The organism is Streptomyces sp. NPDC048297 (assembly GCF_043201585.1).
GTDB lineage: Bacteria > Actinomycetota > Actinomycetes > Streptomycetales > Streptomycetaceae > Streptomyces.
In genome coordinates this window covers 1-56255 of the sequence record NZ_JBICZA010000028.1, presented here as the reverse complement: position 1 = coordinate 56255, position 56255 = coordinate 1, and the positions used below count along the sequence as shown (strand labels likewise).

The window sequence follows — 56255 nt, the reverse complement described above, 5'->3', positions numbered from 1 at the left end:
AGCCCTCGGCGTTGACGTAGCCGATCCACAGGGACTCGCCGGTCAGGACGGCGGCCTGCATGGTGGCCAGGGTCTCGGCGGGGCCGGTGCGGGGGAGTTCGCCGCCGGTCAGCGGGGTGTCGGCGGACTTGCGCGGGGTGGTGGCGGCCAGGTCGCCGGCCCGGATCGCGCGGATGGCGGCGGTGAGGAGGGTGGAGTCGGGCGGGGGCGGGCCGTCCGGTACGGGTTCGGGTGCGGTGCGCGGCGGGGTGCGGTGGGCGTCGGGGCGGGTGATCAGGACGTCGCCCTCGGCGGACTCGGCGGCGGGCGCGTAGCCCATCGCGCGCAGGCCCTCCAGCAGGGTGCCGGGGTCGGCCTGGGCGGCCAGCACGGTCGGGGCGAGGCGGCGCAGGCGCAGGGTGGCGGCGCGCTTGTCGGCGAGGATCTCGTTCAGCAGGGCGTCGTCGTCGCAGCGCACGTACGCCGAGGCGGCGCCGATCCGCAGATGGCCGTGCTTGCGGGCCACGTCGTCGATCAGGTAGGTCAGCGGCTGCGGGACGGGGGTGCGGGAGTGTGCGGCGAGGAAGGAGTGCAGGTCGGCGGCGGTTCGGCCGACGTCCAGGGCGCGGCGGACGGAAGCCGGGGTGAAGCGGTAGACGGTCGCGCCGCCCTTGGACTCGACGTCCGCGAGCACGCCGAGCATGGCGGCGAGCGGTCGTCGCAGCGGGCCGGGGGCGACCGCGGTCAGGTCGGCCTGGAGGAGGACGTGGTCCAGGGGCTCGGGCAGCAGGGGTGCCAGGAGCCGGGCCGCGGCGGCGGTGGCCGTGGTCTGTTCGGCGGCGGAGAGGGGTTCTGCGGGCGGATCCGCAGGGGTGGGGTGGTGGTGATGGTGGTGATGGTGGACGGGCAGTTTGTCGCCGGGGCCGGTCGGCTGTGCGGGGTGGGTGGGCTGTGCGGGGTCGGCGGGTGCCGGGGCGGGGGCGCCCAGCAGTGCCCTGCCCTGGGCGGACAGCGCCCCGCGTCCGGTGATGCCCAGCAGCTCCGCCTCCGACAGGGTCCAGCGGGCCAGGCGCGAGCGCAGGTCCTCCTCGTCGCCGGGCCGGGGGCCGCGCGGCGGCCGTTCCCAGCGCAGCCGGGCCAGCACCGATTCGGCGGAGGGCGCGGTGCCGACCGGGAGCCCGGCGAGCAGGGTCAGCACCCGGTGCCGTACCTCGGGCGCGGCCGAGCGGTCGAGTCCGGGGCCCAGCGCGGACAGCGCCCGGTCCTTCGCGTCCCGCCCGCCGACGACTCCCGGGGTGCGGGTGACGGTCAGCCAGGTCTCGGCGAGGTGGCCCCAGCGTTCGGCGGCGGGCCGCTCCAGCCAGTCGTCGTAGGCGGGGGTGGCGGCGTACCGCTCGTCGGCCTCGCCGTCGGAGGCGAGCAGGCCGGCGGCGTAGGCCAGTTCGACCCAGAACACGGCGACCGGCTCGGGCACGTCCAGGGCGACGGCGGTCCGTTTCAGGTCCCGCACGCTCAGTCCGCCGGCCCGCAGCACGGCGGGACCGCCCTCGTCCCAGTCCTTCAGCAGCTCCTCGACGGTGGCGAGGGCGGTGTAGGCCTGCCCGGCGGCCGTCGCGTCCACCATCCGCGCCGCGTGCACGGCGGCCGGTTCGACGGCGGGCGGCAGGGGTTCGGGGGTCCGGTGGGCGCGGCCCTCGCGCAGGTGCAGGGCGACCTCGCGGGGCAGGACGACGGTGCCCGGCGCGGTCGGCAGCAGCAGGCCGTGGTCCAGCAGCCAGCGCAGGTGGGCGGCCGGTTCCGCGGTGACCTGCCCGTACGGCGGCCCCCACATGAGCCGGGACAGCACCTCCCGGGAGGCCTCCGAGGCCCCGGCGAGCAGGCCGGCCATCCGCTTGCGGTCGGTGAACAACTCGGTGAGCGCGGCGACGGCGGAGACCGAGTCGTGGGTCGAGGGCAGTCCGGCGGTGGTGACGATCTCCTGCATCCGCCCGGGGGACATGCCCGAAGTGGCCTCCTGCACGCTCGGTCCCAGGCCGGTCGGGGAGGGGTGCTGCGGGGACGGCGCGAGCAGTTCGCGGGCGGTGCGCACCAGTCGCAGCCGGTCGTCGTCGCCCCACACCAGGGCCTGTTCGCGCAGGGTGGCGACGGCGCGGGGCAGCGCGGCGGTGACGGCCCGGTCCCGGGCGTCCCCGGCCAGCAGGCCGAGCAGGCTGTCGTACGACGCCGGGTCCGGGGCGACGGCCAGGGCCTCCGCGGTCTGCAGGGCGAACCGGTCCAGGCGTTCGAGGGCGCGCAGGACGGAGGCGCGGGTGCCGGCGCGGGTGGCCAGCTGGGTGAGGTCGGTGGGGACGGGGGTGATGAGATCGGGTCGGCTGCGCAGGAGCGCGGACAACGAGGCGTCGTCCCGCGCGCGGAGTGCTTCCGCGAGGGACCGGGGTGCCGCCGGCTTCTCCTCGGTGCTCATCTGACTCACGTTAGCGGTTGCCGTGGGCGGGGGCTGCGCCCGCGTGCGCTCTCTTCGGCGCGCGACTGCGCTCTCCGCGGCGCCGGACTGCGCTACCTTCCTCACGGGGTTGTGCCGCCGTCGCCCCGGAGGGGTTCCGTTGGGGATCGAAAGCGACCAGGTCGTCTACGAGTATCTGAGCCGTGTCGGGGACATCGCTCAGCAGCGGCAGTTGCCGTCGTCCACGCGGATGCGGCTGGTGTCGGAGTTGCGGAACGAGATCGACCGGCACCGGGCGAAGGTGACCGTGGACAGTCCCGCGGCCGTCCGCCGCATTCTCGACCGGATGGGCAGCCCGGACGAGGTGGTGGAGGCGGCGGGTGGCTCCGCCGGGGGTGCCGGGTCCGGTGCTGGTGCCGGTGCTGGTGGCGTGCGGGTGCCTCAGCCGCCGGCCGCGGCGGTGCCGGTGCAGCCGGCGGCGGGGGAGCGGGAGCCGAAGGCTGCTGGGCCGGGGGCCGAGTCGGGGGATGGGGAGAAGCGCAGGGGGCTGCGGAGGGTGGTTCCGCGTCCTCGGCCCGCGGAGCCGGCGCCGCCCGCTCCGGCCGGTGGTGCGTCTCCGCCGCATCTCGCGCCGGCGCATGAACTCGGGGACAGCGTTGTCGAGCCCGACTGGTGGCGGGTGGAGGGCAGCGGGTTCGGTTCGGCGGGTGGGGATCATGTGCCGGGGTTCGTCGGTGGGGTGGAGATTCCGGACCTGCTCAAGCGGCCACCGATGGGGGAGGAGGGGGCGGAGAAGGAGGAGGCGGGACGGGGGCCCGGTCGGGAGCGCGGTGAGGAGAAGCAGGCGGATCCCGATCCCGATCCTGATCCCGTCGTCGCCCCGCGCCGTGCCCGGCGTCTGCTGCCTCGTCCTGCGGCCGGCTGGACCAATCCCCTGCTGCTGTTGGCCGCTGCGGCGTTGGTCGTCGGTGCGGTGCTCGGTAACTGGTTCGCGCTGATTCTCGGGTGGCTGATCGCGTACGGGTCCCGCAGGCTGAGCCCCGCCGAGTCCAAGTGGGCTGTCTTGGTCATCCCCGGCCTCTCCGCCGCCTCGGGTCTTCTCTGGCTGTGGGGGCGTGGCAGTGGGCGCTGGGGGGATCCGATCGCGCAGGGGCATATGGGCGATGCGCTCGCCGAGACGTGGCCGTGGGTGGTGAGGGGGGCGGCGGTGGCGTCGGCGGTGTTCCTGCTGTGGCGTTCCCAGCGCAAATAGCCTCTGGCGGGCGGGGTCTCCGGGTGCGGGTCCGTCACGGCCGTTCGCGCAGTTCCCCGCGCCCCTGGGGAGTTGGGGGTTGGCGTCGGTTTTCGCGTGTGGGTGGTTCCTCGTGCTCCTTCAGGACGCCTGAGTGCACGTATCCAGGGGCGCGGGGAACTGCGCGACCGGCTGCGACGAGCCGGTACCCGACGTCCCGCAGCACCCCCACTGCAGCGAGCCCGCCTCAGCCACCCCGCCGCACCCCCCAGGGGCGCGGGGAACTGCGCGAACGGGCACAGCGGACCCGCACTCGGTGATGTAGGCGCGGCCCCCTCCACGTATCCCGTCGGCCAGGCCCCCGGAGGGGACGGCAGAATGGGGGGCATGACCCTTACCGTCGGCTTCGATCTGGATATGACGCTCATTGATTCGCGTCCGGGGATCAGGGCGTGCTACCTGGCGCTGGCGGAGCGTACGGGGACGTACATCGATGCGGATCTCGCGGTGACGCGGCTGGGGCCGCCGTTGGTGGAGGAGTTGATCAACTGGTTCCCGGAGCACGAGGTCCCGGCGATCGCGGACCTGTACCGGGAGATGTACCCGGCGATCGCCATCGCCGCGACCCCCGCCATGCAGGGTGCGCGGGAGGCGGTGGGCGCGGTGCGTGCGGCCGGTGGCCGGACGATGGTGGTCACGGCGAAGTACGAGCCGAACGCCAAGCTGCACCTGAACCACCTCGGCATCGAGCCCGACGTGGTCGTGGGCGACCTGTGGGCCGAGCAGAAGGCGGCGGCACTGCGCGAGCACGGCGCGGCGGTGTACGTCGGCGACCACGTCGGTGACGTGCGCGGAGCGCGCATGGCGGGCGCGCTGTCGGTCGCCGTGGTGACGGGGCCGTGCGACGGTGACGAACTGCGGGCCGCCGGCGCGGACGTCGTGCTCGACGACCTCGCCGCGTTCCCGTCCTGGCTGGCCGGCTACCGCGCGGCGCCCCGCGCCTGACGCCGCCCGGCCGCGACCGACCGCAGCACGCCGGCACCGGCGACGAGGAAGCCGACGCCCATGAGCATGCTCATCCCGAACATGTACGTGGGGAAGGGCTTCGCACCGAGGAACAGCGGGGCCACGGTGACCAGTGTGGCCACGGCTCCGACGAAGAAGACGATGACACCGGCGCGGACCAGTCGGTCACCGGGCCCGGCGGAATTCGTTTGGGTTTTGTCACGCACCGGACCAGGGTAGTCCCCTGCGCGAGAGAACGACCGGGCGACGTCTTGTCACCCGCCCGAAGACCATTAGCCTCATTGGAGATATCCGCCGGCTCCGGCCCAGAATCGCTGCGCAGATGTCCCTACATGCGAACGGAACTGCCATGCAGACGATCTGGATCGAGATTCCTGCCGAGGACCTGAAGCGGGCGAAGCGTTTCTACGAGGCGGTCTTTCAGCACGAGCCCACCGAGATCGTGGACATGGGAGTCCGGCGCATCACGATCCTGCCGGGCACGCCGAGCGTCTCGCTCAACCAGACGGACGGTTTCGTGCCGTCGACCCTCGGGGCACTTCCGTACTTCCACGTCGACGAACCCTTGTCCGAGGCACTTGAGCGCGTGACCGCGAACGGCGGGAGCGTCGCCGACCCGACCGAGGAACGTCCGGGAAACGGGTTCTTCGCCCTCGTGCTCGACTTCGAGGGAAACGCGGTCACCCTGCACTCGGCGCAGAAGTAGCCCCGCGCCGACCGTCACGCGGCGCCGGCTCGGCTCCCTGCCGCGTCTGCTCTCCACCCCTCCCCCGTGGAAGCCATGAACAGCGGTCCGAGCTGCTCTTTCCGGATCCGTCCGAAAGGAATTCTGTGATGAAGAAGCGCTTTCGCGCCTGGGCGGCGCCCTTGGTCGCAAGGCGGCCCACACAGTCCGCTGAGGCACCCCGCAGACCTGTACCTACCGCCGCGTCCCCACACGGCGGTAGGTACAGCTGTTCGCTGTGAAGGCGCTGGTGGGTGCATTCAAGGGCCCTCGATATCGAAATGGCGGACGAGGGATGAACGAGCCACCCACACGAATCCCAGAGCGGCCCCGGCAGCTCCCACCCAAAGGGTCGACTTCATACCAAATGAAGCCGCGATGAGCCCTCCCGCCAGCGCACCTACGGGGCGCATCCCGAAGCTAATCGTCTGGAACACGCCCCGGACGCTCGCGCGCATTTCATTCGGCACCACAGCCGTGAATACAGCACCAATACTGGAATCCCTGATGATCATTCCAGCACCTGACACCAGGGCCTGCAGCAGAATTGCACCCGAGACGAAAGCGGCAGACCCTTTGACCATAGGGATAATAATTCCGGGGGTACAGTAAAGGACGAACCCTGCAATCAGGGTTCGCCCTACGCCGATGCGACGAGCCATGCGATTCAGTACCAGCGACCCAGCGATGCCCCCCAGAGCTGTCACGCTATAGTAGAGACCGATGGCCCATGCACTCAAATGCAGGGACCTGACAAGGTAGACGATGAAAACCGCGTTGATGACATTAAGGAACAGATTGCACCACGCCGTTGCGTACAATATTGATCTAATGATGGGATACCTCGGACGAAAATTAAATCCATTTGACGGAAGATATCGCACCCCATGCGAATCGGAACCGGGAGAGGCTGGCAATGCACCCCGAAGGAGAGCCGCAGAGATCAGAAAGGAAATTCCGTCGAAAAGCAGCGCAAACGGCGCCGTGACAACCTGGACGATGAGGCCACCAACCGTCGGACCGAGAAGAAAGGCGACCTCTCGTCCCCCCTGGAGAAGCGACTGCGCCGACACATAATCCTCGGGCTGCACGAGCAACCCGAATACAGAAATGTCGCTGACATCAAAGAGCACAGAGAAGAAGCCCAGCAAAAAAACAAGGAAACAGAGGTTCCAGAACTGAAGTACATGAAGCGCATTGAGCAAGGCGACCGAGCAAGCCAGAACGAATCGGGCGAAATCTGAGCCGGCCATGACTTCTTTCGGGCGACCCAGGCGGTCCACCCACCTACCCGCGGGAATGGAGAAAAGGAGGCTCGGTAGCCAGGTCAGCGCCACAAGAAGACTGACCTGAGATGTTCCAGCCCGCAAGCTGACTGTGGCCACCAGCGGTATCGCCAGGACGGCTACACCGTCTCCGACAGTGGAGACGACTGACGCAGTCCAATATCGTCGGAAAACTCTGTCCCGTGCAGGCTCGGGGATTTTCTGAGAAATCCTTCCTCGCCAGGACCTAGAGTTACTTCGCGCCACCGGAACGACAAGTTTCTCCACCGTGAAATTCTCTTCCTTCAGCACGGCATGACAAAGGGGGTGCCAAGTGATTTTGAGCACCCCCTTTCCTTACCTGCTCAATGACTTACCAGACGCCACCACGCATGCCAGTCACCTCCTTCATATTCAATAGCCTTCGATTCTCATCCACAGGCCAAGTTGCCGGATGTCGCGCTGCATTATCGGCTTATTCACTGACGTCCTGCAACCTGCCCACAGGTCAAGGTTGAAACACCTGTACGCTTTTGACCCTATTTATGGTTTCACGATGCACTTATGGCCGCGAGAGCGTCCCGTTCGTACAGGCGGGCCATACCGAGCATCGCTGCTTTCCGGACGTCAGCCGGGCTTTCGGTGTCCGGCTCCACACCAGGCTCGCTCCGTCGGCTTCGATGCCGTGCCTGACCCGGTGAAGCGCCGTACCATCGCACGGGGCGGTGGGGCTGCCCGCGCCACGCTCTGACTGGCCACCAGTCGATCCGGGAAAGGGCCGACATGCGACCGCCCGGGACATGGCCGCAGATGATGACAGGTGCACATCGGCCCGCATCCGGGATCCTTGCGGTGGCCTGGGAAGACAGGTGACCATTCTTGAAGCGGGCGCCGTTGCGGACGAGAGCGACGAGGTGGGGTGCGGTGATCGCGCGCCAGCGGGTCTGGGTGGACTCGCCGAGCTTGAACACCATCGTCAGGGCCGCGATGGGACTGCCGGCCCCACGGGTGACTTTGGTCCGCAACTTCACGGTGCTGAAAGTACTCTCGATGGGATTTGTCGTGCGCAGGTGCACCCAGTGTTCCGCGGAGAAGTCGTAGAACGCGAGGAGCTCGTCGGTCTCGCCGCCGACCATGACCGCACCCCTATCCGCGCTACCTCTAGCCTCGATTCGTCAGTGGTCGTGAGCGCATGACGGTGCTGCCGGTTCGCCCCGTTTGTCCCGCGTGATCGCGGGCGGGGGCTTCGCGTGTCGCTGCGGCTGCGCCGGGGTTCCACGGCTCCCGGAGGCGGCGCGGGTGTCCTTCTTCCTTGTCTCAAGGAGCTGGTGGGCTGGTCGTCAGGTGAGGACCGGGAGGGTGTTCAGCCGTTGCCAGCAGGTGGTGAACGCCTGGGCCCAGGGCCAGGTCGCCTCGAGACGCAGCCAGCGGCGGCGGGCGTGATCGGCGAGGCGGGCGGGCAGGTGGTAGAGGCGGAACCGCATGGTGTCCGGCTCGGCGTCGGTCAGATCGTCGATGTCGTGGAGTGCCAGCAACCGCAGCCACGCGTCGAGATCGGCGGCGAGGTTCGCGGCGAGTACCCAACCGCGGTTGACCTCCCACGATGCGGAGGGCAGGTTGTCCAAGCCCATGGCCTTGTTGGTGTGTACCCGGTCTTCCACGGACGCGTGCGAGCGGTGCAGCACGTCCAGGAACTGGGCGTGACCTGAGCCGGCGATGCCCCACATGCGGCCGATGTTGGTCGCGGTGATGCCGTAGCGCCAGCCCGTCTTCTTCTCGAAGGCGGTCAGTTTCTTCAGATGCCGTCGGGTCGGACGCATCCGGCGCACGATCAGCCGCATTCCCTCCGGCCAGCCCTCGCGGGTGTTCAGTCCGGTCAACCCGGCGACGAAGTAGCCCTCTTGGAGGCTGCCGTCCTGGTGCAGCGAGGTCTCCCAGGCGGCCTCGGGCAACTGAGCGATGGCCTGCTCGTCGTCTTCAGTGATCTTCCAGCCGACGGTGTAGCGGACCGTGCGCCGCGTGGTGTTCAACGCTTCGAGGTGTTCCAGCAGGCCATGGGTGGCGCCGTCGCCGTCCGCCCGGATGAGGATCTTCGCAGCCGAGGAGCCGGGAATCTGCGCAAGTGCGTCGGTGAGCACGCAGATGTGGTCGGCCACCGTGTTGGCTCCCGCGTTCCCCGGCCGCAGCAGCATGGCCAGAGATTCGGTGGTGTTCGCACACCATGCGGCCAGTGGATGAAACCCGAACGTCTTCTTGAAGGTGACCGCCGCCCCGGCCTTCTTCGACGTCGCCGTGATGACCGTGGCGTCGAGATCGATGACGATCCAGCCGGTCAGCCGCATGCCCGCCACTGTCAGCCACGGGAAGCCGCCCGGCCGTAGATGCAGCAGGCTCCACACGTGGCGACGCACCCTCGCCCGCGCCCTGGCGATCGCCGCCAGGGCGGTCTCGTCGAGCGTGGCAAGAGTGCGGCGGGCGGTGGAGTCCGAGGCCGCAGGCCCGAACAGCAGCCGGTGATGCAGCTGCAGTTGCTCGGCCTCCGACAGGTTCGCTGCCCCGAGCACGATTGCGACCGTGAGCTGGACCAGCACCCCCGCGCGGTCCCGCCAGCCGGCCGCCGTGCTGGACGGCAGCACCCAGGCCAGCGCGTCCGTCAGCCCCGTCCGGTCCGCGCACCGGCGCAGCAGCACCGCCCCGGCATGCCCGATCAGTCTCTTCCCGTCGGCCACCACGGACAGCCGACGATCCCAGCCTGTACGCTCAACCACCAGAAAGGTGCCCTGACTTCTGCAGCGGATACGACCTAGACACTCGCATCCTCGCAGGTCAGCGGCACATTTCTGCTATCAGGGTGTCAGGTCATCCAATTCCGCCCGGGGTTGATGTTCCGTCAGTGATCAGATGTGCGCGCTTGCCCTCTGGTCCGTTCCAAGGCAACAGCCGGACAACGCCACGTCCGTCCGTGTCGATAGGCTCTGCCATGTCATCCCTGCTTTCGTCAGGTGTGGCCACGCCCCCGGACCTCTCGCCAGGTCGCGGGGGTCCTTTACTGCCCCCCAGACTAGCTGGGTATCTGACTATCTCGATAGCGCGTTGGGTGAATCTCTCGCACCCTGAATAGGTGGAGATCAACAGAGCAGAGCCGCACTGGCCACAGGTGGCAGAGGAGATCAGGCGACGTATCCGTGAGGGGACGTACGCCCCTGGTGCGCGCGTGCCTGGCACCGTGGCTCTGGCAGCAGAGTTCGACGTCTCCCAGTCGACCGCATCCCGTGCACTGGCCAGGCTCCGCACTGAGGGAGTTGTGTACGTGGTCAGTGGCACTGGCTACTTCGTCTCAGAGCCCTAGGAGCCCTCTGTGTAGCGCCGTTTGTGCTCCTGTCCTGGTGGGGAGAGCCCCGGTAGGCTGTATCAACGGCAGTTCAACAGGGCGTCCGGCCAGTCCGAGCGCGACAGAGGGAGTGTGTGCTTTGCCGACTGGCAAGGTCAAGTGGTTCAACAGTGAGAAGGGCTTCGGCTTTCTCTCCCGTGACGACGGCGGTGACGTCTTCGTCCATTCCTCGGTTCTCCCCGCCGGAGTTGATGTGCTCAAGCCGGGACAGCGCGTGGAGTTCGGCGTCGTCGCCGGTCAGCGTGGTGACCAGGCGCTCTCCGTGACCGTGCTGGAGCCCGCTCCCTCGGTCGCCGCCGCGCAGCGCAAGAAGCCGGACGAGCTGGCCTCGATCGTGCAGGACCTGACGACCCTTCTCGAGAACATCACCCCGCAGCTGGAGCGGGGCCGGTACCCGGAGAAGACCGCCGGGAAGAAGATCGCCGGCCTGCTCCGCGCCGTCGCCGACCAGCTGGACGTCTGAGACGGTGCGCCAGGGGATCTGACGTCTGAGACGGCGCGTCAGGGGATCTGACGTCCCGGACATCAGGGGACCTGCCGTCTGAGACGGCGCGTCAGGGGAAAGCGAGCGCATCCGGGCCGAGGGGCGGTACGAGCCCCTCGGCCGCCGCGCGGGTCAGCAGGCCGCGGATCGCGGCGTAGCCGTCCTCGCCGAGGGTGGAGGTGAACTCGTTGACGTACAGACCGATGTGCTGGTCGGCGACGGCCGGGTCCATCTCCTGGGCGTGTGCCATGACGTAGGGGCGGGAGGCCTCGGGGTCGTCCCAGGCGCTGTGCACCGACGTGTGGATGGCCTCGGCGAGCCGCTTCAGCGTGTCCGCGCCCAGGGAGCGCTTGGCGATGATCGCGCCGAGCGGGATCGGCAGCCCGGTCGTGCGCTCCCAGTGCTCGCCCATGTCGGCGAGCTTGTGCAGCCCGTAGTTCTGGTACGTGAAGCGGGCCTCGTGGATGACGAGTCCGGCGTCCACCTTGCCGTCCCGCACGGCCGGCATGATCTCGTGGAACGGCATGACGACGATCTCGCCGACCCCGCCGGGCAGCGTGTCGGCGGCCCACAGGCGGAACAGCAGGTACGCGGTCGACTTCTCGCTCGGCACCGCCACCGTGCGGCCCGTCAGGTCGGCCCCCGGCTCGCGCGTGAGCACCAGCGGCCCGCAGCCGCGGCCCAGCGCGCCGCCGCACGGCAGCAGCGCGTACTCGTCCAGGACGTACGGCAGGACGGCGTACGACACCTTCAGCACGTCGAACTCGCCGCGCTCGGCCATCCCGTTGGTGATGTCGATGTCGGCGAACGTCACGTCCAGCTTCGGGGCGCCGGGGACGCGGCCGTGGGCGAGGGCGTCGAAGACGAAGGTGTCGTTGGGGCAGGGGGAGTACGCGATCCGCAGGGACTGCTGCTCGCGGGGGGTCTCACTGGTGGTCATGCGGGTTCCAACTCTCCAATGCGGGCGTGAGCTTCCCGAAGCCCTCGGTGAGGGCGGCGAGAGCGTCGCCGATGCGCCAGGCGGCGCGGTCGCGCGGGCCGACCGGGTTGGACACCGCGCGGATCTCCAGCACGGGCACCCCGTGCGCGGTGGCCGCCTCGGCGACCCCGAACCCCTCCATGCCCTCGGCGAGGGCCCTGGGGTGGCGGGCGCGCAGGGCGGCGGCGCGTTCGGCGGTGCCGGTCACGGTGGAGACGGTCAGGATGGTGCCGGGGAGCGCTCCGGTGGCCGCGGACACTTCTCGTACGAGTGATTCCGGGGCCGTGTGGGTGACGGTCCCGAAGCCGAGGTCGGTGACCGGGAGGAAGCCGTCTGCGGTCTCGGCGCCCAGGTCGGCCGCGGTGATCGCGTCGGAGACGACGAGCGAGCCGAGCGGTGCCCCGGGCTGGAAGCCGCCGCCGATGCCGGCCGAGACGACGAGGTCGTACGGGGTGCCGGCGAGCGCGGCGGCGGTGAGGGCGGTCGCGGTGGACGCGGCGGCGAGGGCGGGGCCCACACCGGCGGCCAGCAGGTCGTACCCGACGCAACCAGTGCGCCCCGCGCACTCGGCGTACCCCGTATGCCCGGCATGCCCCGTGTGCCCGGTGGCCGTGCGGTGCACGGTCGCGCCCGGCAGCCGTACCTCCGTGGTGGGCCGGTGCGGGAACGCCCGTGCCACCGCGTCCCGTTCTGCGGGGACGGCGGTGGCCACGAGGATGTTCACGCGGGCGTAGGCCGCGACCGGAAGGGCTAGGCCTTCTTGAGCTTGAAGGTCCACAGGCCCTTGGCCGTCTTCTCGCCCATCTGGATCGAGACCGTGTTGGTGTCGCCCTGGGTGCCGTACTGGGCGTTGAAGAAGGCGCTGCCCGGGATCGTGCGGTACGTCTTCTTGCTGGCGTCGGTGAACTGACGGCCGTTCACCAGGAGGATCCAGCCCTCGTCGGCGATCTTCGGGTCGACGCCGAAGCGGACCGTCTCGTCCTGGTCCACCTTGATGGACTTGATGTCGCCGGCCTTCTTGACGCACTTGGCCAGCGAGGCGGCGTCCAGGGCGTTGCCGTCGTTGTAGCAGAGGGCCTCGGAGTTGACCGAGCTATCGCCGACGGTGACCGTCGAGACGGGCGACGGCTTCTCACAGGCGGACAGGAGGAGCAGTCCGGCGGAAACGGCGCCGGCGACAGCGACGGCGCGGCGGCGTCGCGAGGCGGATTGCAGCGAGGTCATGGCCGAAGGCTATCGGGCACCCGGAGGCGTCCGCCCATGTGGGGTGCGGCGTGCCCGGTTCTTGCCCGGTTCGTTACGCCAGTCGCTGCGCCACCCGCTACACCTCGGGCTACGCCGCTCGCCGCGCCACTCGCCACACCTCGGGCTACGCCGCTCGCCGCGCCACGCATTACGCCAGTCGCCGCGCCCCTCGCCTCGTCACGCCACCCGCGCCCGTGGCCGTCCCCCCTGCCGGGCGGAGGCGAGAAGGCCGCGCAGGGTGGTCACCCATCCGGCGGCCACGATGACGGCGGCGACCGCGAGGCCGAGGGCGCCGTTGAGGGGCATCACGATGCCGACGGCGCCGCCGAACACCCAGGCCATCTGCAGCAGCGTCTCGGAGCGCGCGAACGCCGACGTGCGCACCGCTTCCGGCACGTCCCGCTGGATCAGCGCGTCCAGGGACAGCTTGGCCAGCGCCTGCGCGAAGCCCGCGACCGCGGCGAGGCAGGCCACGAGGACGGCGCCGAAGAACACGGCGGCCACGATCGCCGCACCGAGCACGACGGCGACGACCGTCACGATGATGATCTCCGGCGCCCTCGACCTCAGCCAGGCGCCCACGGCCGTGCCGAGGGCGTTGCCCGCGCCCGCCGCCACGCCGACCATCCCCAGGGAGACGGCCGCGCTCTGCCCGGTCAGCGGCTGCTCGCGCAGCAGGAAGGCGAGGAAGAAGATCAGGAAGCCGGACAGGCAGCGCAGGGCGGCGTTGGCGCCGAGCGCGTGGGTCACGGCGGGGCCGACGGTCCGCAGGCCCGGTTTGCGGCCGTTCTGCGCCTTGCGCCGCGGCCCGTGCAGATGCTGCTCGTCGGCGGCGAGCAGGGCGACGTACTCGCCCTTGGCGGAGTCCACCTTCGGGGGCAGCGAGAAGGACAGGAACATGCCCGCGATGAAGATCACGAAGGCGCCGTAGAGCGGCCAGGGATCCCCGACGGCGTGCAGCCCGGCCGCGATCGGCGCGGCGACGCCGGTGGCCAGGAGCCCGGCGAGGGTGACCCGGGAGTTGGCCTTGACCAGCGAGAACGCGGGCGGCAGCAGGCGCGGTACGACGGCGCTGCGCACCACGCCGTAGGCCCTGGAGGCGACCAGCACGCCCAGGGCGGCGGGGTACAGCTGGATGCTGCCGCTCGCCACGGCCCCGGAGAGGACCAGCGCGAGCAGCGCGCGGGCGAGCATGGCGGCGGCCATGGCGGCGCGGCGGCCGTGCGGGAGCCGGTCGAGGAGGGGGCCGATGACGGGGGCGAGGACGGTGAAGGGGGCCATGGTGATGGCCAGGTACAGGGCGACCCGGCCGCGGGCCTCGTCCGTGGGGACGGCGAAGAACACGGTGGCCGCGAGGGCGACGGTGATCATGACGTCGCCGGCGCCGTTCACCGCGTGCAGTTCGATCAGTTTGCCGAGGCCCGATTCGCCCGCGCCGTGCGCGTGCGTGGCCTTGCGGATTCCGCGGACCGTCCCGGTCACCGGGGAGTGCAGGGCACGTCCGACGGAGCGGACGACACCGCCGACCCGGCCCGACCCGCCTCCGCTCCCCCTGTCCGCGGCTGCCACGTCGTTCATAGTGCCCCGCGGACCCGTCCCGTAGTGCGGTTTACGCCCAAGCGAGTCGGCGGACACGCCCGTCCGTGCCCTCCCGGAGACGGTCCGGTGACAAGTCGGGAAGCTGTCCGGTGACAAGTCGGGAGGCTGTCCGGGGACGGTCTGGAGGCTGTCCGGGGACGGTCGGGGGACGGTCCGGACGGCGGGAAGGGGCGCCGGACTGTCCCCCACCACCGCCAACGGGGTAGCGTGCGTATCTCAGCCATAAAGCAGAATGGATGGCAGAGGTGCGCCCGAGCGCGATCGGACGCGGACGTCGATGCGGCCCACAGGTCCGCTCCGTTCGCTGAACCGCTTCACCGCCGGAGGCATCCGCACTTTGAGACGGCGTAGGAGAGAAGCGATACCTGTGAGCGCAGCGACAACGCGTAGCCGCACCCCCGACCGTCTGTGCGCCGAGGCCGTCGACCTCGCACGCGCCGCAGCCGAGGAGGTCGCCGCGCCGGGAGTGGTCGGTGAGCACGTCGGCCTGGTGTCCGAGGGCGACCGGGTCGTCACGCACTTCTTCGAGTCCAAGGAGCCCGGCTACCGGGGCTGGCGCTGGGCGGTGACGGTGGCCCGCGCCTCCCGCGCCAAGATCGTGACCCTGGACGAGGTCGTCCTGCTCCCCGGCTCCGACGCCCTCCTCGCCCCCGAGTGGGTCCCGTGGAGCGAGCGGCTGCGCCCCGGCGACCTCGGCCCCGGCGACCTGCTCCCCACCGACCAGGAGGACCTGCGCCTGGAGCCCGGCTACTCGGGCGAGGAGGAGCCGGCGCCGAACTCCGTCGTCTCCGGGGAGATGGCCGAGCTGGCGGAGGCGGAGGACGCCGACGTCACCGCCGGCACGCCCGCGGTCCAGCCGATGGCCCCCGTCCGCGGCTCGATCGCCGCGGTCGCCGAGGAACTCGGCATGCGGCGCGCCCGCGTCCTGTCCCGTTACGGCCTCCACGTGGCGGCGGACCGCTGGGAGGACGCCTTCGGACCCAAGACGGCGATGGCCCAGGCTGCCCCCGCCACCTGCTCCTCCTGCGGCTTCCTCAGCCCCATCGGCGGCTCGCTCGGCCAGGCCTTCGGTGTCTGCGCGAACGAGTTCTCCCCGGCCGACGGCCGCGTGGTCTCCTTCTCCTACGGCTGCGGCGCCCACTCCGAGGCCGCCGTCATGCCGAAGCCGCCCCAGCCTGCCGAGCCGGTCATCGACGAGATGAAGGTCGACGTCTTCCCGCTGCGCCCCGCCCGCGACTCGGGCTCGGTCCCGGAGGCGGGCGACGAGGAGACCGCCGAGCTGGGTCACTCGTAGACCGGCAGCCCGTCCGTCGGGATCGTCCAGTCGCCGATGGTGACGTCCTCGCCGTACACGAAGTCCTTGCGGGTCGCGTAGCGCGGCCCGTCAGGGGTGGGGTGGATGTCGGTGAGGACGGCGCCGGTTCCGGTGCGGGGGTCGAAGATCGCGTAGAGGGGGATCCCCATGAGGGGGTGGTCGCGGACCTTGCTCACCCAGTCGTTGTCCGGGTTGGAGCGGGAGACGATCTCGACGGCGGCGATGACCGTGCCGGGATCAAAGGCCCCGTCCCCCTCCATGTCCGCCTCGGCGATCACCAGCACGTCCGGGCGCCGCATGATGCCCTCGGACTCGTCCTCGACATCGGGTCGTCCCGTGTGCGCGACGATCTCGTCCGGCATGACTTTTTCGAGGCGTTTCCGCAGGCGCAGACTGGTCAGCCCATGCGGACCGATCGGCGCCGTCAGGTCGTGGACGATCCCCTTCCCGGTGATCTCGAATCTGCCCGGAACGGTGCCGTCCATGGACTGGACGACGTCCCGCATGGCCCGGTAGACGCGCTGCGCGCTCATGCTAGGCGGCCTCCAAGAGATCGGGTCGGCAGTCGCGGCAGTGGCCTGGTTCGGGGGCGCGGAAGGCGCGGTCGCAGGATTCGCAGGTCTGGAAGGGGTGGCGGACCGGCGGCGGTGGCTCCGGGGCCCGGAACGGTGGCGGAGGGGGCAGCCGGGTGGTGAGGCGATGGGCCAGCAGCGCCGCCGGGCGGCACAGGGGCTCCGCCGGGAGATCCGTGGTCAGGGCTTCCCGTACGGCCGTGGGACTCACGTCCCGTTCCAGCCACGCGGCGACGCCGGGGGCCAGGTGTTCCGTGTCGCGCTCGGAGAGCAGCAGGCGCCGGTCCTCGCGGTAGAGGCCTGCCAGCAGGTCGGTCGCCCGCCGGATGAGTGCGGGAGCGGGACAGGCCGGGCGCGGTACGGGCGGCAACTCCCTGCGCGGCGCCTGCTTCTTCCGTGAGGGCGCGGCCCCTGTCGGCGGCGGGTGGTCGTCCTCGGGGCGTCCCGGCTGGTTGCAGGAGGTCGTCCGCGTGATGATACGGCCGTCCGGCCCGCGTTCCGGCTCGCGCCGCAGGTACCCCTCGGCCTCCAGTTCCCGCAGCGCACGGGCGACACGGATCGCTCCCTCGGGGAAGCGGACGGCGAGCGTCTTGATGTCCACGCGGGCACCGGCCGGAAGCGACTGGATGTACACGCCGAGGCCGATGGCCAGCCCCGAGAGGGTCGGGTGCTGGGCCAAGTGGTTGCCGATCACCGTGAAGTTGGCGGTGTGACGGCTGTTCTCGTGGATCAGCCCCCCGGCCCGGGGCCGCTGAATCGGGTGCTTCTTGGCGCCAACGGCGGACTGGACGCGCGAGGGCGCGCTAGGGTTTTCAGTATCCATTGGGAAGGTCTTGCTTCCTTGGTGGTCAGGCCCCCGATCGGGATCGCTAGTCCCGGCCGGGGGCCGATGCATGTCTGCGACGGCTTTGCTGTTGCACTGAGCGTAGAGCGCGCAACAGGGCGCCACGCCAGCCCAGTTGGTGATATTCACCCTCGCGAGTGAGTTTGCGCCGCGGGAGGGAGGGGTGGGGTTTGGTGGGGGTCCTTTCACCTCGGTTGTTCCTTTAAAAGGGCGCCCCTCGCACCGCAGCACGGATTCCCGCGGGACGGCTTCGAGGGCGGTCGAGGCATGCGGCGAGTGTCCGGAGTTTGTCCGGTCGTGTCCGGGGTGTCCGGAGGTGCGCAAGGGTAGGGCGACGTCGGCGAGACGGTCGTACGACACGGAGGGGCGCGGAGATGACAGCGGAAGCGGCAGCGGTACGGCTCAAGACCGAGGAGGACGAACCGGGTTGGGAGGTGGACCCGGACGACGACTGGGGCGTCGCCGTCATCGCGACGGTCGGCCGCCAGCTGAGGCTGCGCCGCGAGGCGGTCGGGATGAGCGCCGCCGAGTTCGGCCGTGCGGTCGGCTACGGCGAGGACATGGTCTACAAGATCGAGAGCGGCAAACGGATCCCCCGCCCCGAGTACCTGGACAAGGCGGACGAAGTGCTGCGCGCGGGCGGCTTAATCGCCGCGATGAAGGAGGACGTGGCGAAGGTCAGGTACCCGAAGAAGGTTCGGGATTTGGCGCAGATGGAGGCCAGGGCGGTTGAACTCCAGCTGTACGACCCCTTGAACATCCATGGACTTCTGCAGACGCCGGAGTACGCACGGGCGTTGTTCATGATGCGGAGGCCTGCGTTCTCGATGGACGACATCGAGCGCGGGGTGGCGGCGAGGGCGGCTCGAAAGGCCGTGTTCGAGCGAGAGTCCGCGCCGGAACTGAGCTTCGTCCAGGAGGAGTGGGTGCTGCGGCGCCCGTTGGGGGGTAGGGAGATTCATCGTCAGCAGCTCGTTTATCTCCTTGAGCTGGGGCAGCTGCGGAACGTGGAAATCCAGGTGATGCCGTTGCACCGCGAGGAGCATGCTGGAACAGAAGGAGGCATCGAGGTACTCAAGTTCGAAGATGGGTCAGCGGTTGGGCGCTCCCCAGGAGTTGCCAACGGCCGTCCGGTTTCCGAGCCGAGGCAGCTCCGTATCCTCGAACTGCGGTATGGCATCATCCGGGCTCAGGCTCTCCCACCGAGGGAGGCGCTGGCCTTCATCGAGCAGTTGCTGGGAGAGACATGATCCGCAGAACCCCGGCGGGGGGCGCTTCCGAGTTGGCCTGGTTCAAGAGCAGCTACAGCAGCAGCAGTGAAATCGACTCCTGCGTGGAAGTAGCTCACGACTGGTTCAAGAGCAGCTACAGCAGCGGCCCAGACGGAGACTCCTGCGTCGAGATCGCCCCCACCCCCGAAACCATCCACATCCGCGACTCCAAGCAGACCGGCGGAGCCATTCTCAACGTCACGCCCACCACCTGGCTCCGCTTCGTCTCGTACGCCGCCGGGGGCTGACAGTCCGGAGCGGTACCTTCTCCTCACGCCCGACAGGTAAGAGGAGAACGAACGTGAGCAAGTACGTGCGGCCGGCGGCCGAGGGGGCAGACCCGTTCGGGACGGCCCGGCTGCGGCGCGGTGTCCTCGACGCCTGGGCGACCAGTCCCGCCCGGTTCCGGGAGGACGCCAACGCCGAAGAGGATCTCGTCCTCGGCGGGTACCGGGACCGGCTGGTCGTGGAGCTGGCCCAGAACGCCGCCGACGCCGCCGCGCGTGCGGCCACGCGTGCGGCAACGCATGCCGCCACGCCGGGTCGGCTGCGGCTGACCCTCCGCGACAACGTGCTCGTCGCCGCGAACACCGGCGCCCCGCTGGACGCGACCGGTGTCGAGTCGCTGTCCACGCTGCGGGCCTCGGCCAAGCGGGGTGAGCAGGACACGCACGGCGCGGTCGGGCGGTTCGGTGTCGGCTTCGCGGCCGTGCTGTCCGTCACGGACGAGCCCGCGATCGTCGGCCGGCACGGCGGGGTCCGCTGGTCGCTGGCCGAGGCGCGCGAGCTGGCCTCCGAGACCGCCCGGCACAGCCCGGGGCTGGGGGACGAGGTCCGCCGCCGTGACGGGCACGTACCGCTGCTGAGGCTGCCCTTCGCCGCCGAGGGCACCGCTCCCGACCCGTACGACACCGCCGTCATCCTGCCCCTGCGCGACAGCGCCGCCGCCGACCTCGCCGAACGGCTCCTGGACGCCGTGGACGACGCCCTGCTCCTCGCCCTGCCGGGCCTTGAGGAGGTCGTGATCGAGGTCGGGGACCGTGCCCCGCGCACCCTGCGCCGCCGTACCGAGGGCGCCGTCACCGTCGTATCGGACTCGCGGGACGGGACGACCCGCTGGCGCACCGTGTCCGCGCACGGGCCGCTCACCCCGGACCTGCTGGCCGACCGGCCGGTGGAGGAGCGGCTGCGCCCGCACTGGTCGGTGACGTGGGCCGTACCGGCGGACGAGCGGGGGCGGCCGGTCCGCCCGCGCACCAGCCCCGTCGTGCACGCCCCGACCCCGAGTGACGAGCCCCTCGGTGTGCCCGCGCTGCTCATCGCCTCGTTCCCGCTGGACACCACCCGGCGGCACGCGGCCCCGGGCCCGCTGACCGACTTCCTGGTGGAGCGGGCGGCGGACGCGTACGCCGAGCTGCTCGCCGACTGGCGCCCGGTGACCGAGGGCGCCATCGACCTGGTACCCGGACCGCTGGGCAAGGGCGAACTGGACGGCGCGCTGCGGCAGGCCGTCCTGGAGCGGCTGCCGCGCACCGCCTTCCTGCCCCCGGCCGTCGAGCCGAAGGGCGAGGGCCAGGGCGACGGCCAGGGCGACGACTATGGCGATGGCGAGGGCCAGGGCGAGGGTGGCCACGAGCTGCCGGAGGCTCTGCGGCCGCGTGACGCCGAGATCGTGGAGGGCGCGGGCGCGGACACCGTACGGGTGCTCGCCGAGGTGCTGCCCACCCTGCTCCCGGGCGGCCTGGAGCGCCGCGCCGAGCTGCGCACGCTGGGCGTCGCCCGGATCCCGCTCGCCGACGCCATCGACCGGCTCGCCGGTCTGGAGAAGGACCCGCAGTGGTGGTGGCGGCTGTACGACAGCCTCGCCGGGGTCGACCCCGACCGGCTCTCCGGGCTTCCGGTGCCGCTCGCGGATGGCCGCACGACGATCGGGCCCCGGCAGGTACTGCTGCCCACCGCGGACGGCAGAGCCCTCGACCCGGAGATCCTGGGCCGGCTCGGGCTCAAGGTCGCGCACGAGGACGCCGTGCACCCGCTGCTGGAGAAGTTGGGCGCGCTGCCCGCGACCCCGCGCGCGGTGCTGACCACCCCGCAGGTGCGGGCCGCCGTCGCCAACTCCCTTGAGGACGACGGCGGGGCGCTGTGGGAGGAGGACGCGCCGGACGCCGAGGAGCTGGCCGACACCGTCCTCGCGCTGGTGCGGGACGCGGGCCTGGAACCCGGTGACGAACCGTGGCTGGGCGCGCTGGCCCTGCCCGACGAGGACGGCGAACTCGCCCCGGCGGGCGAACTGGTCTTCCCCGGCAGCGACTTCGCCCGCGTGATCCGCGAGGACGAACTCGCCGCTGTCGATGGCGAGCTGGCGGCCAGGTGGGGGCAGCAGCCGCTGACCGCCTGCGGGGTCCTCGCGAACTTCGCGCTGGTCCGCGCCACCGACGTCGTCCTCGACCCGGACGAACTGGAGCCCCGAGAGGGCGACTTCGCCGAACCCGACGACGCCGGGCTGCTCGACGCGGTGGACGTGTGGTGCGAGGACATCCTCGACCGCTTCCCCGACAGCCCCGTACCCCCGGTCGCCACCGAACTCGTCGCCGTGCGCGACCTGGACCTCGTGGACGACGACCACTGGCCCGAGGCCCTCACCCTGCTCGCCCGCCCCCCGCTGCGCGACGCCCTCACCCAGCCCGTGCGCATCCTGCTGCCCGACGGCACCCACGAGGCCGTACGGCCGTACACCGCCTGGTGGTTGCGCGGGAACCCGGTGCTCGACGGCCGCCGCCCGGCGGGCCTGCTCGCGGCCGGCGGCGACCCGCTGCTGCGCGGCCTGTACGACGAGGCCGACGCGACCGGGTTCGAGGACGAGCAGGTGCTGCGCGCCCTCGGGGTGCGCACCTCGGTCGCGTCCCTGCTGGACGAGCCCGGCGGCGCGGCCGAGCTGCTGGACCGCCTCGCCGACCCGGAGCGGACCGTCACGTCAGCGCAACTGCACGGCCTGTACGGCGCGTTGGCGGAGCTGGACCCGGAGCAGGTGACCCTGCCGGACGAGGTGCGGGCCGTGCTGGACGGGCGGGTGGAGGTGGTGGACGCCGCCGACGCGGTGGTCGTCGACTCGCCCGACCTGCTGCCGTTCACCGCCGGTGTCCCGCTGCTGCCGGTGCGCCCGTCCCGGGCCGCCGAGCTGGCCGAGCTGTTCCAGGTGCGGCGGCTGAGCGAGTCCGTCACCGGTGAGGTGCACTCGGAAGGTGCCGAGCACGACGTACCGGAGCCGGTGCGGGTGCTGCTCGGACCGCTGACGCCCGCCACCTACGTCGAGCACGAGGAACTCGTCGTGGACGGCGTCGAGATCGACTGGCGGCTGACCGACGACGGCGTGCTGCACGCGGCCACCCTGGAGGGCGTCGCCGCGGGCCTCGCCTGGGCGGCCGGCCAGTGGCCGCGCCGCTTCGAGGTCGCCGCCCTGCTGGAGGACCCGTCCCGGACGGAGGAACTGGCACGGGACCGCTGGTTCGACTGACCCCGGTATAGGCGGAGTTGGGCTCGGTCGACCTCTACAAATTTCACACGAAATTTTTACCAGTCGTACAACCTTTCGCATCCGCCCCACGTCATGCCTGTGGAGTCACCAGACTCCACAGGCATTCAACGTGGGGAAAACACATGCGCATCCGAGCCTCTGCCGCCGTCGTCACCGGCGCGCTGGCCCTCACCGCCCTCGCCGTCCCGGCCGCCCAGGCCGACGGCGGGTACGGCGACACCAAGATCACCAAAGTCGTCGTGGACGGTGACAACAAGGTCTCCATGGGGACCTCCAGCCCGGTGACGATCAAGGTCAGCGTGACCGCCACGGACAACTCCGGCATCAAGGGAGCCGAGTCGTTCTTCCTGACGGGCCCCGGCTACGGCATCGAGATGACCGGCAAGCCCACCTGCACCGCCGTCAACGCCACGACCTCCACCTGCTCCGCCTCGGTGAAGATCGACCCGAGGACGGACTACTACGTGAACAAGAACGCCGGCACCTGGTACGTGGACGCGTGGATCGACGCCAAGGACGGCGACTTCGTCCAGAAGGACAAGGCCGGTTCCTTCGTCTTCCAGCGCGCGGGCAAGCTCACCGTCAACGCCGCCCCGGAGCCGGTGAAGAAGGGCAAGACCCTCACCGTCACCGGCACGCTGTCCCGGGCCAACTGGGAGTCGCTGAAGTACGGCGGCTACGGCTCGCAGTCGGTGAAGCTGCAGTTCCGCAAGAAGAGCTCCAGCACCTACACCACGTTGAAGACCATCAAGGCCGGCACGACGGGTGCCCTGAAGACCACCACGACCGCGACGGTCGACGGCTACTACCGCTTCTCCTTCGCGGGCAACTCGACCACCTCGGCGGTCAACGCCACGGGTGACTTCGTCGACGTGCAGTAACGCGCCAGTGAATTCGAGGTGTCCTCACCCGATGCCTCGTACAACCATTCCACTTCCACGCAGGTCCCATCGGTCGAGTCGACTGACTCCACGATCACCACTGGACCTCGTGTCCACCCTTCTCCACACAGGGGAACGCATGCGAACTCGTGCCACCGTGGGCGCCGTCACCGGCGCCCTGGCCCTTTCCGCCCTCGCCGTCCCGGCCGCGCAGGCCGCCGGGACCGCGAGGGTGCCCGCGGGTACCGCCGCCGCGAGCAAGGCCGCCCACTCGGCCCACTCCGGCCACTCCACGGGCAAGTCGGCCTACGCCGCCGGCGTGGACGAAATACCGTCCGTCCTGAACGCGACCTTCTCCAACGTCAAGGTGAACAGCGGCAAGAACATCGCCGTCGGCATCAGCAAAGTGGTCAAGGTCCCCGTCTCCTACACGCTGACGCACGGCGCGGACGTGGACATCCACGCCGCCGACTTCGTCTCGGCCGTCGAGCTGTACCGCGGCGAGTCCTTCGAGAACCCGATCTACTTCTTCGACAGCGACGTAGCGACCTGCACGGACACCTCCGCCACCGTCGCGAGCTGCAAGTCCACCGTCGCCATCGACCCGATGGAACTGCTGAACGAGGACGCGGGCTCCTGGAAGGCCGCCGCCTTCGCCGTCGCCTTCAACGGCCAGGACCCGCAGAACCCGGCCGACCCGAGCCAGATCGGTGTCGCCGTCAAGGACAACGCCGCGGCCTTCAAGCTGCAGCGCTTCTCCACGCTGACGGTCAACGCCGCGCCGGAGCCCGTGAAGAAGGGCAAGACCGTCACGGTCACCGGCAAGCTGGCCCGTGCCAACTGGGACGACGGCAAGTACCACGGCTACACCGTCCAGCCGGTGAAGCTGCAGTTCCGCAAGCAGACCTCCAGCACCTACACCACGCTGAAGACCGTCAAGTCCAACTCCACGGGCAACCTGACGGCCACCACCACGGCCACGGTCGACGGCTACTTCCGCTACAGCTTCGCGGGCACCACGACCACCCCGGCGGTCAACGCCACGGGTGACTTCGTCGACGTTCGCTGAGTCATGACGGACGGCCCCGGGGGCAAGCCGGCTTCCGGGGCCGGATCGTTTCCTCTCCTCCGTGCCATGAACCGGCAATCGGCCGACAAAGAATGGCCGGGAAGCGATCTTGGAGTACAACCTTCCGGTTCCCCCGCCGATCTGATCGCGCGAGTCGACCGACTCACTCCTCGAAAACTTCTCCCAACAGGGAAACTCATGCGCATTCGTGCCACCCTGGCCGCCGTCACCGGCGCCCTGGCCCTGTCCGCCCTCGCCCTGCCGACCGCGCAGGCGGCCGAGACCAGCGGCACGCCCTACACGCTGAACGCCGGCTTCTCGAACGTCACGATCGCCAAGACGATCAAGGTCGGCCCCACCGGCAAGGTCTCCACCAAGTACAGCTACACGCTGACCCACGGCGCCGACGTCAACATCAAGGCCGCCGACTTCTTCACGGACGCCTACCTGTACAAGGGCTCCTTCGACACCCCGTCCGGCGAGCTGTACGGCGACAACCCGGCGACCTGCACGGCGGTCACGGCGACCACCGCGACCTGCACCGGCACCGTCGACATCTACCTGGCCGACCACACCCTGAAGAACTCCCAGGCCGGCAGCTGGAGCGTGGGTGTCGAGGCCATCGCCTTCAACGGCCAGTCCACGACGAACCCGGACCTGAGCAAGGTCGGCTTCGCCGACAAGGGCGGCGCCGGCACCAGCCTGGTGCAGCGCGTCACCAAGCTCACCACCGACGCCACGCCCGAGCCCGTCAAGAAGGGCGCCACGCTCACCGTCAACGGCAAGCTCACGCGCGGCGACTGGGAGCACGGCACCTGGAACGCCCTCGGCGGCCAGCCCGTCAAGCTCCAGTACCGCAAGGCGGGCTCCACCACCTACACCACGCTGAAGACCATCACCTCGTCCTCCACGGGCGCCCTGAAGACCACCGTGAGGGCCACCGCCGACGGCTACTACCGCTACAGCTACGCGGGCAGCACCAGCACGGCGGGAATCACCGCGACGGCCGACTACGTCGACGTGCGCTGACGGCGTGCGCTGACGACGCGCGGTCCCGCGCCCCGGCCAGTGCTGAGCGCTAAGCGGGAAAGCGGCGGTCCACCCATTTCCAGAGCAACTCCAGGGTGGCCGCCGCCACCACCGCCACTCCTACCGCCGTCCACGGCATCGCCACCCCCACCAGCTTCAGCGCGAAGAAGGTCTGCAGGGCCGGTACGGCGAGGACGAAGAGGAAGGCCGCGCCCATCGCGGCGACCAGTGTGACCCGCCACCACGTGTAGGGGCGGGCGATGATCGCCAGGACCCACATGGAGATCAGGAACAGCGTCAGCGTCGCCGCGCTCGTCTCGGCGCCCAGCGCGTCCGTGCCCGAGTAGTGGTGCCGGGCGATCAGATACGTCACGAACGTCGCGGCCCCGGCCACCACCCCGCCGGGGATCGCGTACCGCATGACCCGCCGTACGAAGTGCGGGCGGGCGCGTTCCTTGTTGGGCGCCAGCGCCAGGAAGAACGCCGGGACACCGATGGTGAGGGTGGACAGCAGGGTCAGATGCCGGGGCAGGAACGGGTACTCGACCTGCCAGCACACCACCAGCACCGCCAGCAGCACCGAGTACACGGTCTTGACCAGGAACAGCGTCGCCACCCGCGTGATGTTGCCGATGACCCGGCGCCCCTCGGCGACCACCGAGGGCAGCGTGGCGAAGCTGTTGTCGAGCAGCACGATCTGCGCCACCGCCCGGGTCGCCTCCGAACCCGAGCCCATCGAGACACCGATGTCGGCGTCCTTCAGCGCGAGCACGTCGTTCACGCCGTCCCCGGTCATCGCGACCGCGTGCCCCTCGGACTGCAGCGCCCCGACCATGTCCCGCTTCTGCTGCGGTGTGACCCGCCCGAACACGGTCCCCTCGTCCAGCGCCTTCGCCATCTCCCGCTGCCCGGTGGGCAACTGCCGGGCGTCCACCGTCGTACCGGACAGCCCCAGCTTGGCCGCGACCGCGCCGACGGACACCGCGTTGTCACCGGAGATGACCTTGGCGCGCACATGCTGCTCGGCGAAGTAGTGGAGCGTGTCCGCGGCGTCGGGGCGCAGCCGCTGCTCCAGGACGACCAGCGCGGTGGGGCGGGCGCCCTTGGCCGGTTCGGCGCCGTCCAGGTCGCGGGTGGCGCGGGCGAGCAGCAGGACCCGCAGCCCCTGCTCGTTCAGCCGCGCGGTCTCGGCCAGGGCGGGGTCGTCGGCGCCCAGCAGGACGTCGGGCGCGCCGAGCAGCCACGTGCTGGTCTCGCCGTCGCCCTCGCTGAACGCGGCGCCGCTGTACTTGCGCGCCGAGGAGAACGGCAGCGACTCCACGCAGCGCCAGTCCTCGCTGTCCGGATAGGCGGCGATGATCGCCTGGAGCGAGGCGTTGGGCCGCGGGTCGGACTCCCCGAGGGCGCCGAGCACCTGGCGTACGTAACCCTCCTCGGCCCCGTCCAGCATCCTGAGGTCGCTGACGTCCATGCCGCCCTCGGTCAGCGTGCCGGTCTTGTCCAGGCAGACGGTGTCGACACGGGCGAGCCCCTCGATGGCGGGCAGCTCCTGCACCAGGACCTGCTTGCGGCCCAGCCGTATGACGCCTATCGCGAAGGCCACGGAGGTCAGCAGCACCAGCCCTTCCGGGACCATCGGGACGATCCCGCCGATCGTGCGGGCGACGGCGTCCTTGAAGTCGTTGTTCTTCACGAAGAGCTGGGTGACGACCAGGCCGATCGCGGCCGGGACCATCATCCACGTCACGTACTTGAGGATCGTGGAGATGCCGGTGCGCAGCTCGGAGTGGACGAGGGTGAAGCGGGAGGCCTCCTCGGCGAGCTGGGCGGCGTAGGCCTCGCGGCCCACCTTGGTCGCCCGGAACGCGCCGCCGCCGGCGACCACGAAGCTGCCGGACATCACCGGGTCGCCCGCGTGCTTGACGACCGGGTCGGCCTCACCGGTCAGCAGGGACTCGTCGATCTCCAGCCCGTCCGCCTCGGCGCACACCCCGTCCACGACGATCTTGTCGCCGGGCCCGATCTCGATCAGGTCGTCGAGGACGATCCGGTTCGTGGGGACCTCGGTGGCTCTGCCGTCCCGGCGTACCGTCGGCCGGGCCTCCCCGATCACCGCCAGCGAGTCCAGGGTCTTCTTGGCCCGCCACTCCTGGACGATGCCGATACCGGTGTTGGCGATGATCACGAAGCCGAACAGGCTGTCCTGGATCGGCGCCACGAACAGCGTGACCAGCCACAGCACGCCGATGATCGCGTTGAACCGGGTGAAGACGTTGGCGCGCACGATCTCGCCCAGGGAGCGGCTGCTGCGCACCGGCACGTCGTTGACCTGCCCCCGCGCGACCCGCTCGGCGACCTGCGCACCGCTCAGGCCCGGCGAGGCTGCCCCGGGGAGGGTGACCGGATGGACGGGGTCGAGCATATGGCTCATGGATCGACCGTACGTGGGGATGTGACCGCCCGCCCACCGATGTGAGGGGCCAAGGGGTCAGGAATCGGCCAGTCCGGCGTTTTTCACCGGGTCCGGTGCCGCGGCCCGCTTGATCGCCGCGTCCCGCTTGCGGACGTACCAGATGCCGATCAGCCCGAGCCCGCCCCCGGCCAGGCAGGTCCACAGCCACCACAGGTGGCCGTGGTCGTGGAACCAGCCGTAGAACGGCAGCTGGGCCAGGAAGAGGACGAACCACACGATCGTGCCGCCGGTGATGGTGGCGACCACGGGGCCTTCCAGGGGCTCCGGCGCCTCGTGCTTGGGGGTCCACTTCGTCATGGAGGACAGCTTACGAGGCGGCGGGGACGGCGTACGAGGTGACCGCCGATGAGGGGCAGGCCCGTCCCCGGGCCCATCCCAGGGGCCTGCCCGGGTCCCTTCTCGGCCTGTCGCGCCTGGGGTCTACGCGCGGAGATAGCGAACCCCGCCTCATACGTTCATACTGAAACCGTTTGTCTTTGACCACTTCTGCTCGTATGAAACTCCAACGCGGCCCGGGGGAGCCCCGCTGGTGATGAGGTCCCGCATGTCCACCTCGGCACCCGCCAAGGTCCCCGCCCCCGAACAGCCGGGCGGCGCTCCGGCCTTCGGCGCACTCGACCGCTTCTTCCGGATCTCCGAGCGCGGCAGCTCCCTGCCCCGCGAGATCCGCGGCGGTCTCGCCACCTTCTTCGCGATGGCGTACATCATCGTGCTGAACCCGATCGTCCTCAGCAGCGCGAAGGACATGTACGGGCACCACCTGAACGGTGGCCAGCTGGTCACGGCGACCGCGCTGACGGCGGCGTTCAGCACCCTGCTCATGGGTGTCATCGGCAACGTCCCGATCGCCATGGCCGCCGGCCTCGGCGTGAACTCGGTCGTCGCCCTCCAGCTCGCACCCCGGATGACCTGGCCGGACGCCATGGGCATGGTCGTCTGGGCCGGTTTCGTGGTCATGGCGCTGGTCGCCACGGGTCTGCGCGAGCGCGTGATGAACGCGGTGCCGTTCGGCCTGCGCAAGGCCATCTCCATCGGTATCGGCCTGTTCATCATGCTGATCGGTCTGGTCGACTCCGGCTTCGTCACCCGCATCCCGGACGTCGCCGAGACCACCGTCCCGCTCCAGCTCGGCGTGGGCGGCCACCTCAACGGCTGGCCGGTGCTGATCTTCATCCTCGGCGTGCTGCTCACCTTCGCCCTCATCGTGCGCAAGGTGCCGGGCGCGATCCTGATCTCGATCGTCGGCATGACCGTCCTCGCGGTGATCATCAACGCCGTCGCCACGATCCCGGCCTGGGGCCTGACCGTCCCGAAGTGGCCGGGCAACCCGGTGGCCACCCCCGACTTCGGCCTGATCGGTCACTTCAGCCTCTTCGGCGGCTTCTCCAAGGTCGGCGTGCTGACCGGCGTCCTCTTCGTCTTCACCGTGCTGCTGTCCTGCTTCTTCGACGCCATGGGCACGATCATGGGCGTCAGCGACGAGGCCAAGCTGACCGACGCCCAGGGCTACATGCCGGGCATCAACAAGGTCCTCTTCGTGGACGGCCTCGCCGTCGCGGCGGGCGGTGCCAGCTCCTCCTCGGCCACCACCGCGTTCGTGGAGTCCACGGCGGGCGTCGGTGAGGGCGCCCGCACCGGTTTCGCCAACGTCGTCACGGGCGGTCTGTTCGCCCTGTCGCTCTTCCTCACGCCCATCGCCACGATGGTCCCGTCCCAGGCGGCCACGCCGGCCCTGGTCGCGGTGGGCTTCCTGATCCTGTCGAACTCCGTCAAGGAGATCGACTGGGCGGACTACACGATCGCCATCCCGGCCTTCGTGACGATGCTGATGATGCCGTTCACCTACTCGATCACGAACGGCATCGGCATGGGCTTCATCACCTTCGTGGTGCTGCGCCTGGTGGCCGGTCGCGCGAAGGAGATCCCGGTGGCGATGTACGTCGTCTCGGCGGTCTTCGCCTTCTACTACCTGATGCCGGCGCTGGGCCTGACCTGATCCCCTGGGTCCCCTGGGTCCCCTTGATCCCCCGGGGTCACGGATCCCCCGGGGTCACGTGACCCCGTAGAACTTCTCCGTCTCCTCGACGGCGGTCTGGAACCGTTCGTCGAAGTCGTCCCGAATGAGCGTGCGGACCACATAGTCCTGCACGCTCATTCCTCTTCTGGCCGCATGGTGCCGGAGCCTTTCGAGCAGCTCCCCGTCTATCCGCAGGCTGAGCACACTGGTCCTCATGCGTACGAGGGTCGCCATATCAGGCCACCCGGCGTGTCACTTTCCGGAACCGTCTCACTCATATGGGTGATCGAGGGGTTCGGATCGAGGGGTTCAGTGGCCCGCGTCACGGGCATCCGGGCGCGTCGCGGTGGTCTTTAGTCTGAGTAATGAGTTACGCTAAAGAACATGCCGGACCTCACCCATGGCGACGACGTTGCCGCCGTGAACTCCCTCCGCTCCGCAGTCATGCGGCTGTCCCGTCGGCTCAAGCACCAGCGGGTCGACGAGTCGCTGAGCCCTACCGAGATGTCGGTGCTCGGCACCCTGTCCCGGTGCGGCCAGGCCACACCGGGCGAACTCGCCCGCAAGGAGCACGTCCAGCCGCCGTCGATGACCCGCATCGTCGCGCTGCTCGAAGCCAAGGGGCTGGTCCGTCTGGAGCCGCATCCAGAGGACCGGCGCCAGAAGGTCGTCAGCAGGACCGAGCAGGCCGAGGCGATGCTCGAAGAGAGCCGCCGCAAGCGCAACGCGTTCCTGGCCGGCCTGGTCGACGGTCTCGACGAGGACGAGTGGGCCAAGCTGCGCGCCGCCGCCCCGGTCCTGGAAAAGCTCGCGCATCTGTAGCCCTTTGCGGCTATTTGCAGCTCTCCGCAGCTCGCGCATCTGGCAAGCCAGCCACTGGCAGTAAGAACGAGGAGGCGAACCCTTTTGAGTACGGGATCCGGAATACCTTCCGCCCCCGCACCGAAACCCACCCACAACCCCTCGATCCAGAACAGACGCGCGTCCTCGATGTTCAGCTCGCTGAAGGTCCGGAACTACCGTCTGTTCTTCATCGGCCAGGTCGTCTCCAACACAGGCACCTGGATGCAGCGCATCGCCCAGGACTGGCTCGTCCTCAGCCTCACCGGCTCCTCCGCCGCCGTGGGCATCACGACCGCCCTGCAGTTCCTGCCGATGCTGTTGTTCGGCCTCTACGGCGGCGTCCTCGTGGACCGGCTGCCCAAGCGGCCCGCGCTGCTGGTCACCCAGTCGGCCATGGCGCTCACCGGACTCGCCCTCGCCTTCCTGACCCTCTCCGGACACGTCCAGGTCTGGCACGTCTACGTCGCCGCCTTCGCCGTCGGCCTCGCCACGGTCGTCGACAACCCGGCCCGGCAGTCCTTCGTCTCCGAGATGGTCGGCCCCGAGCAGCTGCAGAACGCCGTCAGCCTCAACTCCGCGAACTTCCAGTCCGCCCGCCTGATCGGCCCGGCCGTCGCCGGCCTCATGATCACCGGCGTGGGCACCGGCTGGGCCTTCCTCGCCAACGGCCTGTCCTTCGTCGCGCCCATCGCCGGCCTGCTCCTCATGCGGGCCCGCGAACTGCACGTCGTCGAACGGACCCCGCGCGGCAAGGGCCAGCTGCGAGAGGGCCTGCGCTATGTCGCCGGCCGCCCCGACCTGATCTGGCCGATCGTCCTGGTCGGCTTCATCGGCACCTTCGGCTTCAACTTCCCGGTCTGGCTGTCCGCCTACGCCGACGACGTCTTCCACGCGGGCGCCGGCGGCTACAGCTTCTTCAACACGCTGATGGCCCTCGGCTCCCTCGGCGGCGCCCTGCTCGCCGCCCGGCGCGGCACGGCCCGGCTGCGCGTCATGGTCGGCGCCGCGCTGGCCTTCGGCACGCTGGAGATCGTGGCCGCGCTGACACCGTCGTACTGGCTGTTCGCGCTGCTCATGGTCCCGATCGGGATCTTCGGCCTGACGGTCAACGTCACCACGAACACCGCCGTGCAGATGGGCACCGACCCGGCCATGCGCGGCCGGGTGATGTCCCTGTTCATGATGGTGTTCATGGGCGGCACGCCGCTGGGCGCGCCGGTCGTCGGCTGGATCACCGACACCTACGGCCCCCGCGTCGGCTTCGCCCTCGGCGGCGCCGTCTCGGCACTCGCGGCCGTCACCGTCGGCCTGATCCTGGCCCGCGTCGGGGGCCTGCGGCTGGCGGTGGGCTGGCATCACGGGCACCCGCGGGTGCGGGTGGTGTCCAGGGAGCCGGAGTTGGTGCCGGCGGCGTGAGTGTCCTCACGTCCTGATGCCGGTGTCCTTACGTCCTGCGTCCTGATGTCTTGGCCCGGGCCGGTCCGCCCACGCGCGCCGCGCGCGGTGGGCAGACTGGGCCCATGAGACTCTTCGCCGCCGTCGTGCCCCCCGAGGACGTGACGCACGGGCTCGCCGCCGAGGTGGACCTGCTGCGCGCGCTGCCGGGCGCCGACGGGCTGCGCTGGACCGGCCGCCCCGGCTGGCACTTCACCCTGGCCTTCTACGGCGAGGTCGACGACACCCTCGTACCCGACCTGTCCGACCGGCTGGAGCGCGCCGCGCACCGCACGCCCGCCTTCCCGCTGGCCGTCGCCGGCGGCGGCCAGTTCGGGCACGGGCGGGCCCTGTGGGCGGGTGCGTCCGGCGACCTGGAGACCCTGCGCCTGCTCGCCGACCGCGCGGAGGCGGCGGCCCGGAAGGCGGGGGTGCCGATGGGGGAGCACCGGCGGTACAAGGCCCACCTGACGGTGGCCCGCAGCCGGGACTCGGTGGACGTGCGCCCCTACGTCGCCGCCCTCGCCGAGTACACCGGCCCCACCTGGACCGTCGCCGATCTGGCCCTGGTCCGCAGCAACCTGCCGAGGTCCGGGGTGCGGGGCGAGCGGCCCCGGTACGAGACGGTCGCCCACTGGCCGCTCGGCGGCGCCGGTTAGGCTCGTTCACGTGGACCCGAAAACCCGGAACCGGATCATGGCCGGTGTGCTTGTTCTCCTGCTGGTGGTCGTCGCCGTGGCGGCGGCTGTCAGGTAGGGGGTGCGGGGGTGCAGGGGTACGGAGGGAACTGCGCGTAGCCGTCCGGCTGCGGGCCGTCCGTGGCCGGTCGCGCAGTTCCCCGCGCCCCTGCCGGGGCGCTGCCCCTCAGGGCCTCGCCGAAGTGACCACGACTACCAGGCGAAGGCCTCCGGGGACGGGCCGGGGCCGGGGAAGATCTCGTCGAGGGAGGCGAGCAGTTCCTCGCTCAGCTTCAGCTCGACGGCGCGCAGGGCGGACTGAAGCTGCTCGGCGGTGCGGGGGCCGACGATCGGACCGGTCACGCCGGGCCGGGTCAGCAGCCACGCGAGGGCCACTTCGCCGGGCTCCAGACCGTGCTTGTCCAACAGGTCCTCGTACGCCTGGTAGCGCGGCCGGGCGGCCGGGTCGGCCAGGGCGTCGGCGGCCCGCCCGGAGGTACGGCGCCCGCCCTGCACCTCCTTCTTGATCACTCCGCCGAGCAGACCGCCGTGCAGCGGCGACCAGGGGATGACCCCGAGGCCGTACTCCCGCGCGGCCGGGATGACCTCCATCTCGGCGCGGCGCTCGGCGAGGTTGTAGTGGCACTGCTCGCTGACGAGGCCGATGGTGCCGCCGCGGCGCGCGGCGGACTCGTTCGCCTGGGCGATCTTGTAGCCGGGGAAGTTGGAGGAGCCCGCGTAGAGGATCTTGCCCTGCTGGACGAGGACGTCGACGGCCTGCCAGATCTCGTCGAACGGTGTGTTCCGGTCGACGTGGTGGAACTGGTACAGGTCGATGTAGTCCGTGCCCAGCCGCTTCAGGCTGGCGTCCACGGCGCGCCGGATGTTCAGCGCGGAGAGCTTGTCGAAGTTGGGCCAGGTGTCGCCCTCACGGCTCATGCTGCCGTACACCTTCGTGGCGAGCACGACCTTCTCACGCCGCTCGCCGCCCTTGGCGAACCAGCTCCCGATGATCTTCTCGGTACGGCCCTTGTTCTCACCCCAGCCGTACACGTTGGCGGTGTCGAAGAAGTTGATGCCCGCGTCCAGCGCCGCGTCCATGATCGCGTGAGAGTCGGCCTCGTCCGTCTGCGGGCCGAAGTTCATGGTGCCGAGGACCAGTCGGCTGACCTTGAGTCCCGTGCGTCCTAGCTGCGTGTACTCCATGACTGCCTAGCCAACGACCTGAAGTGCGCTCTAGGCAAGCGAAATCGTGATGTCTCAGGTGTGGTGGTGCGGGTTCGGTTGCGTTCCGGTCCACGTGTCGGGGAAGCCGTCGGTGGGGCCGAGTCTGACGAGGGTGGTGTGGAGTCCGGGGTTGGTGGTGTTGGGGAAGGTCTGGGGGGCCTCGGTGGAGGAGAGTACTTCGATGGTGATTCCGAAGAAGTGCGCGGCCAGGGCCGGGAGGATGGCGTCGAGGGACGGGTCCGGTGTTCCGTTGCGCAGATTCGTGATCGGGTTCAGGCGTTGCGAGTCGCCCCAGGTGAGGGTCAGGTAGGTGCGGGCGCTGACGCGGTAGGAGTCCAGGGCTTGTGGGTCCACAGGTGCGTCTTCGCCGTAGATTGCCCGATATTGGGACAGAGCGGCTTCTTCCAGGCGTGCTGGTTGTGCGAGATTGTCGATCAGGGTCCAGTCGAGGGTGCGGGGTGACTGGGTGAGGTCCTGGTATGCGGCGTCGGCGAGGAGGGAGCGTAGCTGTGCGGCGGGGGTGATGTCCTGTGGTGTCTGGGGCCACAGGTGTGGTGCGCCGGCGAGGAGTGCGTACAGGAAGCTGTCCGTGCCCTGTGGTGTGTCCGTGACGGTCAGTCCGCGTGCTGAGAGTTGTTCCCACACTCCGAGCCGGCCCGTGCCGGTGAGGCCGGCCAGCCAGTCCATCGCCTCCGTCTGCTGGTGAGGTCCTGTGGTGTCGGCCGGACCCCACAGGGTGGAGTCCGGGCCCAGGAGACCGGGGTCGAGCCAGGAGGACACGAGCGCCGGGTCCAGGCCACTGCCTGTGGCAGGTAGTCCGCCGTCCAGGAAGTCTCGAAGCAGGTCCGGCTCCGGCTCCGGCTCTGGTACCACCTGTGGGTCCGCTTGCGGGTCTGGTTGAGGGACTGGTTGCTGGTCTGGTTGCGGGCTCGGTTCCGGGTTCGGTTCCGGGTTCGGTTCCGGCTGTGGGTCTGCTTGTGGTTGCGGGGAGTGGTGTCGGCGGCGCTTGGTGGGCCGTGGGTTGGGGGTTGTGGAGGGTGAGGGGTGTTCGGGGCGGGGGCGAGTCCGGGTCCGGGGCTGGGTCGTGGGCTCGGGGGGACGGGGTGGCTCGGGCAGGGTGATTCCGAGGCCGCGCAGGACCGTGGCCGAGGCCTGGTCCAGGGGGGCGTCCAGCATTCCGGTCCGGGCGGATTCGGCCCAGGTCAGCATGTTCCGTACCGCGGGGTCGTATGCGCGGTCCCGGCCCGCGCCGTCGAGATCTCCGTGGTCGATGTAGTAGTCGATCGCCAGGCGCAGGTACTCGGAGTTCGCGGGGGAGGCGTCGGCCGCCGCCCGCAGGTTCCCGGCACGCTCCTCGGCCGTGAACTGCCGGTTCAGCCGGTACAGCGCGGGCCGTGACAGACGGACGCCGAACAGGGCACCCACCTGGTCGCTCACGTCCCCCAGGGTCATCGCCCCGCCTGCTTCGCGCATCGCCGAGAACAGCGCCGCGCGGCTCTGCGCCGGCAGTGACGGGCCCTCGTCGTCCGTCGTGGCCGCCGCGGGTATCTCCGGTGTGCCCGCGAGGTCCGCCTGTCCGAAGACCGTGTTCCGCTCCGCCGAGGTCAGCCCACCCGCTCCCGCGACCAACCCGGAGCCGGTGGCGGTGGCGGTGGCGGTGGCGGTGGCGGTGGCGCCGTGCGCGGCGGCGGCCCGCTGCGGCAGATAGGACGTGTGGTACTCCCTGCGCAACGCGTCAACGGCATCGAGTGACAAGGGCACCCTGAACCGGTGGCGGTGTAGCGGCGCAGCAGACGGTGCAGCAGGGCCTGGTTCATGTTCTGACCCGGCCACCGGTTTTCCGCCTCGTCCCATACCTGGCCCCGAGTCGGTCGGCCCTGGTTCCGGATCCACTGGAACAGTTCATCGACCTGGTCCTGGGACAGTTCCCCCTCAGCTGTGTGGGGGACCATGGCCGGCACCCTGTCCGTGCCCGAGAGGTCGATCGGCTCCCACGGCACCTCCCGCTCGTCCTCGGGCAGCTCCCTCTGCTCGGCAGCCGCCGATGCCAACGGACGCAACTTGTTGAGCCGAACGAGGTTGGCCGCGTGGGCCCGCTGCTCAGGTCCTCCCTGGGCTTCTTCCCTGCCGTCGAAGTGGACGCCCAGACGCCTCAGCACTTCCAGCGTCGACGGGAAGACGGGAGAGCTTCCGGACGCCACCTGCGCGATCGTAACCCAACGCGCGAAAGAGACGCTCAGCTTCCGCTTCCGGCGAGCGGGAGGGTGAGGTCCGCCCCGTACAGCGCGTGCGCGGCCCGCAGCACCAGATCGTCGCGGTGCCGGGCCGCGACGCCGGGGTGATCCAAACGACACCCCCTAGTCGCGCGGGAACTCATCGGTCTTGAGGACGAGGTCGACCACCGTGCCGGTCAGGTCGATGTCTTTGCCGAAGTCGACCGTCGTCCGCGTGATGTAGTCGCCTTCCTTGGGCTGCGTGTAGGCGTAGCAGGTGCCCTTGTACGGGTCGACGATGACGTAAACGGGGACTTCGGCCGTGGCGTAGGCGGTCTTCTTCGGGCCGTAGTCGTTGGCCGAGGTGCCCGTGGAGATGACTTCGGCGACGAACATGACGTCCTCGCAGTGCCAGAGACCCTTCTCCGTCTTCGTCGCGTCCTCCTTGATGAGGGTCACGTCGGTGGTGAAGCCGTTGAGGTGACCCGGGTAGTCGATCCGGACGTCGGACTTCACCCGCTTCCGGGGGTACTTGGTCCGCAGCTGCTCGACGATGTCCAGGATGATTTCCCAGTGAGTGTCCCGCTGCGGCGACATGTAGACGGTCCCCTCGACAATCTCGACCTTGTATCCCTCGGGGACGGGCATCTTCTCGAGCCGGTCGAACATCGCGTCGAGCGTGCTCTCGTTGTCGCACTCGGCCATCGCGATCCTGTCTTCAAGGACGGTCATCGTGGCGCTCCTCCCCGGCTGCCCCACGAACAGGTGCAGCCGCGCAGTACAACGATACGCACTGTAGTCAGGGGACTCCGGAAACCGGTCAGCCTGTTCCGGCCTCGTACGGACCTCCGAGGTCCCACGCCTCCCACATCGCCCCGGCGAAGGCCGCCGCGACGCGGTGTTCGCCGCTCGCGTTGGGATGCGTGCCGTCGTAGGTGTCGCGGTGGATGTCGTACGCCTCGGGGGGCGAGGCGAGGAGGATCGGGGAGCGGGGTTCGTCCAGGTCGGCGGCTGTCTTGGCGAGCAGGACGTTGAAGCGGGCCACCTGCTCGGCGAAGGGCGGGTCCGCCTCGGCGCGGACGTTGGGGATCACCGGCAGCAGGACCATGTGGATGCGCGGGTTGGCCGCGCGGGCGGCGGCGACGAAGGCGCGGGCGTTCTCCGCCGTCTGCTCGGCGTTCGTGTAGAAGCCGAGGTCGATCAGGCCGAGGGAGACGAGCAGGACGTCGGCGCGGTGCTCCCGTACGGCCTCGCCGATCAGCGGCACCATGTGCAGCCAGCCCTCGCCCCAGCCGGCCAGGTGGGCGCGGGGGAAGCCGGGGTCGGCGTACTCGTACGAGGTCGGGGTGTCGGTCGCCTTGTCGTACAGCGTCTCGCGCGGGCCGACGATCCGGAACGGGCCGCCGTACGTCTCCCGCAGGTGCTGCCACATCCGGTAGCGCCACGTGTGTTCGCCCGCGCTTCCGATCGTCATGGAGTCACCGACGGGCATGAACCTGAGCATCCGCTCATGATGGACGATCCCGGAGCCGGGTGGGGTGCGCGGGGGTGTGAGGCCCACCACGCCGCCGTGAACGCCCTCACGGGATGGCAGTCTTGGTCCATGCGCCGACCGTTCGCCCTGCTCGCCGGGGTCCTGCTGCTCGCCGGGGTCCTGCTCACGGGTGCCTGCGCCCTGCCCGCCTCGGCCACAGGGAGTGACCGTCCTGGTGACCAGGGGTTCACGATCAAGGACCCGAGAATCGCGGAGTCCAGCGGCCTGGCCGCCTCCCATCAGCACCCGGGCATCTACTGGACGCACAACGACAGCGACGACGGGCCGTACATCTACGCCGTGGACAGCGCGACCGGGAAGACCGTCGCCACGCTGACCCTGCGCGGCATCGGGGCCCCGCGCGACGTGGAGGCCATCTCCATCGGCCCGGACAACCAGATCTACGTCGGCGACATCGGCGACAACCTCGGCGGCGCCTGGCCCTACGTGTGGATCTACCGGCTGCCCGAGCCGAAGGTGCTCCGGGACGCGACGGTCAGGGCCACGCAGTACGTGGTCAAGTACTCCGACGGGCCCCGCAACGCCGAGTCGCTGATCGTGCACCCGAAGACCGGACGCGTGTACATCATCGACAAGAACGAGAACGGCGGGCATCTCTTCGAGGGGCCGGCGCACATGTCTCCCTCCGGCTCGAACATCTTCCGTCCCGTCGCCACCGTCGACCTCTGGGCCACCGACGCCGCCTTCTCGCCGAACGGCCGGCAACTCGCCGTCCGCGGGTACTTCGGCGGCATCTACTACGACTGGAACGGCGGGAAGATCGAACGGCGCGGTCGCCTGGAGGTCCCCCTCCAGGGACAGGGCGAGTCCGTCTCCTACTCCGCCGACGGCTCCAAGCTGATGTACGGCAGCGAGGGCGCGGGCAGTGCGGTGGAGGCGAAGGACGCGCCCGGGGGCGCGTCCAGCGGCACATCGCCCTCCGGGGACGGGAGTTCGGCCGCGTCGGCGGGCGGGGACTCGGGTACGGGCGGGAGCGTCAAGGTGGGCGTCGTGGTCCTCGCCGCGGGGGCGCTCGCGCTGTTCGGTCTGCGGCGGCTACGACGTAAGAGGTGACGGCGTGCCAGGGGGTGATGGGCCCTGCGGGCAGGTGAGTTCGGGCTTCGCCCGGTTCGGTGAGCAGGACACCAGGGCCAGGGACAGATATGCGGGCTCCGCGAGATAGAAACCGAGGGACACGTCACGGCCCGCCGCGAGCCGATGGGCCGCGGAGGTGACGAGGCCGGCCCGGTGGCGCTCCTCGCGCTGGGCGGCGCACGCGAACCGGGCCGCGAACTCGGCCAGCCGCTCACCGAGCCACGCGGCGGCCTCCCCCGGCCCCGCCCAGGTGCCCCGCACGAGGGAGCGCGGCTTGACGAGCCAGTACGCCGTCTCCAGCGGAGGCAGGTCGGATACGGGAAAGCCGGCGGCGACCTCCCGGTACCGCTGAATCAGCTCCGGCGCGCTTCCGGCTGGGGGCGGCTCGGGGTGGGGAGGCCGGCGCAGGGCGTCTTGATCGAAGCGGGACTTGGGGCCGGTCCAGAGGAAGCCGTGGTGATGCACGGGTGGTCCTTGTCCATGTTGCCGTTCACGCGGCGCGGTCGGTCCTGACGGCCCCGGGGAGCATGCCAGGACCGGCCGGCCCGGGGACAGATGCTCAGAGGGCGAGGCCGAACCGCGTCGGGTCGATACCGGCCGCGCTCAGCTCCTCCGAGCTGAACCGCAGCGGCTCCAGATCGGGCCGCTTGCTGTCACCGAGGGCCCAGGCGTCCTCACCGATGCGGGCGAGAACCACGCATCCGTCGGAACAGGGGCCTCCGCAGGCCTGCACGAAGCTGACGGCGGCGAGATCGAGTGCGTAGAGGTCGCTCTTGTCGGACATGGCTGTGCCTTCCCGTCGGGCCTGTTGAGGCCGGGTGATTGGTCTCGGGGTGACCGTAGGAGGGGACGGTCTGGCACGGGCGCGAATATTCTCGATTATTCTCGCATGGTGACTCTGGATGCATGGACATTCACTCAGAGGCACCGACATCCTGGGGTCACCAACATCATCAAGCCTCAAGGGGTGGGTCGTAGATGGCGCGCAGGTTGCGGTTCAACGGGACGGGGAGTGACGTTGGCGGATGCCCGTCCGTGCATGAGGACCTGGACAGCGGGGAGGTGATCGTGCACGGTCCTCCGCTCACCGATGCGGAAGATGTCGCGCAGCTTCGGCACCTCTCCGAGGGGGAGGTCGCGGTCGTGGTGCCGCGTGAATTACTGGTGGACTGGGCTCCGAAGGAGAGCACGAGGCAGGTTCGGACGATCGGGCTTGAGGAGTTCAACGGCCTCTTCGCGAAGTTCGAGCACACGGCCTGGCGGTTGGAGACGCGGCGACGATACGCGAGTGACGAAGCGACCGACACGTACCGGCAGTTCGTGGAGACCGGTATGGCGGACTGGAACTTCGACCACCCGTACTGCCGGACGATCCGTGAGCAGACCGGCCAGGGCAAGCGGGTGGAGCGGGTACGCATCGTGGACCAGCCGCCGACCACTGGCCAGCTCTACCTCCTCGACAACGCCAAGCGGAACAGCGGTATGGGCGAGGACATCCGCATCCTGTGGCGTGCCGATGCTGACCGACTCCAACTGCCCGCCGAGGACTTCTGGCTGTTCGACAGCCGCCTCATCGCACTCCTGCGGTTCGATGACGACGACGAACTCACGCACGTGGACCTGATCACCGAGCCGGCGGAGGTGGTGCGCTGCTCCATGGTGCGGGATGCTGCTTGGCATCACGCCGTACCGTGGCAGAAGTTCACGGCAGAGATGGACAACGACGCGTAGGGGTTAGAGCGGGACCGGTGAGCACGGACTACCAGAGGGCGCGCGCGGAACTGGGTCGCAGGCTCAAAGAGCTGCGGGTCGACAGCTCTGGTGGGCGGCTCACCGGTACGGAGCTGGCCCAGCGGCTGGGGTGGCCGCAGTCGAAGGTCAGCAAGCTGGAGAACGGCAGGCAGACACCCACGGACGACGACCTCCGGGCATGGGCCGAGGCGGTGGGCCAGCCGGATGTCTTCGCTGAACTCCGGTCTCGGCTGCGGGGCTTCGAAAGCCACATCCGCTCTTGGCGGCGTCAACTCGCGGCAGGTCATGCCCCTGTACAGGAGTCCTGGAACACGCTCATCAGCGAGACCCGGACCCTGCACGTGTGGGACAACTTCGCCGTCAACGGGATGCTTCAGACTGCCGACTACGCACGGAACCTCTTTGAGCGCTATGCGGAATTCCGGCGCTCTCCACGGGACGCCGAGGACGCGGTGCGCGCCCGCATGAAGCGGCAGGAGTGGCTTTACCAGCCTGGCAATCGGCTGAAGACGCTCATGTGGGAGGGCGCGCTGCGGGCTCAGCCGTGTCCCCCGGAGGTGCTGGCGGTCCAACTGGACCGTCTGCTGGGTGTGGTGGGCATGGATACGGTCCAGCTCGGGATCGTGCCCTGGGACGCCGCGTTGCGATTGCCGCCGGCGAACGGGTTCTGGGTCCTGGACGACCGGCTGGTCACCGTCGAGGACTGGCACGCCGAACTCTGGCTGGACGACGCAGAAACGATCGCCCTCTACCGCCGGGTCTGGGACACCTTCGCCGAGTCGGCCGTATTCGGCGCCGAAGCCCAGCAGGTGATCGCCCGCGTCCGCAGGAACCTCAAGGTCTGAGGACGTACGGCCGTACGACGTCGTCGGCAGCTTCCCAGAGCGGCGCGCCAGGCGTGACGGCCGTCGTCCAGTACTCCTCGTCGCGGGGGAACGGCAGACGATGGCCGGCCGCGCGGTTGCGTCTGGCCCAGCGTCGCCAGCGGGCGTCGCGCGGGTTCGGTAGCTGCCAGACGTACGGATCCGGCGCCCGTACTTCCCGGGCCAGATTCCGGTCGTCCAACAGGGGACCGTCGGCGCGCGGGCGGCGGAACAAGCGGGCGAGCGTGTCAGGGAGTTGACGGAGCACGGGGCGGCCTCCCTGGCTGCTCGGTGAGCGCGAACACGGCCCACACGCATTTCGTGTACGGCTCCTGCCTGCTTCCCCACGCCTCGGCCAAGGCCGCCACGAGTGCCAGCCCGCGCCCGCCTTCCTCGTCCGGCGCGGAGTCGCGTAAGCGGGGGAGCCTGTCCCTGTCCGGGTCGGACACCTCCAGGACGAGATGGGCCTCGCGCAGGGTGAGCCGCACCTCGACCTGGGCGCAGGAGACACGGCAGTGGGTCACGGCGTTGGTGACGAGTTCGTTCGCCAACAGGAGGACGGGATCGGCGAGTTCGCCGGTGATTCCCCAGTTCGCGAGGGCTTTGCGTACCTGCTGACGAGCGCCGGGGACGTGCTGTCTGCGCTTGGGGAAGCGGAAGGTCTCGGTTGCGGGCATGGCCAGGAAGCTACGACCGTATGCGGCCCCGCCGCAACTAGCTCAACTGAATACATTCACTTGTTCATCCGATCGAGTGATGCACTCTCGGGAGTGCGACCGGTGTGGCATCGTTGCCGGAGGAGAGGGGAGATCTCATGCCCGCAGGTGGACGACCGACCGTGCGCAGCAGGCGGTTGGGCACGGCACTCAGGCAGTACCGCCATGCCGCCAAGATCGATCAGCCCCGGGCTGCCGAGATCATCGCGGCAAGTCAGGCCAGGGTCAGCCGCCTTGAGACCGGGCATGTCACGGCCCGCGTCATCGAGGTGCGGCTGCTACTGGACGCCTACGGCGTGAAGGACCCCGTGGAGCGGGCCAAACTGGAGGAGTTGGCCAAGCACTCGAAGAACCGGGGCTGGTGGCTCGAACACGCGGAACAACTGCGTCCGGACTACTTGGACCACATCGCGTTGGAGGACGACGCGACGTACATCCGTCAGTGGCAGCCCGCGTTGGTGCCGGGGCTGTTGCAAACTCCGTCCTACGCTGAGGCGATCATCGCGGCTGGGCCCGACTACATCGCTCCGGATGTGTTGGCGCAGTTGGTCAAGGTCCGGGAAGCGCGGCAGGCGAAGATCGGGGAGGGCGGGGCGTCGTACGCCGCTGTCTTCTGGGAGGTGGCGGTCGTACACCCACTGGTGAGCATCGACACTCACCGGGAGCAACTGTCCGCGATCCTCACCGCGATGAAGAGGAAGAACGTCACCGTGCAGGTTCTGCCGCTCAGCGCGGGAGTGCTGGTGGGTTCGATCCCCGCGTTCTCGTCCTTCAGCTTCGACTCCGAACCCACCGTCGAGGCCGTGGCGATGGAGAACCTGCGAGGCACCTCCGTGCTGGAAGACCCCAAGGATCTCGCCGCTTACGGCAATGCGTTCGACCTACTACGATCAGCAGCATTGGCGCCGGAGGCGAGCGCACGACTCATCCGAGACGTACTGCGGGGCATGAAGGAAGAGTGATCGTGGCCGAGGTTGTGGGCACCTTTCGAAAGTCGTCGTACTCCGCACAGCAAGGCGATTGCGTAGAAGTGGCTTCTACAACCGACGACGGCCGAGCCGTCCGCGACAGCAAGCAGCCGGGCGACAGCCCCCTCCTCACCGTCTCCCGCGACAGCTGGCACGCCTTCCTCCAGCAGTTCGTGTAGACAGCGCGGCACACAGAACAACGACAGTGGGGGCACCCGGTGTTCACCGGGCGCCCCCACTGTCGTACGCGAAACGGCTACAGCTTCTCGATCACGTAGTCGACACACTTCGTCAGCGCCTCGACGTCCGCCGGGTCGATCGCCGGGAACATCGCGATGCGCAGCTGGTTGCGGCCGAGCTTGCGGTACGGCTCGGTGTCCACGATGCCGTTCGCGCGCAGCACCTTCGCGACGGCGGACGCGTCGATCTCGTCGGAGAAGTCGATCGTGCCGATGACCTGCGAGCGCTTGGCCGGGTCGGTGACGAACGGGGTGGCGTACTTGGACTCCTCCGCCCAGGTGTACAGACGGGTCGAGGAATCCTTCGTGCGGCCCGTGGAGAAGGCGAGGCCGCCCTGGCCGTTCAGCCACTCCAGCTGCTGGTTCAGCAGGAAGAGGGTGGCGAGGGCCGGGGTGTTGTACGTCTGGTTCTTGCGGGAGTTGTCGATCGCCGTCGGGAGGCTGAAGAACTCCGGGACGTGGCGGCCGGACGCGTGGACGCGCTCGGCGCGCTCGATCGCGGCCGGGGAGAAGACGCCGATCCACAGGCCGCCGTCGGAGGCGAAGGACTTCTGCGGGGCGAAGTAGTAGACGTCGGTCTCGGCGATGTCGACCGGGAGGCCGCCCGCGCCGGAGGTGGCGTCCACGAGGACGAGCGCGCCCTCGTCGGCGCCGGCCACGCGCTTGATCGGCATGGCGACACCGGTGGACGTCTCGTTGTGCGTGAAGGCGTAGACGTCGACGCCCGCCTCGGCCTGGGCCTCGGGGTGGGTGCCGGGGTCGCTGGCGATGACGGTGGGCTCGGCCAGCCAGGGGGCGAGCTTCGCGGCCTTGGCGAACTTGGAGGAGAACTCGCCGAAGTTGAGGTGCTGGGACTTGTTCTCGATCAGGCCGTGGGTGGCGATGTCCCAGAACGCGGTGGAGCCGCCGTTGCCGAGGACGACCTCGTAGCCGTCGGGGAGGGAGAAGAGGGAGCTGATGCCTTCGCGGACCTGGCCCACCAGGTTCTTGACCGGGGCCTGGCGGTGGGAGGTGCCGAGCAGGGAACTGCCGGTGGCGGCGAGCGCCTCCAGTGCCTCCGTGCGCACCTTGGAGGGGCCCGCGCCGAAGCGTCCGTCGGCGGGCTTGATGTCAGCGGGAATCTGGATGTCGGCCACGAGACGGAGGGTATCGGCTAGACGAAACGGGACGGAACCATGTCCGTCCGATGAGACGTACGCGCCGAGGGACGGACCGCTGGACCTGCGGGTTTGCGCGAGCCCGGGACCAGCGAGAGATGCGCGAGTTCCCGAGCCGCGAGATGCGCGAGTCAGTACGACCATATGCGAGTCGGTACGACCATATGCGGCGGGCTGTGGAAAACTCGCGGTGACTGTGCGTGAGCGGATGCATCCTGGACGCATGACGGATCTCTCGGGGTTTGCAGCGGATCGCTCGCGGCTCGAAGCCGAGCTGCGCGGGGCCGTCCGGGGCGAGGTCGGCTTCGACGTCACCTCCCGGGCGCTCGTGACCATGGACGCGTCCAACTACCGGCGCGTCCCCCTGGGCGTCGTCGCGCCGAGAGACGCCGACGACGTGGCTGCCGTGCTGGAGGTGTGCCGGACGCGCGGGGTGCCGGTGGTGGCACGCGGCGGGGGCACGTCGATCGCCGGCCAGGCGACCGGCACCGGCGTCGTCCTGGACTTCACCCGGCACATGGACGGGCTGCTGGAACTGGACCCGGGCACGCGGACCGCCGTCGTTCAGCCGGGACTCGTCCTCGACCGGCTCCAGGAGGCCGCCGCCCCCCACGGTCTCCGCTTCGGCCCCGATCCCTCCACGCACAGCCGCTGCACCCTCGGCGGCATGATCGGCAACAACGCGTGCGGCTCGCACTCGGTCGCCTGGGGGACGACGGCCGACAGCGTGCGCGAGCTGTCCGTCATCACCGCGCGCGGGCAGCGGCTGCGGCTCGGCCGGGACTGGGCCGGGGCACCGGACGGGCTGCGTGACCTGGCCGAAGACGCACTGGCACGGCTGCGCACCGGCTTTCCGGACCTGCCCCGCCGTATCTCCGGTTACGCCCTGGACGCCCTGCTGCCCGAGAAGGGCGCCGACGTCGCCCGTTCCTTCTGCGGCTCCGAGGGCACCCTCGGCATCCTCACCGAGGCGGTCGTACGACTGGTCGAGGCACCCCGCGCGCGTGCCCTCGCCGTGCTGGCCTACGCCGACGAGAGCGCCGCCGCCGAGGCCGCCGCCGGACTCCTGCCGCTCGGCCCGCTGACCGTGGAGGGCATGGCCGCCGACCTCGTGCGCTCACCGGCGGGGCTGCCGAGAGGCGGCGCCTGGCTGTTCGCGGAGACCGGCGGGGAGACCGCGGGCGAGGCACGCGCGCGTGCCGAGGCGATCGTCCGCGCGGCCGACGTGGTCGACGCGGTCGTGGTGACGGACCCGGCCGCACAGCGTGCCCTGTGGCGGATCCGCGAGGACGCGAGCGGTACGGCGACCCGGATGCCCGACGGCACGGAGGCCTGGCCCGGCTGGGAGGACTGCGCGGTGCCGCCCGCCCGGCTCGGCCCCTATCTGCGGGACTTCCGGGACCTCCTCGCCACCCACGGCCTGCGCGGCGCCCCGTACGGCCACTTCGGCGACGGCTGCATCCACGTCCGCATCGACTTCGACCTGCTCACCGAGGCCGGCATCGCCCGCTTCCGCCGCTTCTCCGAGGAACTGGCCGGCCTGGTGGTCGCCCACGGCGGCTCACTGTCCGGAGAGCACGGCGACGGACAGGCCCGCGCGGAACTGCTGCCGCGCATGTACGGCGACGCGATGGTCACCCTCTTCGAGCGGGCCAAGGGAATCTGGGACCCCGACGACCTCCTCAACCCCGGCATGCTGGTCCGCCCCGCCCCGCTGGACGGCAACCTCCGCTTCTCCGTCCTGCCCCGCCGCCCGGTCGACGTGGCCTTCGGCTACCCGGCCGACGGCGGCGACTTCCGCGCGGCCGTCCGCCGCTGCGTCGGCGTCGCCAAGTGCCGTACGACCACCGTGACCGGCGCCGCCGTCATGTGCCCCTCCTTCCGCGCCACCGGAGAGGAGGAGCACTCCACGCGCGGCCGGGCCCGGCTGCTCCACGAGATGCTCGCCGGTGAACTGGTCACCGACGGCTGGCACTCCACCGAGGTCCGGGACGCCCTCGACCTGTGCCTGTCCTGCAAGGGCTGCCGCTCGGACTGCCCGGTCGGCGTCGACATGGCCACCTACAAGGCCGAGTTCCTCCACCACCACTACGCCGGCCGGCGCCGCCCGGCCGCCCACTACAGCATGGGTTCGCTGCCGGTCTGGCTGCGCTGGGTCGCCCGGACCCGCACGGCACCACTGCTCAACGCACTCGCCGGGGTACGGCCCCTCGCGGGCCTGGGCAAGCGGCTGGCGGGCATCGCGGCCGAGCGGGAGATCCCGCGGGTGGCGTCGCGGACGTTCAGCGCGTGGTGGCGGGGGAGAGGGCGAGGGGGAGAGGGGGCGCGTGCGGGTGTGGGGGCGGGCGAAGGGGCCGGGGGTGAGGGGGCCGGGGTTGACGGCGCAGGGGGTGACGGTGCCCGGGGTGCCGGTGCTGGGGGTGCTGGGGGTGCTGGGGGTGCTGGGGGTGCTGGGGGTGCTGGGGGTGCCGGTGGTGCCGGTGGTGCCGGCGGCGACGGTGCCGGGGACCTCGTCGTGCTGTGGCCCGACACCTTCACCGAGCACCTGTCCCCCTCCGTCGGCCGGTCCGCCGTCCGGGTGCTGGAGGCCGCCGGGCTGCGAGTGGCGCTGCCGCCGACGCTGCTGATGCGCGGACGCCCGGTCGGGGACGGCAGGTCACGCTCGGCGACCGCGCTGCTCACCGCCCGCCGAGGGCGCGTCTGCTGCGGGCTGACGTACCTCTCGACGGGCCGGCTCGACCGCGCCCGCGCGGTCCTGCGCCGCACGCTCGACCTGATGGAGCCGGTGCTGCGGGCCGGGGTCCCGGTCGTCGTCCTGGAGCCGAGCTGCGCGGCCGCCCTCCGCACCGACCTGCCGGAACTCCTGCACGACGACCCGCGCGCGGCACACCTGGCCGCCGCCGTCGTCACGTTCGCCGAGGCACTGGAACGCCACGCCCCCCACTGGACACCGCCCGCCGTGGACCGCCCGGTCACCGGTCAGACCCACTGCCATCAGCACGCGGTCCTCGGCGACGGCGCCGACCGCCGGCTGCGCGAAGCGGCCGGCCTGACCGGCGAGCTGACCGGCGGCTGCTGCGGCCTCGCGGGCAACTTCGGCTTCGAGAAAGGCCACTTCGAGGTCTCCCGCGCCTGCGCCGAGGACCAACTCCTGCCCGCGGTACGGGACGCGCCCGCCCAGGCCGTGATCCTGGCCGACGGCTACTCCTGCCGCACCCAACTGGACCAGCTTGCCGGAGCGCACGGCCGGCATCTGGCGGAGGTGCTGGCGGAGGCACTGGAGGACGAGGAGCGGGAGAGAACGACCGGGCGGACGGGGAGAACGACGGGGCGGACGGGAGGAACGACGGGGCGGACGGGAGGAACGACGGGGAGAACAGGGTGAGGGGGCGACGGACACGCAGGTGTTCGCGGCGTTCGGGCCGGGGCGCGGGCGGGACGACTCCGTAGGGTGAACAGGTCCAGCGATCCCGGAGGAGCACGAGGAGTACCGCGCATGTCCCTGACCCTGCGGCCCATCACCCGCGCCGAGCACCTCGCCTTCGTGGCGGCGCTGCCCTCCGTCAGCCACATGCAGGTGCCGTCGTGGGGTGACGTGAAACCGGAATGGCAGGCGGAGAGCCTCGGATGGTTCGAGGCGGACGGGCGGCTCGTCGGGGTCGGGCTGGTGCTGCTCAGACCACTGCCCAGGGTGAAGCGGTACCTCGCCTACCTGCCGGAAGGGCCGGTCATCGACTGGCACGCGCCCGACCTGGAGCGCTGGCTCGACCCCCTGCTGGCGTACCTGAAGGGACGCGGCGCCTTCTCGGTCAAGATGGGGCCGCCCGTGGTCGTACGGCGGTGGAACCCGGACGCGGTCAAGGCGGCGATCGCCCACCCGGACGCCCACCGGCTGCGGGACGCGGAGCCGACGTCGTACGAGCCGCGCGCCGGGGAGGTCGCGGAGCGGCTGCGCAGCCTGGGGTGGCGGCAGACCGAGCCGGGCAGCGAGGAGGGCTTCGCCGCGGGGCAGCCCCGGTACGTCAGCCAGGTGCCGTTCGCCGGACGGTCGCTGGAGGACATCCACCGCGGGCTCAACCAGCAGTGGCGGCGCAACATCAAGAAGGCCGAGAAGGCGGGCGTGAAGGTCGTCCGCGGAGGCCCCGAGGACCTGCCGGTCTTCTACGGCATCTACACGGAGACCGCCGAGCGCGACCGTTTCATCCCGCGCCCGCTGTCCTACTTCCAGCGCATGTGGACGGCGCTCGCCGCCGAACACCCGGACCGGATGCGGCTCTACCTCGCCCACCACGAGGGCGAGGTACTCGCGGCGGCCACGATGCTGATCGTCGGCGGGCACGTCTGGTACTCGTACGGCGCCTCCACCAGCCGCAGGCGCGAGGTCCAGCCGAACAACGCCATGCAGTGGCGGATGATGGCCGACGCCCACGAGCTGGGCGCCCACGTCTACGACTTCCGGGGCATCACCGACACCCTGGAGGAGTCCAACCACCTGCTCGGGCTGCTGCGGTTCAAGGTGGGCGCGGGCGGTGAGGCCGTGGAGTACCTGGGCGAGTGGGACTTCCCGCTGAACCGTCTGCTGCACAAGGCGCTGGACGTCTACATGTCCCGCCGCTGACCCTTCCCGGCCACAGACCTCCCGATCCACAGACCTCCCGATCCACAGACCTCCCGATCCACAGACCTCCCGGTCCGTAGACCTCCCGATCTCAGGATCCTGATCTCAGCATCCAGGACAGCTACATAAAGGGTTCACACTCCTGACCGAGTCCACTACCCTGGACCCGGTAGTACATCGCGATGAACGAACCCGATCAAGAACCTGGACCGCCCGTGACCACCTCCAGCACCGCCACGTCGACCCCGGTCGCCTCCGTCGGCACCCCGAGCCGCTTCGGCTCGCTGGGGCCCGTCGGGCTGGTGCTGGCCGGCGGGATCTCGGTCCAGTTCGGTGCGGCGGTCGCCGTGACCCTGATGCCGCGGGCCGGCGCGCTGGGCGTCGTGACCCTGCGACTCTTCGCCGCCGCCGTGGTCCTCCTCGTGGTCTGCCGCCCGCGCCTGCGCGGACACTCGCGCACCGACTGGGGCACGGTTCTCGCCTTCGGCGTCGCCATGGGCGGGATGAACGGACTGTTCTACGAGGCGGCTGCCCGCATCCCGCTGGGCGCCGCGGTCACCCTTGAGGTCCTCGGCCCGCTGGCCCTCTCCGTGCTCGCCTCCCGCCGCGCGATCAACCTGGTGTGGGCGGGCCTGGCGCTCGGGGGTGTCTTCCTGCTGGGCGGCGGGGGCTTCAGCGATCTCGACTCCATAGGTGTCGCCTTCGCCCTGGGCGCCGGCGCCATGTGGGCGATCTACATAGTCTTCAGCGCGCGTACGGGGCGCCGCTTCCCGCAGGCGGACGGACTGGCCCTCGCCATGGCGGTGGCCGCCCTCCTCTTCCTCCCGCTCGGCATCGCCGAGGCCGGCAGCCGCCTGGTGAACCCCACCACCCTCGCCCTGGGCTCGGCGGTGGCCCTGCTCTCCTCCGTCCTGCCCTACACCCTGGAACTCCTCGCCCTGCGTCTGCTGCCCGCCTCCACCTTCGCCGTCCTCATGAGCCTGGAACCGGCCATCGCCGCCACCGCCGGTTTCCTCATCCTCGGTCAGTCCCTCTCCACCACCCAGGCCGCCGCCATCGCCCTGGTCATCGCGGCGAGCATCGGCGCGGTGCGGACCCAGGTGGGCCGGGGCAAGGTACGGGAACCGATCCCGGAGGCCTGACCGACACGGGGCGCGCCCACCGGTGTGTGGGCCCTGGCTACGTGCGTCCCGCCGACGTGTGCGTCCAGGCCTGTGCGTCCGGCCGGTGTGTGCGTCGCGGCCGTGTGCGTCGCGGCCATGTGCGTCCCGCCGGTGTGTGCGTCCCGGCTACGTGCGTCCCGCCCACCTGTTCCGCCCGTGTGCGAGGCCCACCCATGTGTGCGTCTCCGCCCGTGTGTGTCCAGCCCATAGCCTTCTCCAAAGTCCATGCAAGCACGCTTGATTGTTTCTCGGCCCGCTGCCATGCTCCCTGGCATGTCAGATCCGACGCCCGTCTTCGACGACCTGCGTGAGGAAAGCCGAGCACTCGACGTGCTGGTGGCCGAGTTGACCGACGAGCAGTGGGCGGGGGCGACGCCCGCGCCGCGCTGGAGTGTCGCCCACCAGATCGCGCATCTGCACTGGACCGACAAGGCCGCCCTGCTCGCCGTGACGGACCGGGACGGTTTCGGGGAGGTCGTCGGGAAGGCGCTCGCCGCGCCCGACTCCTTCGTGGACGACGCCGCCGAGGAAGGCGCCCGTCTCGCGCCCGCCGAACTGCTGGCCCGGTGGCGGGAGGGCAGGGACGCGCTCGACCGGGCGCTGCGGGACGCGGCGCCACAGGGCACCCGTCTCCCCTGGTTCGGGCCGCCCATGTCGGCCGCCTCCATGGCCACCGGGCGTCTTATGGAGACTTGGGCCCACGGCCAGGACGTGGCCGACGCCCTCGGTGTGGTCCGCGCACCCACCGACCGGCTCCGACATGTGGTCCGCATCGGGGGGCGGGCAAGGGACTTCGCGTTCGGGGTGCGGGGGCTGCCCGTGCCGCAGGAGGAGTTCCGCGTCGAGGTCCGGGCGCCGTCCGGCGCGTCGTGGGCCTTCGGTCCGGAGGACGCCGCGCAGCGGGTCACCGGGCCCGCGCTCGACTTCTGCCTGCTGGTCACCCAGCGTGCCCACCGCGCCGACCTCGCCCTGCACGCCGAGGGCCCGGACGCCGACCGCTGGCTCGACATCGCCCAGGCCTTCGCGGGCCCGCCCGGCACCGGCCGTCCGCCGAAGGGGGAACCGGCGTGAGCGTGCTGCGCATCGGCAACTTCTCCGGTTTCTACGGCGACCGCGCCGCCGCCCTGCGCGAGATGCTCACCGGCGGCGAGGTCGACGTCCTCACCGGCGACTACCTCGCCGAACTCACCATGCTCATCCTGGGACGGGACCGGCTGAAGGACCCGTCCGCCGGATACGCCCGCACCTTCCCGCGCCAGCTGGAGGACACCCTCGGCCTCGCCCACGAGCGCGGGGTGCGGATCGTCACCAACGCGGGCGGCCTCAACCCGGCCGGACTCGCCGACGCCGTACGGCAGCTGGCCGACCGGCTCGGCATTCCCGTGCGGGTCGCGCACGTCGAGGGCGACGACCGCACCGCGGACCACCCCGGCGCCCTCGCCGCCCACGCCTACCTCGGCGGGTTCGGCATCGCCGAGTGCCTGCGGGCCGGAGCGGACGTCGTCGTCACCGGCCGGGTCACGGACGCGGCCCTCGTCACCGGGCCCGCCGCCGCCCACTTCGGCTGGCGGCCCGAGGAGTACGACCGGCTCGCGGGGGCCGTCGTCGCCGGGCACGTGCTGGAGTGCGGGACCCAGGCCACCGGCGGGAACTACGCGTTCTTCCAGGAGGGCGACGTGCGCCGGCCCGGCTTCCCGCTCGCCGAGATCCACGCCGACGGCAGCAGTGTCATCACCAAGCACCCCGGCACCGGCGGCTTCGTCGACGTCGGCACGGTCACCGCCCAGCTGCTCTACGAGACCGGCGGCGCCCGGTACGCCGGGCCCGACGTCACCGCCCGCCTCGACACCGCCGAGCTGAGCCAGGACGGACCGGACCGGGTGCGGATCCGGGGCGTGCGCGGTGAGGCGCCCCCGCCCACCCTCAAGGTCGGGCTCAACCGGCTCGGCGGCTTCCGCAACGAGGTCGCCTTCGTCCTCACCGGCCTCGACATCGAGGCCAAGGCCGCCCTCGTGCGGGAGCAGATGAACGACGCGCTCGCCGAGGCGCCGCCCGCCGACGTCCGCTGGGACCTTGTGCGCACCGACCGCGCCGACGCCGGCACCGAGGAGACGGCCAGCGCCCTGCTGCGGCTCGTCGTACGCGACCCCGACGAACGGGCCGTCGGGCGGGCGCTGAGCGGCGCCGCGATCGAACTGGCCCTCGCCAGCTACCCCGGCTTCCATGTGCTCGCGCCACCCGGAAAGGGCGCACCCTATGGGGTCTTCGAGCATGCGTACGTCCCTCAGAAGGCCGTCGACCATGTGGCGGTCCTCCATGACGGGCGGCGTGTCGCTGTGGCGCCGGCCCAGGACGTCCGGGCACTGGACACCCTGCCCCAGCCGCCCCTGCCCGAGCCCCTGCCCGCCGGACCCACCCGCCGGGCGCCCCTCGGCCTGGTCGCCGGTGCCCGCAGCGGGGACAAGGGCGGGAACGCCAACGCCGGCGTGTGGGCCCGTACCGACGAGGCCTGGCGGTGGCTCGCCCACGAGCTGACGGCCGAACGCTTCCGGCAGCTGATCCCCGAGAGCCGTGAGCTGGCCGTGGCCCGCCACGTCCTGCCGAACCTGCGCGCGCTCAACTTCGTCGTCGAGGACATCCTCGGCGCGGGCGTCGCCGCCCGGCACCGTTTCGACCCGCAGGCCAAGGCCCTCGGCGAATGGCTGCGCTCCCGCCACCTGGACCTTCCGGAGGCCCTGCTATGACGGTTCTCGCGTCCCGCGTGGACCCGCACGACGCCGACCACCGGGCGGCCCGCGAGGCCATGCTCGCGAAGCTCGCCGAGCTGGAGACCGAGCACGCCAAGGCGCTCGCGGGCGGCGGCGAGAAGTACGTCGCCCGGCACCGGGGACGCGGCAAGCTGCTCGCACGCGAACGGATCGAGCTGCTCCTCGACCCCGACACCCCGTTCCTGGAGCTGTCCCCGCTGGCCGGCTGGGGCAGCGAGTACACGGTCGGCGCGTCCGTGGTCACCGGCATCGGCGTGGTCGAGGGCGTCGAGTGCCTGATCACCGCCAACGACCCGACTGTGCGCGGCGGCGCCAGCAACCCCTGGACGCTGAAGAAGTCGCTGCGCGCCAACGACATCGCGCTCGCCAACCGGCTGCCCTGTATCAGCCTGGTCGAGTCCGGCGGCGCCGACCTGCCCTCGCAGAAGGAGATCTTCATCCCCGGCGGGGCGATCTTCCGCGACATCACCCGGCTGTCCGCCGCCGGCGTCCCCACCGTCGCGGTCGTCTTCGGCAACTCCACCGCGGGCGGCGCGTACATCCCCGGCATGTCCGACCACGTGATCATGGTCAAGGAACGCGCGAAGGTGTTCCTCGGCGGGCCGCCGCTGGTGAAGATGGCGACCGGCGAGGAGAGCGACGACGAGTCCCTGGGCGGTGCCGAGATGCACGCGCGCGTGTCGGGCCTCGCCGACTACTTCGCCGTGGACGAACTGGACGCCCTGCGCCAGGCCCGCCGCGTCGTCGCCCGCCTCAACCACCGCAAGGCGTACGCGGACCCGGCACCCGCCGCCCCGCCCGAGTACGACCCGGACGAACTGCTCGGCATCGTCCCCGCGGACCTCAAGACCCCCTTCGACCCGCGCGAGGTCATCGCCCGCCTGGTCGACGGCTCCGACTTCGACGAGTTCAAGCCGCTGTACGGGACGAGCCTGACCACCGGCTGGGCGTCCCTGCACGGCTACCCGGTCGGCATCCTGGCGAACGCCCAAGGCGTCCTGTTCAGCGCCGAGTCGCAGAAGGCCGCCCAGTTCATCCAGCTCGCCAACCAGCGCGACATCCCGCTGCTGTTCCTGCACAACACCACCGGCTACATGGTCGGCAAGGAGTACGAGCAGGGCGGGATCATCAAGCACGGCTCGATGATGATCAACGCGGTCGCCAACAGCCGCGTCCCGCACCTGTCGGTCCTGATGGGCGCCTCCTACGGCGCCGGGCACTACGGCATGTGCGGCCGCGCCTACGACCCCCGCTTCCTGTTCGCCTGGCCCAGCGCCAAGTCCGCCGTCATGGGCCCGCAGCAGCTCGCCGGCGTCCTGTCGATCGTCGCCCGGCAGTCGGCGGCGGCGAAGGGAGCGCCGTACGACGAGGACGCGGACGCCGCCCTGCGCGCGATGGTGGAGCGGCAGATCGAGTCCGAGTCGCTGCCGATGTTCCTGTCCGGGCGGCTGTACGACGACGGCGTCATCGACCCGCGCGACACCCGCACCGTCCTCGGCCTGTGCCTGTCCGCCATCCACACCGCGCCCTACGAGGGCGTGCGCGGTGGCTTCGGCGTCTTCCGGATGTGAGGCTCATGATTTCGACTCTGCTGGTCGCCAACCGGGGCGAGATCGCCTGCCGGATCTTCCGCACCTGCGGTGAGCTGGGGATCCGGACGGTCGCCGTGCACTCGGACGCCGATCAGAACGCGCTCCACGCGCGCGTGGCCGACACGGCCGTACGGCTGCCGGGGGCGGCGCCCGCCGACACGTATCTGCGCGGCGACCTGATCGTGAAGGCGGCCCTGGCCGCCGGCGCGGACGCCGTGCACCCCGGCTACGGCTTCCTCTCCGAGAACGCCGACTTCGCCCGCGCCGTCCTGGACGCCGGCCTGGTCTGGATCGGCCCGCCGCCCGAGGCGATCGAGGCGATGGCGTCCAAGACCCGCGCCAAGGAACTGATGGGCCTCGCCCCCCTCGACGCGGCGCGGGTCACCGAGGCCGACCTGCCCGTGCTGGTGAAGGCGGCGGCGGGCGGCGGCGGGCGCGGCATGCGGATCGTGCGCCGCCTGGCCGACCTCCCGGACGCCCTGGAGTCCGCACGCGCCGAGGCCGCGAGCGCCTTCGGCGACGGCGAGGTCTTCACCGAGCCCTACATCGAGCACGGCCGCCACGTCGAGGTGCAGATCCTCGCCGACACCCACGGCACGGTCCGGACCCTCGGCACCCGTGACTGCTCCCTCCAGCGCCGCCACCAGAAGGTGATCGAGGAGGCCCCCGCACCGGGACTGACCGACCGGCTCGCCGGCGAACTGGACACCCTGGCCGTCCGCGCCGCCCGCGCCGTGTCCTACGTGGGCGCCGGCACGGTCGAGTTCCTGATCGCCGACGGCCGGGCCCACTTCCTGGAGATGAACACCCGCCTCCAGGTCGAACACCCCGTCACCGAGGCGGTCTTCGGCCTCGACCTGGTCGCCGAGCAGATCCGCGTCGCCGAGGGCCACCCGCTGCCCGCCGACCCGCCCCGCCCCCGGGGCCACGCCGTCGAGGCCCGTCTCTACGCCGAGGACCCCGCACACGGCTGGGCCCCCCAGACCGGCACCCTGCACCGCCTCGCCGTGCCGGACGGCATCCGCCTCGACACCGGCTACACCGACGGCGACGGCATCGGCGTCCACTACGACCCGATGCTCGCCAAGCTCGTCGCCCACGCCCCCACGCGCGCGGAGGCGATCCGCAAGCTCGCGGGCGCGCTGGAACGCGCGCAACTCCACGGGCCGGTCACCAACCGGGACCTGCTGGTGCGCTCCCTGCGGCACGCCGAGTTCGCCGACGCCCGCATGGACACCGGCTTCTACGACCGCCACCTCACCGAACTGACCGAGCCCGCGCCCGACCCGTACGCCCACCCGTCTCCCACCACCGCCCTCGACGGAGTCGCCGCGCGACCACCTCTGGTCGCGCTCGCCGCGGCCCTGGCCGACGCCCACGGCCGTTCCCGCTTCGCCGGCTGGCGCAACCTGCCCTCGCAGCCGCAGGTCAAGCGGTACGAGATGGCGGGGCGGGAACACGAGGTCCACTACCGCCACACCCGGCATGGCCTCACCGCCGACGGGGTCCGGGTCGTGCACGCCGACACGCACAGGGTCGTCCTCGACGTGGACGGCGTACAGCGCGGGTTCGACGTCACCCGCTACGGCGACGAGGTCCACGTCAACGCCACCCGCCTCACCGCCCTGCCCCGCTTCCCCGACCCCACCGCCCAGCTGGCCCCCGGTTCCCTCCTGGCCCCGATGCCGGGCACGGTCGTCCGTATCGCCGAAGGCCTCGCGGAAGGGGCCGCCGTCACGGCCGGACAGCCTCTGATCTGGATCGAGGCGATGAAGATGCAGCACCAGATCACCGCCCCGGCAACCGGCACGCTCAGCGCCCTGCACGCCAGGCCCGGCCAGCAGGTCGAGCCAGGAATGCTGCTGGCGGTGGTGCAGGAGACCTAGACGAGTCATTCCGAATGCTGACGGTGCGTCTGGGAACGAAGGCAGGGCGTCCAAGATCGATCTGTGACGAATGACCTGGACGCCCTGCTGACCGCACTGTACGTGAAGATCGACGACGAGATCGGAGATTCCCGATGG

The 56255-nt window shown here is 70.6% G+C and carries 50 protein-coding genes and 1 pseudogene (1 of these 51 running past the window's edge); 28 read left to right on the top strand and 23 right to left on the bottom strand.

What is annotated here, in order from left to right; all coding sequences use genetic code 11:
* Positions 1 to 2443, bottom strand: the 5' portion of a protein-coding gene (locus tag ACGFYV_RS27130) for a helicase-associated domain-containing protein (RefSeq protein WP_393881091.1). Its footprint begins 134 nt before the window's first position; the window shows 2443 of its 2577 coding nt (coding positions 1–2443); it begins with the start codon at positions 2441 to 2443; its stop codon lies off the left edge, out of view.
* A 139-nt stretch (positions 2444 to 2582) separates the two neighbouring features.
* Here ACGFYV_RS27130 and ACGFYV_RS27125 point away from each other — a divergent pair, with 139 nt between their 5' ends.
* Both ACGFYV_RS27125 and ACGFYV_RS27120 read left to right on the top strand, forming a co-directional pair.
* Positions 2583 to 3674 carry a hypothetical protein gene (locus ACGFYV_RS27125; protein ID WP_393881090.1) on the top strand — a complete coding sequence of 364 codons (1092 nt, stop codon included), beginning with the start codon at positions 2583 to 2585 and terminating at the stop codon, positions 3672 to 3674.
* 357 nt (positions 3675 to 4031) lie between these two features.
* Positions 4032 to 4658, top strand: a complete 627-nt coding sequence (locus ACGFYV_RS27120) for an HAD family hydrolase (RefSeq protein ID WP_393881089.1) — start codon at positions 4032 to 4034, stop codon at positions 4656 to 4658.
* On the opposite strand, the gene ACGFYV_RS27115 is transcribed toward ACGFYV_RS27120, so the two are convergent.
* Positions 4634 to 4885: a hypothetical protein gene (locus ACGFYV_RS27115; protein WP_393881088.1), complete on the bottom strand. Its 252-nt coding sequence runs from the start codon at positions 4883 to 4885 to the stop codon at positions 4634 to 4636. The two genes, ACGFYV_RS27120 and ACGFYV_RS27115, sit on opposite strands and share 25 nt — an antisense overlap.
* Positions 4886 to 5028: 143 nt before the next feature.
* On the opposite strand from ACGFYV_RS27115, the gene ACGFYV_RS27110 reads away from it, so the two are divergent.
* Positions 5029 to 5385, top strand: coding sequence for a VOC family protein (locus ACGFYV_RS27110; protein WP_393881087.1), 357 nt, complete (start codon positions 5029 to 5031; stop codon positions 5383 to 5385).
* Positions 5386 to 5663: 278 nt separating this feature from the next.
* Here ACGFYV_RS27110 and ACGFYV_RS27105 read toward each other — a convergent pair whose 3' ends face one another.
* The 3 genes and pseudogenes from ACGFYV_RS27105 to ACGFYV_RS27095 all read right to left on the bottom strand — a co-directional run bounded on the left by ACGFYV_RS27105 (position 5664) and on the right by ACGFYV_RS27095 (position 9436).
* The gene (locus ACGFYV_RS27105; protein ID WP_393881086.1) at positions 5664 to 7016 is read right to left on the bottom strand and encodes an MFS transporter; all 1353 of its coding nucleotides are present in this window, start codon (positions 7014 to 7016) and stop codon (positions 5664 to 5666) included.
* A gap of 518 nt (positions 7017 to 7534) precedes the next feature.
* A pseudogene (locus tag ACGFYV_RS27100) lies at positions 7535 to 7792 on the bottom strand (transposase); the annotation flags it as partial.
* 216 nt (positions 7793 to 8008) lie between these two features.
* Positions 8009 to 9436, bottom strand: a complete 1428-nt coding sequence (locus ACGFYV_RS27095; protein WP_393881085.1) for an IS1380 family transposase — start codon at positions 9434 to 9436, stop codon at positions 8009 to 8011.
* A 353-nt stretch (positions 9437 to 9789) separates the two neighbouring features.
* On the opposite strand from ACGFYV_RS27095, the gene ACGFYV_RS27090 reads away from it, so the two are divergent.
* Both ACGFYV_RS27090 and ACGFYV_RS27085 read left to right on the top strand, forming a co-directional pair.
* Entirely contained in the window at positions 9790 to 10017 is a 228-nt protein-coding gene (locus ACGFYV_RS27090) for a winged helix-turn-helix domain-containing protein (RefSeq protein WP_393881084.1), read from the top strand.
* A gap of 121 nt (positions 10018 to 10138) precedes the next feature.
* A complete protein-coding gene (locus tag ACGFYV_RS27085; RefSeq protein ID WP_393881083.1) occupies positions 10139 to 10522 on the top strand; it encodes a cold-shock protein in 384 nt (127 codons plus the stop codon).
* Between the two features lie 91 nt (positions 10523 to 10613).
* On the opposite strand, the gene ACGFYV_RS27080 is transcribed toward ACGFYV_RS27085, so the two are convergent.
* The 4 genes from ACGFYV_RS27080 to ACGFYV_RS27065 all read right to left on the bottom strand — a co-directional run bounded on the left by ACGFYV_RS27080 (position 10614) and on the right by ACGFYV_RS27065 (position 14345).
* Positions 10614 to 11483, bottom strand: coding sequence for a 1,4-dihydroxy-6-naphthoate synthase (locus ACGFYV_RS27080; protein ID WP_393881082.1), 870 nt, complete (start codon positions 11481 to 11483; stop codon positions 10614 to 10616).
* A complete protein-coding gene (locus tag ACGFYV_RS27075; RefSeq protein ID WP_393881081.1) occupies positions 11470 to 12246 on the bottom strand; it encodes a futalosine hydrolase in 777 nt (258 codons plus the stop codon). Before ACGFYV_RS27075 ends, ACGFYV_RS27080 begins: the two co-directional genes overlap by 14 nt.
* Before the next feature lie 26 nt (positions 12247 to 12272).
* A complete protein-coding gene (locus tag ACGFYV_RS27070) occupies positions 12273 to 12746 on the bottom strand; it encodes a DUF2771 domain-containing protein (RefSeq protein WP_393881080.1) in 474 nt (157 codons plus the stop codon).
* A 198-nt stretch (positions 12747 to 12944) separates the two neighbouring features.
* Positions 12945 to 14345 carry an MFS transporter gene (locus ACGFYV_RS27065; RefSeq protein ID WP_393881079.1) on the bottom strand — a complete coding sequence of 467 codons (1401 nt, stop codon included), beginning with the start codon at positions 14343 to 14345 and terminating at the stop codon, positions 12945 to 12947.
* A gap of 388 nt (positions 14346 to 14733) precedes the next feature.
* Between ACGFYV_RS27065 and ACGFYV_RS27060 the strand changes: the two genes are divergently transcribed.
* Positions 14734 to 15660, top strand: coding sequence for a DUF3027 domain-containing protein (locus ACGFYV_RS27060; protein ID WP_393881078.1), 927 nt, complete (start codon positions 14734 to 14736; stop codon positions 15658 to 15660).
* Here the strand turns inward: ACGFYV_RS27060 and ACGFYV_RS27055 are convergent.
* Both ACGFYV_RS27055 and ACGFYV_RS27050 read right to left on the bottom strand, forming a co-directional pair.
* On the bottom strand, positions 15651 to 16214 hold the full coding sequence (locus ACGFYV_RS27055; RefSeq protein ID WP_393881077.1) for a Uma2 family endonuclease: 564 nt from the start codon (positions 16212 to 16214) through the stop codon (positions 15651 to 15653). The two genes, ACGFYV_RS27060 and ACGFYV_RS27055, sit on opposite strands and share 10 nt — an antisense overlap.
* Position 16215: 1 nt before the next feature.
* Positions 16216 to 17076: a helix-turn-helix domain-containing protein gene (locus ACGFYV_RS27050; RefSeq protein WP_393881076.1), complete on the bottom strand. Its 861-nt coding sequence runs from the start codon at positions 17074 to 17076 to the stop codon at positions 16216 to 16218.
* 395 nt (positions 17077 to 17471) lie between these two features.
* Here ACGFYV_RS27050 and ACGFYV_RS27045 point away from each other — a divergent pair, with 395 nt between their 5' ends.
* The 6 genes from ACGFYV_RS27045 to ACGFYV_RS27020 all read left to right on the top strand — a co-directional run bounded on the left by ACGFYV_RS27045 (position 17472) and on the right by ACGFYV_RS27020 (position 24882).
* Positions 17472 to 18347, top strand: a complete 876-nt coding sequence (locus tag ACGFYV_RS27045; RefSeq protein ID WP_393881075.1) for a helix-turn-helix domain-containing protein — start codon at positions 17472 to 17474, stop codon at positions 18345 to 18347.
* Positions 18344 to 18616 carry a DUF397 domain-containing protein gene (locus tag ACGFYV_RS27040; protein WP_393881074.1) on the top strand — a complete coding sequence of 91 codons (273 nt, stop codon included), beginning with the start codon at positions 18344 to 18346 and terminating at the stop codon, positions 18614 to 18616. Before ACGFYV_RS27045 ends, ACGFYV_RS27040 begins: the two co-directional genes overlap by 4 nt.
* Before the next feature lie 53 nt (positions 18617 to 18669).
* Positions 18670 to 21882 carry a sacsin N-terminal ATP-binding-like domain-containing protein gene (locus ACGFYV_RS27035; protein ID WP_393881073.1) on the top strand — a complete coding sequence of 1071 codons (3213 nt, stop codon included), beginning with the start codon at positions 18670 to 18672 and terminating at the stop codon, positions 21880 to 21882.
* Between the two features lie 143 nt (positions 21883 to 22025).
* Positions 22026 to 22784: a calcium-binding protein gene (locus tag ACGFYV_RS27030; protein ID WP_393881072.1), complete on the top strand. Its 759-nt coding sequence runs from the start codon at positions 22026 to 22028 to the stop codon at positions 22782 to 22784.
* A 139-nt stretch (positions 22785 to 22923) separates the two neighbouring features.
* Positions 22924 to 23853 (top strand): hypothetical protein, encoded by a 930-nt coding sequence (locus tag ACGFYV_RS27025; protein WP_393881071.1) that lies wholly within the window; start codon positions 22924 to 22926, stop codon positions 23851 to 23853.
* A 198-nt stretch (positions 23854 to 24051) separates the two neighbouring features.
* Positions 24052 to 24882, top strand: a complete 831-nt coding sequence (locus ACGFYV_RS27020; RefSeq protein WP_393881070.1) for a hypothetical protein — start codon at positions 24052 to 24054, stop codon at positions 24880 to 24882.
* Between the two features lie 49 nt (positions 24883 to 24931).
* On the opposite strand, the gene ACGFYV_RS27015 is transcribed toward ACGFYV_RS27020, so the two are convergent.
* A complete protein-coding gene (locus ACGFYV_RS27015) occupies positions 24932 to 27313 on the bottom strand; it encodes an HAD-IC family P-type ATPase (protein WP_393881069.1) in 2382 nt (793 codons plus the stop codon).
* 57 nt (positions 27314 to 27370) lie between these two features.
* The gene (locus tag ACGFYV_RS27010) at positions 27371 to 27652 is read right to left on the bottom strand and encodes a DUF2530 domain-containing protein (RefSeq protein ID WP_393881068.1); all 282 of its coding nucleotides are present in this window, start codon (positions 27650 to 27652) and stop codon (positions 27371 to 27373) included.
* Positions 27653 to 27899: 247 nt separating this feature from the next.
* On the opposite strand from ACGFYV_RS27010, the gene ACGFYV_RS27005 reads away from it, so the two are divergent.
* Positions 27900 to 29351, top strand: a complete 1452-nt coding sequence (locus ACGFYV_RS27005) for an NCS2 family permease (protein ID WP_393881067.1) — start codon at positions 27900 to 27902, stop codon at positions 29349 to 29351.
* A gap of 54 nt (positions 29352 to 29405) precedes the next feature.
* On the opposite strand, the gene ACGFYV_RS27000 is transcribed toward ACGFYV_RS27005, so the two are convergent.
* Entirely contained in the window at positions 29406 to 29588 is a 183-nt protein-coding gene (locus ACGFYV_RS27000; RefSeq protein ID WP_393881066.1) for a ribbon-helix-helix protein, CopG family, read from the bottom strand.
* A gap of 168 nt (positions 29589 to 29756) precedes the next feature.
* Here ACGFYV_RS27000 and ACGFYV_RS26995 point away from each other — a divergent pair, with 168 nt between their 5' ends.
* The 3 genes from ACGFYV_RS26995 (at position 29757) to thpR (ending at position 32308) form a co-directional block, all read left to right on the top strand.
* Positions 29757 to 30194, top strand: a complete 438-nt coding sequence (locus tag ACGFYV_RS26995) for a MarR family winged helix-turn-helix transcriptional regulator (protein WP_393881065.1) — start codon at positions 29757 to 29759, stop codon at positions 30192 to 30194.
* 168 nt (positions 30195 to 30362) lie between these two features.
* Positions 30363 to 31631, top strand: a complete 1269-nt coding sequence (locus tag ACGFYV_RS26990) for an MFS transporter (RefSeq protein WP_393881064.1) — start codon at positions 30363 to 30365, stop codon at positions 31629 to 31631.
* 104 nt (positions 31632 to 31735) lie between these two features.
* The gene (gene thpR / locus ACGFYV_RS26985; protein ID WP_393881063.1) at positions 31736 to 32308 is read left to right on the top strand and encodes an RNA 2',3'-cyclic phosphodiesterase; all 573 of its coding nucleotides are present in this window, start codon (positions 31736 to 31738) and stop codon (positions 32306 to 32308) included.
* Between the two features lie 231 nt (positions 32309 to 32539).
* On the opposite strand, the gene ACGFYV_RS26980 is transcribed toward thpR, so the two are convergent.
* The 4 genes from ACGFYV_RS26980 to ACGFYV_RS26965 form a co-directional block, all read right to left on the bottom strand.
* A complete protein-coding gene (locus tag ACGFYV_RS26980; RefSeq protein WP_393881062.1) occupies positions 32540 to 33532 on the bottom strand; it encodes an aldo/keto reductase in 993 nt (330 codons plus the stop codon).
* Between the two features lie 54 nt (positions 33533 to 33586).
* Complete coding sequence (locus ACGFYV_RS26975; protein WP_393881061.1) at positions 33587 to 35284, bottom strand: hypothetical protein; 1698 nt, start codon at positions 35282 to 35284, stop codon at positions 33587 to 33589.
* A gap of 626 nt (positions 35285 to 35910) precedes the next feature.
* Positions 35911 to 36498: a Uma2 family endonuclease gene (locus tag ACGFYV_RS26970; RefSeq protein ID WP_393881060.1), complete on the bottom strand. Its 588-nt coding sequence runs from the start codon at positions 36496 to 36498 to the stop codon at positions 35911 to 35913.
* A gap of 88 nt (positions 36499 to 36586) precedes the next feature.
* The gene (locus ACGFYV_RS26965) at positions 36587 to 37270 is read right to left on the bottom strand and encodes a GDSL-type esterase/lipase family protein (RefSeq protein ID WP_393881059.1); all 684 of its coding nucleotides are present in this window, start codon (positions 37268 to 37270) and stop codon (positions 36587 to 36589) included.
* A 99-nt stretch (positions 37271 to 37369) separates the two neighbouring features.
* Between ACGFYV_RS26965 and ACGFYV_RS26960 the strand changes: the two genes are divergently transcribed.
* Positions 37370 to 38374, top strand: a complete 1005-nt coding sequence (locus ACGFYV_RS26960) for a WD40 repeat domain-containing protein (protein WP_393881058.1) — start codon at positions 37370 to 37372, stop codon at positions 38372 to 38374.
* On the opposite strand, the gene ACGFYV_RS26955 is transcribed toward ACGFYV_RS26960, so the two are convergent.
* Together ACGFYV_RS26955 and ACGFYV_RS26950 are read right to left on the bottom strand one after the other, a co-directional pair.
* A complete protein-coding gene (locus ACGFYV_RS26955; RefSeq protein WP_393881057.1) occupies positions 38357 to 38860 on the bottom strand; it encodes a hypothetical protein in 504 nt (167 codons plus the stop codon). The two genes, ACGFYV_RS26960 and ACGFYV_RS26955, sit on opposite strands and share 18 nt — an antisense overlap.
* Before the next feature lie 94 nt (positions 38861 to 38954).
* Positions 38955 to 39179: a DUF397 domain-containing protein gene (locus ACGFYV_RS26950; protein ID WP_393881056.1), complete on the bottom strand. Its 225-nt coding sequence runs from the start codon at positions 39177 to 39179 to the stop codon at positions 38955 to 38957.
* A 194-nt stretch (positions 39180 to 39373) separates the two neighbouring features.
* Here ACGFYV_RS26950 and ACGFYV_RS26945 point away from each other — a divergent pair, with 194 nt between their 5' ends.
* Both ACGFYV_RS26945 and ACGFYV_RS26940 read left to right on the top strand, forming a co-directional pair.
* Entirely contained in the window at positions 39374 to 40126 is a 753-nt protein-coding gene (locus ACGFYV_RS26945; protein ID WP_393881055.1) for a DUF6879 family protein, read from the top strand.
* A gap of 17 nt (positions 40127 to 40143) precedes the next feature.
* Positions 40144 to 40992, top strand: a complete 849-nt coding sequence (locus tag ACGFYV_RS26940; protein WP_393881054.1) for a helix-turn-helix domain-containing protein — start codon at positions 40144 to 40146, stop codon at positions 40990 to 40992.
* Here the strand turns inward: ACGFYV_RS26940 and ACGFYV_RS26935 are convergent.
* Entirely contained in the window at positions 40982 to 41212 is a 231-nt protein-coding gene (locus tag ACGFYV_RS26935; protein WP_393881053.1) for a hypothetical protein, read from the bottom strand. The two genes, ACGFYV_RS26940 and ACGFYV_RS26935, sit on opposite strands and share 11 nt — an antisense overlap.
* Positions 41213 to 41258: 46 nt before the next feature.
* On the bottom strand, positions 41259 to 41687 hold the full coding sequence (locus ACGFYV_RS26930) for an ATP-binding protein (protein WP_393881052.1): 429 nt from the start codon (positions 41685 to 41687) through the stop codon (positions 41259 to 41261).
* A gap of 137 nt (positions 41688 to 41824) precedes the next feature.
* Between ACGFYV_RS26930 and ACGFYV_RS26925 the strand changes: the two genes are divergently transcribed.
* On the top strand, positions 41825 to 42688 hold the full coding sequence (locus ACGFYV_RS26925) for a helix-turn-helix domain-containing protein (protein WP_393881051.1): 864 nt from the start codon (positions 41825 to 41827) through the stop codon (positions 42686 to 42688).
* Complete coding sequence (locus tag ACGFYV_RS26920) at positions 42685 to 42873, top strand: DUF397 domain-containing protein (protein ID WP_393881050.1); 189 nt, start codon at positions 42685 to 42687, stop codon at positions 42871 to 42873. Before ACGFYV_RS26925 ends, ACGFYV_RS26920 begins: the two co-directional genes overlap by 4 nt.
* Before the next feature lie 77 nt (positions 42874 to 42950).
* On the opposite strand, the gene serC is transcribed toward ACGFYV_RS26920, so the two are convergent.
* On the bottom strand, positions 42951 to 44069 hold the full coding sequence (serC, locus tag ACGFYV_RS26915; protein ID WP_393881049.1) for a phosphoserine transaminase: 1119 nt from the start codon (positions 44067 to 44069) through the stop codon (positions 42951 to 42953).
* Positions 44070 to 44313: 244 nt separating this feature from the next.
* On the opposite strand from serC, the gene ACGFYV_RS26910 reads away from it, so the two are divergent.
* The 7 genes from ACGFYV_RS26910 (at position 44314) to ACGFYV_RS26880 (ending at position 56117) form a co-directional block, all read left to right on the top strand.
* Entirely contained in the window at positions 44314 to 47475 is a 3162-nt protein-coding gene (locus tag ACGFYV_RS26910; RefSeq protein WP_393881048.1) for an FAD-binding and (Fe-S)-binding domain-containing protein, read from the top strand.
* Positions 47476 to 47586: 111 nt separating this feature from the next.
* Positions 47587 to 48708, top strand: coding sequence for a lipid II:glycine glycyltransferase FemX (locus tag ACGFYV_RS26905; protein WP_393881047.1), 1122 nt, complete (start codon positions 47587 to 47589; stop codon positions 48706 to 48708).
* A 182-nt stretch (positions 48709 to 48890) separates the two neighbouring features.
* Positions 48891 to 49850, top strand: a complete 960-nt coding sequence (locus tag ACGFYV_RS26900) for a DMT family transporter (RefSeq protein WP_393881046.1) — start codon at positions 48891 to 48893, stop codon at positions 49848 to 49850.
* A gap of 294 nt (positions 49851 to 50144) precedes the next feature.
* Positions 50145 to 50942 carry a TIGR03084 family metal-binding protein gene (locus ACGFYV_RS26895; protein ID WP_393881045.1) on the top strand — a complete coding sequence of 266 codons (798 nt, stop codon included), beginning with the start codon at positions 50145 to 50147 and terminating at the stop codon, positions 50940 to 50942.
* Positions 50939 to 52615, top strand: coding sequence for an acyclic terpene utilization AtuA family protein (locus ACGFYV_RS26890; RefSeq protein WP_393881044.1), 1677 nt, complete (start codon positions 50939 to 50941; stop codon positions 52613 to 52615). The genes ACGFYV_RS26895 and ACGFYV_RS26890 overlap by 4 nt, the downstream gene beginning before the upstream one ends.
* Entirely contained in the window at positions 52612 to 54210 is a 1599-nt protein-coding gene (locus tag ACGFYV_RS26885) for an acyl-CoA carboxylase subunit beta (protein ID WP_393881043.1), read from the top strand. The genes ACGFYV_RS26890 and ACGFYV_RS26885 overlap by 4 nt, the downstream gene beginning before the upstream one ends.
* Before the next feature lie 5 nt (positions 54211 to 54215).
* Positions 54216 to 56117, top strand: a complete 1902-nt coding sequence (locus tag ACGFYV_RS26880; RefSeq protein ID WP_393881042.1) for an acetyl/propionyl/methylcrotonyl-CoA carboxylase subunit alpha — start codon at positions 54216 to 54218, stop codon at positions 56115 to 56117.
* Positions 56118 to 56255: the final 138 nt, after the last annotated feature.

What these genes read in the sequence shown, in the direction of transcription:
- ACGFYV_RS27120 (WP_393881089.1), top strand. Translation starts at nt 4,032, where the DNA reads ATGGGGGGCATGACCCTTACCGTCGGCTTCGATCTGGATATGACGCTC.
- ACGFYV_RS27110 (WP_393881087.1), top strand. Translation starts at nt 5,029, where the DNA reads ATGCAGACGATCTGGATCGAGATTCCTGCCGAGGACCTGAAGCGGGCG.
- ACGFYV_RS27080 (WP_393881082.1), bottom strand. Translation starts at nt 11,483, where the DNA reads ATGACCACCAGTGAGACCCCCCGCGAGCAGCAGTCCCTGCGGATCGCG.
- ACGFYV_RS27070 (WP_393881080.1), bottom strand. Translation starts at nt 12,746, where the DNA reads ATGACCTCGCTGCAATCCGCCTCGCGACGCCGCCGCGCCGTCGCTGTC.
- ACGFYV_RS27065 (WP_393881079.1), bottom strand. Translation starts at nt 14,345, where the DNA reads ATGAACGACGTGGCAGCCGCGGACAGGGGGAGCGGAGGCGGGTCGGGC.
- ACGFYV_RS27055 (WP_393881077.1), bottom strand. Translation starts at nt 16,214, where the DNA reads ATGAGCGCGCAGCGCGTCTACCGGGCCATGCGGGACGTCGTCCAGTCC.
- ACGFYV_RS27050 (WP_393881076.1), bottom strand. Translation starts at nt 17,076, where the DNA reads ATGGATACTGAAAACCCTAGCGCGCCCTCGCGCGTCCAGTCCGCCGTT.
- ACGFYV_RS27045 (WP_393881075.1), top strand. Translation starts at nt 17,472, where the DNA reads ATGACAGCGGAAGCGGCAGCGGTACGGCTCAAGACCGAGGAGGACGAA.
- ACGFYV_RS27040 (WP_393881074.1), top strand. Translation starts at nt 18,344, where the DNA reads ATGATCCGCAGAACCCCGGCGGGGGGCGCTTCCGAGTTGGCCTGGTTC.
- ACGFYV_RS27030 (WP_393881072.1), top strand. Translation starts at nt 22,026, where the DNA reads ATGCGCATCCGAGCCTCTGCCGCCGTCGTCACCGGCGCGCTGGCCCTC.
- ACGFYV_RS27025 (WP_393881071.1), top strand. Translation starts at nt 22,924, where the DNA reads ATGCGAACTCGTGCCACCGTGGGCGCCGTCACCGGCGCCCTGGCCCTT.
- ACGFYV_RS27020 (WP_393881070.1), top strand. Translation starts at nt 24,052, where the DNA reads ATGCGCATTCGTGCCACCCTGGCCGCCGTCACCGGCGCCCTGGCCCTG.
- ACGFYV_RS27015 (WP_393881069.1), bottom strand. Translation starts at nt 27,313, where the DNA reads ATGAGCCATATGCTCGACCCCGTCCATCCGGTCACCCTCCCCGGGGCA.
- ACGFYV_RS27010 (WP_393881068.1), bottom strand. Translation starts at nt 27,652, where the DNA reads ATGACGAAGTGGACCCCCAAGCACGAGGCGCCGGAGCCCCTGGAAGGC.
- ACGFYV_RS27005 (WP_393881067.1), top strand. Translation starts at nt 27,900, where the DNA reads ATGTCCACCTCGGCACCCGCCAAGGTCCCCGCCCCCGAACAGCCGGGC.
- ACGFYV_RS27000 (WP_393881066.1), bottom strand. Translation starts at nt 29,588, where the DNA reads ATGAGGACCAGTGTGCTCAGCCTGCGGATAGACGGGGAGCTGCTCGAA.
- ACGFYV_RS26995 (WP_393881065.1), top strand. Translation starts at nt 29,757, where the DNA reads ATGCCGGACCTCACCCATGGCGACGACGTTGCCGCCGTGAACTCCCTC.
- ACGFYV_RS26990 (WP_393881064.1), top strand. Translation starts at nt 30,363, where the DNA reads ATGTTCAGCTCGCTGAAGGTCCGGAACTACCGTCTGTTCTTCATCGGC.
- thpR (WP_393881063.1), top strand. Translation starts at nt 31,736, where the DNA reads ATGAGACTCTTCGCCGCCGTCGTGCCCCCCGAGGACGTGACGCACGGG.
- ACGFYV_RS26980 (WP_393881062.1), bottom strand. Translation starts at nt 33,532, where the DNA reads ATGGAGTACACGCAGCTAGGACGCACGGGACTCAAGGTCAGCCGACTG.
- ACGFYV_RS26970 (WP_393881060.1), bottom strand. Translation starts at nt 36,498, where the DNA reads ATGACCGTCCTTGAAGACAGGATCGCGATGGCCGAGTGCGACAACGAG.
- ACGFYV_RS26965 (WP_393881059.1), bottom strand. Translation starts at nt 37,270, where the DNA reads ATGCTCAGGTTCATGCCCGTCGGTGACTCCATGACGATCGGAAGCGCG.
- ACGFYV_RS26960 (WP_393881058.1), top strand. Translation starts at nt 37,370, where the DNA reads ATGCGCCGACCGTTCGCCCTGCTCGCCGGGGTCCTGCTGCTCGCCGGG.
- ACGFYV_RS26950 (WP_393881056.1), bottom strand. Translation starts at nt 39,179, where the DNA reads ATGTCCGACAAGAGCGACCTCTACGCACTCGATCTCGCCGCCGTCAGC.
- ACGFYV_RS26945 (WP_393881055.1), top strand. Translation starts at nt 39,374, where the DNA reads ATGGCGCGCAGGTTGCGGTTCAACGGGACGGGGAGTGACGTTGGCGGA.
- ACGFYV_RS26930 (WP_393881052.1), bottom strand. Translation starts at nt 41,687, where the DNA reads ATGCCCGCAACCGAGACCTTCCGCTTCCCCAAGCGCAGACAGCACGTC.
- ACGFYV_RS26925 (WP_393881051.1), top strand. Translation starts at nt 41,825, where the DNA reads ATGCCCGCAGGTGGACGACCGACCGTGCGCAGCAGGCGGTTGGGCACG.
- ACGFYV_RS26910 (WP_393881048.1), top strand. Translation starts at nt 44,314, where the DNA reads ATGACGGATCTCTCGGGGTTTGCAGCGGATCGCTCGCGGCTCGAAGCC.
- ACGFYV_RS26905 (WP_393881047.1), top strand. Translation starts at nt 47,587, where the DNA reads ATGTCCCTGACCCTGCGGCCCATCACCCGCGCCGAGCACCTCGCCTTC.
- ACGFYV_RS26900 (WP_393881046.1), top strand. Translation starts at nt 48,891, where the DNA reads ATGAACGAACCCGATCAAGAACCTGGACCGCCCGTGACCACCTCCAGC.
- ACGFYV_RS26895 (WP_393881045.1), top strand. Translation starts at nt 50,145, where the DNA reads ATGTCAGATCCGACGCCCGTCTTCGACGACCTGCGTGAGGAAAGCCGA.
- ACGFYV_RS26885 (WP_393881043.1), top strand. Translation starts at nt 52,612, where the DNA reads ATGACGGTTCTCGCGTCCCGCGTGGACCCGCACGACGCCGACCACCGG.
- ACGFYV_RS26880 (WP_393881042.1), top strand. Translation starts at nt 54,216, where the DNA reads ATGATTTCGACTCTGCTGGTCGCCAACCGGGGCGAGATCGCCTGCCGG.